This window comes from Burkholderia sp. WSM2232 (assembly GCF_000472545.1).
In the GTDB taxonomy this organism is placed as follows: domain Bacteria; phylum Pseudomonadota; class Gammaproteobacteria; order Burkholderiales; family Burkholderiaceae; genus Paraburkholderia.
Genome location: NZ_AWZV01000024.1, coordinates 57360 through 115030 on the forward strand (window position 1 = coordinate 57360; position 57671 = coordinate 115030).

The 57671-nt window shown below is 63.3% G+C and carries 49 protein-coding genes and 1 tRNA gene (2 of these 50 cut by a window edge); 16 read left to right on the forward strand and 34 right to left on the reverse strand.

What is annotated here, in order from left to right; genetic code table 11:
• The 4 genes from F757_RS0121555 to F757_RS0121570 all read right to left on the reverse strand — a co-directional run.
• Nucleotides 1-2891: the 5' portion of a ribonucleoside-diphosphate reductase subunit alpha gene (locus tag F757_RS0121555; RefSeq protein WP_027213210.1), read on the reverse strand. It extends 112 nt beyond the left edge of the window; the window shows 2891 of its 3003 coding nt (coding positions 1-2891); its start codon is at nt 2889-2891; its stop codon lies beyond the left edge, outside the window.
• A gap of 558 nt (nt 2892-3449) precedes the next feature.
• Complete coding sequence (gene ampD, locus F757_RS0121560; protein WP_027213211.1) at nt 3450-4046, reverse strand: 1,6-anhydro-N-acetylmuramyl-L-alanine amidase AmpD; 597 nt, start codon at nt 4044-4046, stop codon at nt 3450-3452.
• Nucleotides 4043-4351 carry a PP0621 family protein gene (locus F757_RS0121565; protein WP_027213212.1) on the reverse strand — a complete coding sequence of 103 codons (309 nt, stop codon included), beginning with the start codon at nt 4349-4351 and terminating at the stop codon, nt 4043-4045. The genes ampD and F757_RS0121565 overlap by 4 nt, the downstream gene beginning before the upstream one ends.
• 9 nt (nt 4352-4360) lie before the next feature.
• Nucleotides 4361-5308, reverse strand: coding sequence for a cytochrome C assembly family protein (locus F757_RS0121570; RefSeq protein ID WP_027213213.1), 948 nt, complete (start codon nt 5306-5308; stop codon nt 4361-4363).
• An 80-nt stretch (nt 5309-5388) separates the two neighbouring features.
• On the opposite strand from F757_RS0121570, the gene ffh reads away from it, so the two are divergent.
• Both ffh and F757_RS0121580 read left to right on the forward strand, forming a co-directional pair.
• A complete protein-coding gene (ffh, locus tag F757_RS0121575) occupies nt 5389-6756 on the forward strand; it encodes a signal recognition particle protein (RefSeq protein WP_027213214.1) in 1368 nt (455 codons plus the stop codon).
• Nucleotides 6757-6873: 117 nt separating this feature from the next.
• Nucleotides 6874-7425, forward strand: a complete 552-nt coding sequence (locus F757_RS0121580) for a hypoxanthine-guanine phosphoribosyltransferase (protein ID WP_027213215.1) — start codon at nt 6874-6876, stop codon at nt 7423-7425.
• A 113-nt stretch (nt 7426-7538) separates the two neighbouring features.
• On the opposite strand, the gene F757_RS0121585 is transcribed toward F757_RS0121580, so the two are convergent.
• Both F757_RS0121585 and F757_RS0121590 read right to left on the reverse strand, forming a co-directional pair.
• Entirely contained in the window at nt 7539-8138 is a 600-nt protein-coding gene (locus F757_RS0121585) for a MarC family protein (protein WP_027213216.1), read from the reverse strand.
• Nucleotides 8139-8150: 12 nt separating this feature from the next.
• Nucleotides 8151-9887 (reverse strand): proline--tRNA ligase, encoded by a 1737-nt coding sequence (locus F757_RS0121590; RefSeq protein ID WP_027213217.1) that lies wholly within the window; start codon nt 9885-9887, stop codon nt 8151-8153.
• Nucleotides 9888-10211: 324 nt separating this feature from the next.
• On the opposite strand from F757_RS0121590, the gene F757_RS0121595 reads away from it, so the two are divergent.
• A complete protein-coding gene (locus F757_RS0121595; RefSeq protein WP_027213218.1) occupies nt 10212-10979 on the forward strand; it encodes an RNA pyrophosphohydrolase in 768 nt (255 codons plus the stop codon).
• Nucleotides 10980-11063: 84 nt separating this feature from the next.
• Nucleotides 11064-11621, forward strand: a complete 558-nt coding sequence (locus F757_RS0121600) for a CNP1-like family protein (protein WP_027213219.1) — start codon at nt 11064-11066, stop codon at nt 11619-11621.
• 237 nt (nt 11622-11858) lie between these two features.
• On the opposite strand, the gene proB is transcribed toward F757_RS0121600, so the two are convergent.
• The 4 genes from proB to rplU all read right to left on the reverse strand — a co-directional run bounded on the left by proB (nt 11859) and on the right by rplU (nt 15026).
• Nucleotides 11859-12977 carry a glutamate 5-kinase gene (gene proB / locus F757_RS0121605; RefSeq protein WP_025602210.1) on the reverse strand — a complete coding sequence of 373 codons (1119 nt, stop codon included), beginning with the start codon at nt 12975-12977 and terminating at the stop codon, nt 11859-11861.
• A gap of 68 nt (nt 12978-13045) precedes the next feature.
• Nucleotides 13046-14167 carry an Obg family GTPase CgtA gene (gene cgtA, locus F757_RS0121610; protein WP_027213220.1) on the reverse strand — a complete coding sequence of 374 codons (1122 nt, stop codon included), beginning with the start codon at nt 14165-14167 and terminating at the stop codon, nt 13046-13048.
• A gap of 258 nt (nt 14168-14425) precedes the next feature.
• On the reverse strand, nt 14426-14689 hold the full coding sequence (gene rpmA, locus F757_RS0121615) for a 50S ribosomal protein L27 (RefSeq protein ID WP_013340558.1): 264 nt from the start codon (nt 14687-14689) through the stop codon (nt 14426-14428).
• A 25-nt stretch (nt 14690-14714) separates the two neighbouring features.
• Nucleotides 14715-15026: a 50S ribosomal protein L21 gene (gene rplU / locus F757_RS0121620; protein ID WP_007180329.1), complete on the reverse strand. Its 312-nt coding sequence runs from the start codon at nt 15024-15026 to the stop codon at nt 14715-14717.
• A 238-nt stretch (nt 15027-15264) separates the two neighbouring features.
• Between rplU and F757_RS0121625 the strand changes: the two genes are divergently transcribed.
• The 9 genes from F757_RS0121625 (at nt 15265) to yacG (ending at nt 23708) form a co-directional block, all read left to right on the forward strand.
• Nucleotides 15265-16257, forward strand: coding sequence for a polyprenyl synthetase family protein (locus F757_RS0121625; protein WP_027213221.1), 993 nt, complete (start codon nt 15265-15267; stop codon nt 16255-16257).
• A 48-nt stretch (nt 16258-16305) separates the two neighbouring features.
• Nucleotides 16306-16382, forward strand: a tRNA-Pro gene (locus tag F757_RS0121630).
• Between the two features lie 205 nt (nt 16383-16587).
• Nucleotides 16588-17883, forward strand: coding sequence for an HlyC/CorC family transporter (locus tag F757_RS0121640; RefSeq protein WP_027213222.1), 1296 nt, complete (start codon nt 16588-16590; stop codon nt 17881-17883).
• A gap of 292 nt (nt 17884-18175) precedes the next feature.
• The gene (locus tag F757_RS0121650) at nt 18176-19468 is read left to right on the forward strand and encodes a GspE/PulE family protein (RefSeq protein WP_027213223.1); all 1293 of its coding nucleotides are present in this window, start codon (nt 18176-18178) and stop codon (nt 19466-19468) included.
• A complete protein-coding gene (locus F757_RS0121655; RefSeq protein ID WP_027213224.1) occupies nt 19465-20694 on the forward strand; it encodes a type II secretion system F family protein in 1230 nt (409 codons plus the stop codon). The genes F757_RS0121650 and F757_RS0121655 overlap by 4 nt, the downstream gene beginning before the upstream one ends.
• 27 nt (nt 20695-20721) lie before the next feature.
• Complete coding sequence (locus tag F757_RS0121660; protein ID WP_027213225.1) at nt 20722-21675, forward strand: prepilin peptidase; 954 nt, start codon at nt 20722-20724, stop codon at nt 21673-21675.
• A gap of 3 nt (nt 21676-21678) precedes the next feature.
• Complete coding sequence (gene coaE / locus F757_RS0121665; protein ID WP_027213226.1) at nt 21679-22281, forward strand: dephospho-CoA kinase; 603 nt, start codon at nt 21679-21681, stop codon at nt 22279-22281.
• A gap of 345 nt (nt 22282-22626) precedes the next feature.
• Nucleotides 22627-23382, forward strand: a complete 756-nt coding sequence (zapD, locus tag F757_RS0121675; RefSeq protein ID WP_027213227.1) for a cell division protein ZapD — start codon at nt 22627-22629, stop codon at nt 23380-23382.
• Between the two features lie 128 nt (nt 23383-23510).
• On the forward strand, nt 23511-23708 hold the full coding sequence (gene yacG / locus F757_RS35340; protein WP_084530990.1) for a DNA gyrase inhibitor YacG: 198 nt from the start codon (nt 23511-23513) through the stop codon (nt 23706-23708).
• A gap of 132 nt (nt 23709-23840) precedes the next feature.
• Here yacG and F757_RS0121680 read toward each other — a convergent pair whose 3' ends face one another.
• From F757_RS0121680 to secA, 4 genes are all read right to left on the reverse strand, one after another.
• Nucleotides 23841-24266 carry an NUDIX domain-containing protein gene (locus F757_RS0121680; RefSeq protein ID WP_027213228.1) on the reverse strand — a complete coding sequence of 142 codons (426 nt, stop codon included), beginning with the start codon at nt 24264-24266 and terminating at the stop codon, nt 23841-23843.
• Nucleotides 24263-25132: an ATP-binding protein gene (locus tag F757_RS0121685; protein WP_027213229.1), complete on the reverse strand. Its 870-nt coding sequence runs from the start codon at nt 25130-25132 to the stop codon at nt 24263-24265. The genes F757_RS0121680 and F757_RS0121685 overlap by 4 nt, the downstream gene beginning before the upstream one ends.
• Nucleotides 25133-25171: 39 nt before the next feature.
• A complete protein-coding gene (gene argJ, locus F757_RS0121690) occupies nt 25172-26413 on the reverse strand; it encodes a bifunctional glutamate N-acetyltransferase/amino-acid acetyltransferase ArgJ (RefSeq protein ID WP_027213230.1) in 1242 nt (413 codons plus the stop codon).
• Nucleotides 26414-26578: 165 nt separating this feature from the next.
• The gene (secA, locus tag F757_RS0121695) at nt 26579-29389 is read right to left on the reverse strand and encodes a preprotein translocase subunit SecA (RefSeq protein WP_027213231.1); all 2811 of its coding nucleotides are present in this window, start codon (nt 29387-29389) and stop codon (nt 26579-26581) included.
• A 289-nt stretch (nt 29390-29678) separates the two neighbouring features.
• Here secA and F757_RS0121700 point away from each other — a divergent pair, with 289 nt between their 5' ends.
• The gene (locus F757_RS0121700) at nt 29679-30164 is read left to right on the forward strand and encodes a DciA family protein (RefSeq protein ID WP_027213232.1); all 486 of its coding nucleotides are present in this window, start codon (nt 29679-29681) and stop codon (nt 30162-30164) included.
• A gap of 84 nt (nt 30165-30248) precedes the next feature.
• Here the strand turns inward: F757_RS0121700 and lpxC are convergent, their stop codons facing one another.
• The 18 genes from lpxC to coq7 all read right to left on the reverse strand — a co-directional run bounded on the left by lpxC (nt 30249) and on the right by coq7 (nt 50702).
• Nucleotides 30249-31166: a UDP-3-O-acyl-N-acetylglucosamine deacetylase gene (lpxC, locus tag F757_RS0121705; protein WP_027213233.1), complete on the reverse strand. Its 918-nt coding sequence runs from the start codon at nt 31164-31166 to the stop codon at nt 30249-30251.
• Nucleotides 31167-31460: 294 nt separating this feature from the next.
• Nucleotides 31461-31964: a peroxiredoxin gene (locus F757_RS0121710; RefSeq protein WP_027213234.1), complete on the reverse strand. Its 504-nt coding sequence runs from the start codon at nt 31962-31964 to the stop codon at nt 31461-31463.
• Between the two features lie 233 nt (nt 31965-32197).
• On the reverse strand, nt 32198-33394 hold the full coding sequence (ftsZ, locus tag F757_RS0121715; protein WP_013340574.1) for a cell division protein FtsZ: 1197 nt from the start codon (nt 33392-33394) through the stop codon (nt 32198-32200).
• A 117-nt stretch (nt 33395-33511) separates the two neighbouring features.
• Complete coding sequence (ftsA, locus tag F757_RS0121720; protein ID WP_013340575.1) at nt 33512-34744, reverse strand: cell division protein FtsA; 1233 nt, start codon at nt 34742-34744, stop codon at nt 33512-33514.
• A gap of 27 nt (nt 34745-34771) precedes the next feature.
• On the reverse strand, nt 34772-35524 hold the full coding sequence (locus F757_RS0121725) for a cell division protein FtsQ/DivIB (RefSeq protein ID WP_013340576.1): 753 nt from the start codon (nt 35522-35524) through the stop codon (nt 34772-34774).
• Between the two features lie 36 nt (nt 35525-35560).
• Nucleotides 35561-36514 carry a D-alanine--D-alanine ligase gene (locus tag F757_RS0121730; protein WP_027213235.1) on the reverse strand — a complete coding sequence of 318 codons (954 nt, stop codon included), beginning with the start codon at nt 36512-36514 and terminating at the stop codon, nt 35561-35563.
• Between the two features lies 1 nt (nt 36515).
• The gene (murC, locus tag F757_RS0121735; RefSeq protein WP_027213236.1) at nt 36516-37919 is read right to left on the reverse strand and encodes a UDP-N-acetylmuramate--L-alanine ligase; all 1404 of its coding nucleotides are present in this window, start codon (nt 37917-37919) and stop codon (nt 36516-36518) included.
• Nucleotides 37916-39034 carry an undecaprenyldiphospho-muramoylpentapeptide beta-N-acetylglucosaminyltransferase gene (gene murG / locus F757_RS0121740; protein ID WP_027213237.1) on the reverse strand — a complete coding sequence of 373 codons (1119 nt, stop codon included), beginning with the start codon at nt 39032-39034 and terminating at the stop codon, nt 37916-37918. The genes murC and murG overlap by 4 nt, the downstream gene beginning before the upstream one ends.
• Nucleotides 39031-40299, reverse strand: coding sequence for a putative lipid II flippase FtsW (gene ftsW, locus F757_RS0121745; protein WP_027213238.1), 1269 nt, complete (start codon nt 40297-40299; stop codon nt 39031-39033). The genes murG and ftsW overlap by 4 nt, the downstream gene beginning before the upstream one ends.
• Nucleotides 40296-41810: a UDP-N-acetylmuramoyl-L-alanine--D-glutamate ligase gene (gene murD / locus F757_RS0121750; protein WP_027213239.1), complete on the reverse strand. Its 1515-nt coding sequence runs from the start codon at nt 41808-41810 to the stop codon at nt 40296-40298. The genes ftsW and murD overlap by 4 nt, the downstream gene beginning before the upstream one ends.
• A 26-nt stretch (nt 41811-41836) precedes the next feature.
• Nucleotides 41837-43006, reverse strand: a complete 1170-nt coding sequence (gene mraY / locus F757_RS0121755; protein WP_027213240.1) for a phospho-N-acetylmuramoyl-pentapeptide-transferase — start codon at nt 43004-43006, stop codon at nt 41837-41839.
• 17 nt (nt 43007-43023) lie between these two features.
• Nucleotides 43024-44460, reverse strand: a complete 1437-nt coding sequence (locus F757_RS0121760; protein WP_027213241.1) for a UDP-N-acetylmuramoyl-tripeptide--D-alanyl-D-alanine ligase — start codon at nt 44458-44460, stop codon at nt 43024-43026.
• Complete coding sequence (locus tag F757_RS0121765) at nt 44457-46016, reverse strand: UDP-N-acetylmuramoyl-L-alanyl-D-glutamate--2,6-diaminopimelate ligase (RefSeq protein ID WP_027213242.1); 1560 nt, start codon at nt 46014-46016, stop codon at nt 44457-44459. The genes F757_RS0121760 and F757_RS0121765 overlap by 4 nt, the downstream gene beginning before the upstream one ends.
• Entirely contained in the window at nt 46013-47878 is a 1866-nt protein-coding gene (locus tag F757_RS0121770; RefSeq protein ID WP_027213243.1) for a peptidoglycan D,D-transpeptidase FtsI family protein, read from the reverse strand. The genes F757_RS0121765 and F757_RS0121770 overlap by 4 nt, the downstream gene beginning before the upstream one ends.
• Entirely contained in the window at nt 47875-48234 is a 360-nt protein-coding gene (gene ftsL / locus F757_RS0121775) for a cell division protein FtsL (protein WP_027213244.1), read from the reverse strand. Before ftsL ends, F757_RS0121770 begins: the two co-directional genes overlap by 4 nt.
• Nucleotides 48231-49184: a 16S rRNA (cytosine(1402)-N(4))-methyltransferase RsmH gene (gene rsmH / locus F757_RS0121780; RefSeq protein ID WP_035467313.1), complete on the reverse strand. Its 954-nt coding sequence runs from the start codon at nt 49182-49184 to the stop codon at nt 48231-48233. The genes ftsL and rsmH overlap by 4 nt, the downstream gene beginning before the upstream one ends.
• A gap of 15 nt (nt 49185-49199) precedes the next feature.
• Nucleotides 49200-49628, reverse strand: a complete 429-nt coding sequence (mraZ, locus tag F757_RS0121785) for a division/cell wall cluster transcriptional repressor MraZ (protein ID WP_013340588.1) — start codon at nt 49626-49628, stop codon at nt 49200-49202.
• 435 nt (nt 49629-50063) lie between these two features.
• Complete coding sequence (gene coq7 / locus F757_RS0121790; RefSeq protein WP_027213245.1) at nt 50064-50702, reverse strand: 2-polyprenyl-3-methyl-6-methoxy-1,4-benzoquinone monooxygenase; 639 nt, start codon at nt 50700-50702, stop codon at nt 50064-50066.
• Between the two features lie 302 nt (nt 50703-51004).
• Between coq7 and F757_RS0121795 the strand changes: the two genes are divergently transcribed.
• Nucleotides 51005-52174 carry a porin gene (locus F757_RS0121795; RefSeq protein WP_027213246.1) on the forward strand — a complete coding sequence of 390 codons (1170 nt, stop codon included), beginning with the start codon at nt 51005-51007 and terminating at the stop codon, nt 52172-52174.
• 211 nt (nt 52175-52385) lie between these two features.
• Here the strand turns inward: F757_RS0121795 and F757_RS0121800 are convergent, their stop codons facing one another.
• Nucleotides 52386-54059: a long-chain fatty acid--CoA ligase gene (locus tag F757_RS0121800; RefSeq protein WP_027213247.1), complete on the reverse strand. Its 1674-nt coding sequence runs from the start codon at nt 54057-54059 to the stop codon at nt 52386-52388.
• Nucleotides 54060-54215: 156 nt separating this feature from the next.
• Nucleotides 54216-56294: a molybdopterin-containing oxidoreductase family protein gene (locus tag F757_RS0121805; RefSeq protein WP_027213248.1), complete on the reverse strand. Its 2079-nt coding sequence runs from the start codon at nt 56292-56294 to the stop codon at nt 54216-54218.
• Between the two features lie 191 nt (nt 56295-56485).
• On the opposite strand from F757_RS0121805, the gene F757_RS0121810 reads away from it, so the two are divergent.
• Nucleotides 56486-57671 carry the 5' portion of a M20 aminoacylase family protein gene (locus F757_RS0121810; protein ID WP_027213249.1) on the forward strand. 11 nt of this gene lie beyond the right edge of the window, so the window shows 1186 of its 1197 coding nt (coding positions 1-1186); its start codon is at nt 56486-56488; the stop codon falls past the right edge of the window.

The following is a 57671-nucleotide window of genomic DNA, read 5'->3' on the forward strand; positions in this document are numbered from 1 at the left end:
GATGCCTGCAGACCGCCCGCACCGCCGCTCATGCCGAAGCCGCCTGCCGCGCCGCCGTTGATTCCACCCGCGCCACCGGCACCTTCGCCGCCGCCCGAGCTCACCGCGTTGAGCGCGCCGTGAGCGACCGTCGACTTCTCGACGTGCGTCGCTGCCATCGTGCGCAGGTAGTACGTGGTTTTCAGACCGCGCACCCATGCGAGCTTGTAGATCTCGTCGAGCTTCTTGCCCGACGCGCCGGCCATGTAGATGTTCAACGACTGCGCCTGGTCGATCCACTTCTGGCGGCGCGACGCCGCTTCGACCAGCCACTTCGGATCGACTTCGAACGCCGTCGCGTAGATCGCGCGCAGGTCGGCCGGAATGCGGTCGATGCGCGAGAGCGTGCCGTCGAAGTACTTCAGGTCCGCGACCATCACTTCGTCCCACAGGCCGCGTGCCTTCAGGTCGCGCACCAGGTAGTCGTTGACCACCGTGAACTCGCCCGACAGGTTCGACTTCACGTACAGGTTCTGGAACGTCGGCTCGATGCAAGCCGACACGCCGATGATGTTCGAGATGGTCGCCGTCGGTGCGATCGCGATGCAGTTCGAGTTGCGCATGCCGTAGGTGGCGATGCGCTCGCGCAGTTCCGTCCAGTCCATCGACTCGCTCGAATCGACTTCGACATAGCCGCCGCGCGCTTCGGCGAGCAGCTTGACCGAGTCTTGCGGAAGAATGCCGCGATCCCACAGCGAGCCGCGGTAGCTCGAGTACCGGCCGCGCTCTTGCGCCAGTTCCGTCGACGCGTAGTAAGCGTAGTAGCAGACCGCTTCCATCGACGTGTCGGCGAACTTCACCGCTTCTTCCGACGCGTACGGCGTGCGCAGCAGATGCAGGCAGTCCTGGAAGCCCATGATGCCCATGCCGACCGGGCGGTGCTTCAGGTTCGAGTTACGTGCCTTGGCCACCGCGTAGTAGTTGATGTCGATCACGTTGTCGAGCATGCGCATCGCAACGCTGACCGTGCGCTTGAGCTTGTCGTGGTCGAGTGCGAGCGTGCCGTCGGCCTGTTCTTTCAGATGCGCGACCAGGTTCACCGAGCCCAGGTTGCAGACGGCGATTTCGGCGTCGCTGGTGTTCAGCGTGATTTCCGTGCACAGATTCGACGAGTGCACGACGCCCACGTGCTGTTGCGGCGAGCGCACATTGCACGGGTCCTTGAACGTGATCCACGGGTGACCCGTTTCGAACAGCATGCCGAGCATCTTGCGCCACAGTTGCGCCGCCGGGATCTTCTTGAACAGCTTGATTTCGCCGCGCGCGACCTTGTCTTCGTAAGCCGTGTAAGCCGCTTCGAACTCAGCGCCGAACTTGTCGTGCAGGTCCGGGCAGGTGGACGGCGAGAACAGCGTCCAGTCGCCGCCTTCCATCACGCGCTTCATGAACAGGTCGGGAATCCAGTTCGCCGTGTTCATGTCGTGCGTACGGCGACGGTCGTCGCCGGTGTTCTTGCGCAGCTCGAGGAATTCTTCGATGTCGAGGTGCCACGTTTCCAGGTACGCACACACCGCGCCCTTGCGCTTGCCGCCCTGGTTCACGGCCACCGCCGTGTCGTTGACCACCTTCAGGAACGGCACGACGCCTTGCGACTTGCCATTGGTGCCCTTGATGTGCGAGCCGAGTGCCCGCACGCGCGTCCAGTCGTTGCCGAGGCCGCCGGCAAACTTCGAGAGCAGCGCGTTTTCTTTCAACGCTTCGTAGATGCCGTCGAGGTCGTCGTCGACCGTCGTCAGATAACACGACGACAGTTGCGAGCGGCGCGTGCCCGAGTTGAACAACGTCGGCGTGGACGACATGAAGTCGAAGCTCGACAGCACGTTGTAAAACTCGATGGCGCGCGCTTCACGGTCGATCTCGTTCAACGACAGACCCATCGCGACACGCATAAAGAATGCCTGGGGCATTTCAATGCGCACGCCGTCGTGATGCAGGAAGTAGCGGTCGTACAGCGTTTGCAGACCGAGGTAGCCGAATTGCAGGTCGCGGTTGTTGTCGAGCGCGGCGCCCAGACGCTTCAGGTCGAACTGCAGCAGCTTGTCGTCGAGCAGTTCGGCCTGCACGCCGCGCTTGATGAACTGCGGGAAGTACTCGGCATAGCGCTCGCCCATTTCGGCTTGCGTGACTTCTTCTTCGAGAATCTCCCGGCGGATGGTGTGCAACAGGATGCGCGCGGTGACCTGGCTGTACGCCGGGTCTTTTTCGATCATCGTGCGGGCAGCGAGAATGGCCGAGTCGTAGACCTGGCTCATCGGCACGCCGTCGTACAGGTTCTTCACCGTTTCGGCGACGATCGGCTCGGCGCTCACGGCGTCGCCCAGGTTCGCGCAGGCCGATTCAATGATGCCGCGCAGCGCAGCCATGTCGAGCGGACGGGTCACGCCGTTGTCGGTCACGCTCAGGCCCGGCGTGCTGCCGGCTGCCTGCTCGTCGTGAGCGCGCGCCTGCGTGCGCTTCTCGCGATACAGCACGTAGGCACGCGCGACGTTGTGCTCGCCACCGCGCATCAGCGCGAGTTCGACCTGGTCCTGAATGTCTTCGATATGGAACGTGCCGCCGTTCGGACGGCTGCGCAGCAGCGCGCGCACCACGTTCTGCGTGAGTTGCTCGACCAGTTCCCGCACACGCGCCGACGCCGCGCCCTGACCACCGTTGACGGCGAGAAATGCCTTGGTGACCGCAATGGCGATCTTCGACGGCTCGAACGACACGACGCTGCCATTACGGCGGATCACCTTGTAGTCGGCGTACGTCGCTTGCGGCGCGAGCGCTTGATTGCCTTGCGCCTGGCCGAAGGTCTGGCCAGTCGGTGATCCCTCATACCGGGTCGTCACGTTGTCGGTGGTTTGCATGTGCAAAGCTCCTGGTCCTGGAAATGTTGCGGCGAGTGCCGCGGATTAGAACGAACGCTGCGCCGCCGCGTGCGCAAGCGATGAGGTGCAGGAAAAAGACCGGCCAGTGCGGCTGGCGGGATGCGACTGCGATGAAGCCTGATTCGAATTCGTAACGGTCTTCTTCGATGTCGCGATCACTCTCAACCCCTTTCCTGATGCTTTGTGGTTGCCGCCGGTTGGTCTGGACCGGCGGCGCCGCAGGAATTTTTCGCTGCCTGGAATGCTTGCGGCGCCATGCTCTGAAGCGGGGCGCCGCAGACTGGCCACTCAGGTTATGCACCGGGTTATGCACACGGTTGCTCACCCGGTTATTCACACAGTTATGCACAGGAGACACAATATCTAGTGCGTAACTGAATTTGTGGCACCAAGTATAGTGGAGTTTCAAGACAGATCAAATCGTTTTATTTGCTGCCGATGTCTTGACTTTTGCCTCGCGCGACGCGAAGCCGCCTCCCCGGAAAACGAGGCTGTGCCTCGTTGTCCTCGCAGCACGCGAGTGCGCGCGAAGGGCCGTTACGGCGTTTCAGAAAACTTGAGATAGGGGAAATACCGATCCGCGAGCGATGTGTCGCGTTGCAGGCGCGTCCACTCGAAGTGGGGGCCTGGGTCGGTCTTGCGGCCGGGCGCAATGTCGGAGTGGCCGGCGAGCGCTTCGATCGGATAACGCGCCGTGAGTGCGCGCACGAGCGCGCCCAACGTGCGGTATTGCGCCGCCTCGAACGCGGTGGTGTCGCTGCCTTCCAGCTCGATGCCGATCGAGAAGTCATTGCAGCGCTCGCGACCGAAGAAGTTCGACGGCCCCGCGTGCCACGCGCGCTCGTTGCACGACACGAACTGCTCGAGCGCGCCGTCGCGATGAATCACGACGTGCGCCGACACGCGCACGCCGCGCAGATGCGCGTCGTAGTAAGGGTGCGCGTCGCAATCGAGTGTATTGAGAAAGAGTTCGGCGATCGCCGTGCCGCCGAATTCGTTGGGCGGCAAGCTGATGTTGTGCACCACGATCAGCGTGGGCACCATGCCTTGCGGTCGCGCCTCGAAGTTCGGCGACGGCAGCTTGCGTGCCTGTGCGACCCAACCGTCTGCGTCGACGGTGAATTCGCCGCTCATCGGGCGTCGCGGCCCGTCGGTCGCGCGCCGTGCCGCTGCGCATGCGCGGCGCTGCAAAAAGCCTGTCCGGCAACGATCACCGAATCGCCCTTCGGCGCATGCACGCCGCACTCGACGCAACGGATCATCGGCTCGGCAAGTTGCGGCGCACCGGTCGCACGCGCGGCGCCATTGGCATTGGCGGCGCCCCTGCGCGCACCACCCGTTCCGGTGCGTGGCGCGCTGTGCGCGTCATGACGGCGCAGCGCCTTTACGAGCCACTGCCCGACAACGAACAGCACGATCAGCAAAAAGATTTGTCGCATGGAACACGCTCACACTACAGCACGGTGCAACAGCACCTCGAATACGAAACGGCTGCCCACATACGCCAGCAGCAACGCGACGAACGACGCCAGCACCCAGCGCAACGCGGCACGACCGCGCCAGCCGGAGATCTTGCGCGCCGTCAGGAGCGCGCCGAACATCACCCACGAAAGAATCGCGAACACAGTCTTGTGATCCAGGTTCAGCGCGCGGTCGACCAGTTGCTCGCTAAACAGGATGCCGGACACGAGCGTAAGCGTGAGCAGCACGAAGCCTGCGCCGATCAGCCGGAACAGCAGCTTTTCGAGCGTGAGCAGCGGCGGCAGCGTGTCGAGCCAGCTGGAGAGCCAGCCGTTGCCGGCTGCGGCGGCATGCCGCTCGCCGACGCCGCCGCGCATTGCATGAAGCCGGCGCTCGACGAGTAGCATCAGGACCGCGTGCAGCGCCGCAATGGCGAAGAGGCCGTACGCGATGTTGGCAATCAGGAAGTGCAGCTTGAACATGGGCGCGGCCGAATACGGCAGCACGCGCACGCCATTGAACGCGAGCGGCAAAAGCGAAGCGACGCAGGCGAGCGGCAGCACGAGGAGCCGCAGCCCGTCGAGCGGAAAGAAGAAGCTCTCTATCCAGTAGATGCCGGCGCCGAGCCAGAACATGGCCGACAGCGCGAAGGCGAAGCCAAACACCATCGCATTCTGCGGAAAGATCGTGGTGTGCAGCAGCACGCCGTGCGCGAGCAGCGCGACGAACAGCAACGCACGGCCCGACGAGCTCATACCGGACGCCGCAGCGCCGGCCAGGCCGGGGCGCGCCTGCCCTGCCGGTACGGCGGTGGCCGGCAGCGGCGAGACGCCTTCCAGCAGGGGACGCGATCCGGCGTGCCGGTGCGAGCGCCAGCCGGCCACGGCGAGTCCGCCGTAGAGGAGCGCAGTGAGGGCATACAGTACAATATCCATATTCGAAGTTTACACTAGGCCCCTGCTGCGCGACGTCTTCCGCTTCGCACCCGCCCGGGCCGCACCGTTCATCGCTCCCCATGCTCGACAATCTGACTCAACGGATGGCGCGCGTCGTCAAGACGCTGCGCGGCGAAGCCCGGCTCACTGAGGCGAACACCCAGGAAATGCTGCGCGAAGTGCGTCTCGCGCTGCTCGAAGCAGACGTGGCGCTGCCCGTCGTGCGCGAGTTCATCGCGAAGGTCAAGGAAAAGGCGCTCGGCGAAGAAGTGCTGAGCAGCCTGTCGCCGGGTCAGGCGCTCGTCGGCGTGGTGCAGCGCGAGCTGACCGCGGTGATCGGCGGCGACTACGAAGGCAAGGCCTCCGAGCTCGACCTCGCCGTCACGCCGCCGGCCGTCATCCTGATGGCGGGTCTGCAAGGCGCAGGTAAAACGACCACGGTCGGCAAGCTCGCCAAGCTGTTGCGCGAGAAGTACAAGAAGAAGGTGCTCACGGTTTCGTGCGACGTCTACCGCCCCGCCGCTATCGCGCAGCTGAAGACGGTAACCGAGCAGGTCGGTGCGGACTTCTTCCCGTCGGAGCCGGATCAGAAGCCGGTGGACATTGCGCGCGCCGCGGTGGATTGGGCCAAGCGCCACTATCACGACGTGCTGCTCGTCGACACGGCCGGCCGTCTCGGTATCGACGAAGCGATGATGCAGGAGATCGCCGCGCTGCACAGCACGCTGAAGCCGGCGGAAACTCTCTTCGTCGTCGATGCGATGCTCGGCCAGGACGCGGTGAATACCGCCAAGGCATTCAGCGACGCGCTGCCGCTCACCGGTGTCGTGCTCACCAAGCTCGACGGCGACTCGCGCGGCGGCGCGGCGCTTTCCGTGCGCCATGTCACGGGTAAGCCGATCAAGTTCGTCGGCGTCGCAGAAAAGCTCGACGGGCTGGAAGTGTTTTATCCGGACCGTATGGCGAACCGGATTCTCGGCATGGGCGACATTCTCGCCCTCGTCGAAGAAGCGCAGCGCGGCGTTGACGTCCAGGCCGCGCAAAAGCTCGCCGACAAGGTCAAGAAGGGCGGCGACTTCGACCTCAACGATTTCCGCGCGCAGCTCACGCAAATGAAGGGCATGGGTGGCCTTTCGTCGCTGATGGACAAGTTGCCCGCGCAGTTCCAGCAAGCCGCTGCCGGCGCCGACATGAGCCAGGCCGAAAAGCAGATGCGCCGCATGGAAGGCATCATCAACTCCATGACGCCGCTCGAGCGCGCCAAGCCCGATCTCATCAAGGCGACGCGCAAACGCCGCATCGCCGCGGGCGCGGGCGTGCAGGTGCAGGAAGTCAACCGCATGCTGAATCAGTACGACCAGATGCGCACCATGATGAAGAAGCTGAAGGGCGGCAATCTGCAAAAGATGATGCGCGGCATGAAGGGCATGTTGCCCGGCATGCGCTAAGCTTGACGAAGATGGTGGCGTGGGTTGCGACACGACCTGCCCCGCCATCCTGAAAGGGGACTTCCTCCGGGGCGTTCTCACTCACACTATGTATACAGTTACCGCCCGTCAGACGTCATGAACCGCGAAGAAGCTCTCCACATTTTTAGCCACTCCGAAGAAATCGTGTCGGCAGGCGAGGTCAATGCGTCGATCAGCGGCATGGCTGCCGCGATTCGCGCCGAAATGAGCGAGGAGTTCCCGCTCGTGCTCTCCGTAATGGGCGGCGCGGCGGTGTTCACCGGCATGCTGCTGCCGCACCTCGACTTCCCGCTCGAGTTCGACTACATCCACCTGACCCGCTACCGCAACACCACCAAGGGCGGCAACGAAATGCAATGGCGCGTGGCGCCCGCGGAGTCGGTGAAGGATCGTGTGGTGCTGGTGCTCGACGACATTCTCGACGAAGGCGAAACGATGGCCGCGATTCGCGACCGCATTCTCGCGATGGGCGCAAAGCGCTTTCTGAGCGCGGTGCTGTGCGAGAAGATCATTCCGAAGGCGAAGCCGCTGCGCCCCGACTTCTGCGGCTTCGAGGTCCCCGACCGCTATGTGTTCGGCTGCGGCATGGACGCGAAAGGTTACTGGCGCAACCTGCCGACCATTCGTGCGCTGACTGAAGGCGCTTGAGTGTTTCGCTTGTGCGCTTCGGCTCCGTTGTAGCCCATAGTTAGTAGATGGAGAAAAAAAGCGGCCCAGCGGGCCGCTTTTTCATTGCATGGCGAAACAGCGCAGCGCCGGCTTCACAGTTGATGCACGAACGCGCGAATGCCGCCCAGCATCATCTCCACCGAGATCGCCACCAGCACGAGTCCCATCAGCCGCTCGAACGCCGTCATGGTGCGCTCGCCGAGCCATGCCTGAATGCGCTCGGCCATCATCAGCACGACGGCGCACACGATCATGGTGACGGTCAGCGCGCCGATCCACTCGAACATCTTGCCGGGCGCCTGCGACGTCAGCAGCATCACGGTGGCGAGCGCCGACGGCCCCGCCAACGCTGGAATGGCGAGCGGTACGATCAACGGCTCGCCGCCGCGCGTGTCGCCGCCAAACGGGCCGTCCGGATGGGGAAACACCATGCGCAGCGCAATCAGAAACAGCACGATGCCACCGCCGATGCGCAACGACTGGTCGGTGAGACTCATCATGCGCAAGAACGCGTCGCCGACCACCATGAACAGCAGCAGGAGCCCAAAGGCGATTGCGACCTCGCGCAGAATCACGGCGGTGCGCCGCTCGGGCGACACACCGCGCAGACAGCTGACGAAGAGCGGAATGTTGCCGAGCGGGTCGGTGATGAGAATGAGCAGGACAGTCGCGGACAGGAAGGTGTACTCCACTGTCCGCACCGCTTAGCGCGTGAGCGCCGCGCGCACCTTCGCGATTACCGCTTGCGCGGCTTCGTCGACCGGCAGCAAGGTCGCCTCGGCGTCGCGGCGGCCCTGATATTCGAGCTTGCCTTCCTTGAGGCCCCGGTCGCCGATCACCAGACGATGCGGCACGCCGATCAGTTCCCAGTCCGCGAACATTACGCCCGGACGCTCGCCACGATCGTCCAGAATCACGTCGATGCCCGCGTCCACCAGTTGCGTGTACAGCTTGTCGGCCTGCTCGCGCACGGCCTCGCTGCGGTCATAGCCCATCGGGCACAGCACGACTTCGAACGGCGCAATGGATTCCGGCCAGATGATGCCCTTCTCGTCGAAATTCTGTTCGATCGCAGCGCCCAGAATACGCGTAATGCCAACGCCGTAGCAGCCCATTTCCATGGGCTGCGGCTTGCCGTTCTCGTCGAGGCAAGTGGCGTTCATCGCTTCGGAATATTTGGTGCCGAGCTGGAACACATGGCCCACTTCAATGCCGCGGCAGATGTCGAGCACGCCCTTGCCGTCCGGTGAAGGATCGCCCTTCTTCACGTTGCGGATGTCCGCAACGACCGGTTCCGGCAGATCGCGGCCCCAGTTGACGCCGGTGGTGTGGTAGTCCACTTCGTTCGAGCCGACCACGAAGTCGCTCATGTTCGCGACCGTGCGGTCCGCGACGACCTTGACCGGCTTCTTCGTGTTGAGCGGCCCGAGATAACCCGGCGGCGTGCCAAAGGTTTCGACGATTTCAGCTTCGGTCGCCATGCGGAAGTCGGCGAGGCCGGGCAGCTTGCTTGCCTTGATCTCGTTCAGGTCGTGATCGCCGCGCAGCATCAACAGCCAGATGGTCGGTTCGGCGCCTTCGTTTTCAGTAGCCAGCACGATCGACTTGATGGTTCGCTCGAGCGGAATGTTCAGCAGCTCGGCGACGGCCTCGCATTTTGCCTTGCCCGGCGTCGGCGTCTTTTTCAGTTCCTCGGCCGGGGCGGCGCGTTCGGCGTAGAGCGGCAGCGCCTCGGCCGCTTCCACGTTGGCGGCAAAGTCGGAGGTCGGGCAATAGGCGATGGCGTCTTCGCCCGTATCGGCGATGACGTGAAATTCATGCGAGCCGCTGCCGCCGATCGACCCGTTGTCTGCCGCCACTGCGCGAAAATCGAGACCGAGACGCGTGAAGATGCGCACGTACGCGTCGTACATCTTGCGATACGACTCGCGCAGGCCTGCCGCGTCCTTGTCGAACGAGTACGCGTCTTTCATGATGAACTCGCGGCCGCGCATGACGCCGAAACGCGGGCGGATTTCGTCGCGGAATTTGGTCTGGATCTGATAGAAGTTCACCGGCAACTGGCGGTAGCTCTTGATCTGGCCACGCGCGATGTCCGTCACCACTTCTTCGTGCGTCGGTCCGATCACGAAATCGGACTGCTTGCGGTCCTTGAAGCGCAGCAATTCCGGCCCGTATTTCTCCCAGCGGCCCGATTCCTGCCACAACTCCGCCGGCTGCACCGCCGGCATGAGCAACTCGATCGCGCCTGCCCGGTTCATTTCCTCGCGCACGATGGCTTCCACTTTGCGGATCGAGCGCAGGCCGATCGGCAGATAGTTATAGATGCCGCCGGCGACACGGCGGATCATGCCGGCGCGCACCATGAGCTTGTGGCTGACGATCTCGGCGTCTGCCGGAGCTTCTTTCAGAGTGCCGATAAAGAAACGGGAAGCTTTCATTCAGATTTTCCAAAAGCGGCGGCCCCGGAGGGACCGCCCGAAAAGGGTGAAAACGGGAAATCGACACGGCCTGGGCGCCCGAACCCGGCCGTGCGGCGCAGCCACTGGCGCCGCACCACACCGCGCCAAACCACACCACGCGCCGGGTGCGCCTGGGCGGCCGCGCAACGCCTTCTGCACAAGGGATAACGCACGGGAAGTCTGACAGGCTACCGCAAATGCAGGCCTTTTGCGGCGAATCGTTCCATTCTGGTGCGAATCGGTGCGTGAGGGCCGTTATCTGTTTATAATCAAAGCAATTTTAAAGGATTCGAAGGTGGTTGTATGCTGGATCGTGAAGGCTTTCGCCCGAACGTCGGCATCATCCTCTTGAACGCGCACAACGAGGTGTTTTGGGGCAAACGGCTCCGTGAACATTCCTGGCAGTTTCCGCAAGGGGGCATCAAGTACGGAGAGACCCCCGTGCAAGCGATGTATCGGGAGTTACACGAAGAAACCGGCCTGCTTCCGGAGCACGTCAAGGTGATTGGTCGCACCCGCGACTGGTTGCGTTACGAGGTGCCTGACAAGTTCATCAAGCGCGAGGTACGCGGTCATTACCGCGGCCAGAAGCAAATCTGGTTTCTGCTCCGAATGGTGGGGCGCGATTGCGACATCTGCTTGCGCGCCACCGACCACCCGGAGTTCGATGCCTGGCGCTGGAACGAGTACTGGGTGCCGCTCGACTGTGTGATCGAGTTCAAGCGGGATGTGTATCAGTTGGCGCTGACGGAGCTATCCCGTTTCATGCGCCGGACTGCGCCGCGTGCGGAAAAACCCGGCGGTCACCATGGGCCGCGCTATCCCCGGATAGCGTCGTCAATGGAAAGCCCGCCGGATTCCACGGTGATGACGGTGACGTCGGTTACGTCGGTTACGTCGGTTACGTCCGTCAGAATCGAAACGTCAGTTCACACAACTAGCGTGTCTGACTGCGGCGAAACTGCTCGCTCGACGGGCACGGCGGACAAGGCGGGCGCGGCAGCGGAGCTCGAGGACGAATCCGCTCACGGAACCACGGGTTCGCTGCTCCGCCAGGGCGCGCGTAGTTGATCGTCCTGCGCGGCTTCCCATGCTGCACATGCGGGCGCGTCCCCCGAACTCCGGGAGACGCGCCCGTTTTTTGAGGAAATCATATTGAAAGCACTTGCTCTCGTCGTGGCGTGCGTCGCCACCGGCGCTCTGCTGGCTGGCTGTTCAAGCGCCGGCAAACCCACCAATAAGGACGACAGCGCGTTTGCCTACCTGCTCGACCGGCCCACGAACTGGGTGGAAAACAAGGTCGACACACTGCCGCCGTTGCCGCAGGACTCGAGCCTGCTTCCCTTCGACGTGTCGGGCAATACGCCCTTGCATTTCGCGATAGACCGCAATTCGCTCACCGTCGGTTCCGACGGCGTGGTGCGCTACACGGTGGTTGTCACTAGCCCGAGCGGCGCACGCAACGTGAACTACGAGGGCATCCGCTGCGACACCTACGAATGGCGTCTGTATGCGGGTCTGAACGCAGATCACGACGGCTGGGACAGAACCGTCGCCAACGACTTCACGCGTATTGAGAACGGCGCGCTGAACGCCTATCACGCGGCGCTGTATCAGGACTACCTGTGCGCGAACAAGCTGCCTACGGGCAGCGCAAAGTCGATCGTGGAGAACATTCGGTACAAGCGCACGGCCACGTCTCTCGTTCATTGAAGCTTTGACGTGGTGTTAGGCGAGAAGCCGTTCCAGTTGTTATGGAGCGGCTTTTTTTGTGGGGTTTGGGGTGGCGGGTCTTGGTGGCGGGTCTGGGTGGTAGGCCTTGGTGGCGACTTTCGCTGGCCGCCTTTGGCGACTTGTCCGGCAATTGCAAAGCCTGACAGCATGGCGCGACTAGAGCGCGGCTATACAGCGTAGCCGGACTCGCTCGGCCGGAGCAAGCCGGCCGCCGGATCAAACCAGCACCAGGTTGTCGCGATGAATCAGCTCCGGCTCCAGCATATATCCCAGCACCGATTCGATCTCACCGCTCGGGCGCCGCTGAATCAGCTTCGTTTCCGCACTGCTGTAGTTGGTGAGGCCGCGCGCGACTTCACGGCCGGCCGCGTTCAGGCACGCGATCACTTCGCCTCGGGCAAACGCACCCTGCACGCCGACGATTCCGATAGGCAACAGGCTCTTGCCGCCCGCGGTCAGCTTCTCGACGGCGCCGTCGTCGATCACCACGTGGCCGCGCACCTGCAGATGGTCCGCCATCCATTGCTTGCGCGCCGCCATGCGCGCGGTGCGTGCGATCAATTGCGTGCCAATCGCTTCGCCGGAGGCCAGCCGCGACAGCACGTCGGCTTCGCGGCCGCTGGCGATCACTGTGTTCGCGCCGCTGTGCGCGGCCCGCTTGGCAGCCAGAATCTTGGTCAGCATGCCGCCGCGCCCAAGGCTCGAACCCGCGCCACCGGCCATGGCTTCGAGATCCGGCGCGCCGGCATCGGCCTGCTGGACTAACGTCGCATTCGGATCTTTCCGCGGATCGGCGGTAAAGAGCCCCTGCTGATCGGTCAGGATGATAAGTGCGTCACCCTCGATCAGGTTCGCCACGAGGGCGCCGAGCGTGTCGTTGTCGCCGAACTTGATCTCGTCGGTCACGACCGTGTCGTTTTCGTTGATGATGGGCACCACGCCGAGTCGCAGCAGCGTCAGCAGGGTGGAGCGCGCATTCAGATAGCGCTCCCGGTCCGCCAGATCGGCGTGAGTCAGCAGAATTTGCGCGGTCTGGATGGAATGCTCGGCAAAGCGGCTTTCGTAGACTTGAGCCAGACCCATTTGACCAACAGCGGCTGCCGCCTGCAGTTCGTCGATCTCACGCGGCCGTTTGGTCCAGCCGAGCCGCTGCATGCCTTCTGCAATGGCGCCTGAACTCACCAGCACAACCTCTTTGCCTTGCGCGCGCAAAGCCGCAATCTGCGCAGCCCAGCGACCGATGGCCGCATGATCGAGGCCGCGCCCGTCGTTGGTGACGAGGCTCGAGCCGACTTTCACTACCAATCGCCGTGAATCTGCGATGACGGAACGCATTGTGCGCAGCCTCCCAAGATGACGCCTGACGCACGCCGGTCACCGTGAGGCACCGGCGCTCGAGTTGTTTATTCCTGCGGATCGGCGTTGGACTCGCCGGTAGCGGCGGGCACTGCCGGTTTCTCGCGAAAGCGCACGTCGGCGGCAAGATCTTCGGCCTCGGCTGCTCGTTGCGCGTCTGAATGCGCGGCGATGTAGTCGTACACCGCGTAGCAGAGGCTCTCGCAGCCCTGACCGGTCAGCGCCGAGATCTCGAAAACGGGACCGTCCCAGCCGAAACCTTCGAGGAAGGCCGACACGCGCGCTTCGCGCTCGTCCTCGGGCACCATGTCGAGCTTGTTGAGCACGAGCCAGCGCGGCTTCTGATACAGCAGCTCGTCGTACTTACGAAGCTCGTTGACGATTGCCTTGGCTTCCGCCACTGGATCGACCGATTCGTCGAACGGTGCCAGGTCCACGATATGCAGCAGCAGCCCCGTGCGCTGCAGGTGCCGCAGGAACTGGTGCCCGAGCCCAGCGCCTTCCGCAGCGCCTTCGATCAAACCAGGAATGTCGGCGATCACGAAACTGCGGCTCGGGCCCACGCGCACCACGCCGAGATTAGGCGCGAGGGTGGTAAACGGGTAGTCGGCAATCTTCGGCTTCGCATTCGAAACCGAGGAGATGAAAGTGGACTTGCCGGCGTTCGGCATGCCGAGCAGACCGACGTCGGCCAGCACTTTCAGTTCGAGGCGCACCATGCGGCGCTCGCCCGGCTTGCCGTCCGTCTTCTGGCGCGGCGCCCGATTGGTGCTTGATTTGAAATGGAGGTTGCCCAGACCACCCGCCCCGCCCTGGGCGATCTGCACGCTCTGATTATGCTCGGTCAGGTCGGCGATCAGTTCGCCGGTTTCCATGTCGGTGATCGTGGTGCCGACCGGCATGCGCAGCGTGATGTCGTCGCCGCCCTTGCCGTAGCAATCCGAGCCTCGGCCATTCTCGCCGTTGCGCGCCTGATGTTTTTTCGCGTACCGGTAGTCGATCAGCGTGTTGATATTGCGGTCTGCTACCGCGATCACGCTGCCGCCCCGCCCGCCGTCGCCGCCATCCGGCCCGCCGAAGGGAACGAATTTCTCGCGGCGCATCGACGCGCTGCCATCCCCTCCGTCGCCGGCGATGACTTCAATCCTCGCTTCGTCAATGAACTTCATGCGTCACTCCGTCCCATGGTGTGCAGCCAGATGGTGCTATCAGATCTGGTGGTGCTTGATACTGCTGGATTCTGCTATTTTGCCGCGCCCGCCGCGCGCTGATCAATCGACCGGATGGCATAGGACGACGCAGACCGGCACTCAGAGTGCCCAAGCCTGCTGCCGCAATGCGTGCTGCCGCAATAACCGCCGCAATAAAAAAAGCCCCGCTAACTTCGCGGGGCCTTTTCCGGTCCTGAAGCCCGTGCCTGATTGAACTCAGGCTGCTGCCGGGACGACGCTGACCGTGTGCTTCTTTGCGGCGCCTTTCGTCGAGAACTGGACGTGGCCGTCTGCCAGCGCGAACAAGGTGTGATCCTTGCCCATGCCGACGTTCTCACCCGCGTGCATACGCGTGCCGCGTTGGCGAACGATGATGCCGCCAGCGTTGATAGCCTGACCGCCGTACACTTTCACGCCAAGTCGCTTCGACTCGGAGTCGCGGCCGTTCCGGGACGATCCGCCTGCCTTTTTGTGTGCCATTTGATTTGCTCCTTAACCGGTGCGCTTACGCGTTGATCGCGTCGATGCGCAGTTCGGTATAGTTCTGGCGGTGGCCGCCATGCTTCTGGTAGTGCTTCCGGCGACGCATCTTGAAGATGGTCACTTTTGCGTGACGACCTTGCGACACGACGGTAGCCTTGACGGAAGCCCCACTGACCAGCGGCGTACCGAACTTAATCGATTCACCTTCGCCCACTGCGAGAACCTGGTCGAGCGTGATTTCAGCGTCAATGTCTGCCGGTATCTGTTCTACTTTAAGTTTTTCGCCGACGGCAACTTTATACTGCTTGCCACCGGTTTTTATGACCGCGTACATTGAGAACCTCACTCTGTGTTCATTTTTCCCACGCACCGCGCGCGGAAACCCGTGATTATACATAGAGTTAGCTGCTCGGTCAAAACTCATTGAGCGCCACTGAGCCGTGCCGTCCGGGTGTCCCGCTGCACGGCGAGCGGCGCGAGCCGGCGGCGGCTGCGCGCGCCGCACGGCAGTCCGCGACCCGGAACCACCGCGATTCGCCTTATAATTCGCGGCATTACCCAATTCAGCCATCATGTCGTCGACTGCCACCCCCTCCTCCAACGCCGCCAGCCTGCTCGCTCCGATTGCCGAAGACATGCAGCAGGTGAATCGCGTCATCCGGCACCGTCTTGCGTCCGAGGTGATGCTGATCAACCAGATCTCCGAGTACATCATCAGTGCCGGAGGCAAGCGGCTGCGCCCCGCGCTGCTGCTGCTGGTGGCCGGTGCGCTCGGCGAAACCACGGGGCACCGGCACGAGTTGGCCGCGGTGGTCGAATTCATCCACACCGCCACGCTGCTGCACGACGACGTGGTCGACGAGTCAGACCTGCGGCGCGGACGTCAGACGGCCAACGCGCTCTTCGGCAACGCGGCGAGCGTGCTGGTCGGCGATTTTCTCTATTCGCGCTCGTTCCAGATGATGGTCGGCGTCGGCAAGATGCGGGTAATGGAAATCCTGTCGGAGGCCACCAACATCATCTCCGAAGGCGAAGTGCTGCAGTTGCTCAACATGCACGACGCGGATGTCGACGAAGCCCGCTACATGCAGGTGATCCGCTACAAGACAGCCAAGCTCTTTGAAGCCGCTGCCCAGCTGGGCGCAGTGCTGGCCGGCGCAGACGCCCGTACGGAAGCGGCTGCGGCGGAATTCGGCCGACGCATCGGCACGGCCTTCCAGATTATGGACGACTGGCTCGACTACACAGGCACGGCTGAGTCCATGGGCAAGAATGCCGGCGACGACCTGCGCGAAGGCAAGCCCACCCTGCCGCTCATCTATTTGATCGAGCGCGGCACGCCCGAGCAGTCGGCTTTGGCTCGCGAAGCCATAGAACAGGGCGGCACCGACCGTTTCGACACGATTTTCGAGGCGATCACGCGCTCCGGCGCACTGGACCACACGCTCGAATGCGCGAAAAAGGAGGCTCTAGCGGCCGCCTCAGCAATTTCTTCGTTTCCGGATTCCATTTACAAAGAAAGCCTGCTAGAATTATGTTCTTACTCGACGGCGAGGCAGTCTTAAACGAGACAAAAACGCCGGTTCAGTCTGAATCGAGTTCGCAGTACTTTTCGGGGTGTAGCTTAGCCTGGTAGAGCGCTACGTTCGGGACGTAGAGGCCGGAGGTTCGAATCCTCTCACCCCGACCAGATTTGCCTTGTTAGTTCAAGGCTCGAAAAACCGCCCAGCTTGCTCGGCGGTTTTTTCTTTTTGCGGCGCCTTTCGTCAACCGTCACGGCGCCAGCATGTCCAGCCAGCAGTACAAAGTGCAGCGCTCGCGCCTGCCGCGGGCGGCTTGCTCAGCCCCCTCTGCTATATTCTCCTCATCCATCTTTCCTCTATCCGTCACGACGCGTGGAACAACTTCCCTTATGGGCGCAGATTGGCGCCGTCTTCCTGCTGCTTATCTGCTCGAGCTTCTTCTCGATTTCCGAAACGGCGATGATGGCGCTCAACCGCCATCGGCTCAAGCATCTTGCCAGCAAGAACGCGCTCGGCGCGAAGACCACGCAGGGTTTGCTGGCACATACCGATCAACTGCTGAGCGTCGTGCTGATCGGCAACAATCTGTTTAACACCATCATTCCGGTGCTCACCACTTCGATCGCGTTGCACACGTTCGGCCGCAACAATGTGGTGCTGTCCATCGCGACAGGTATCGTCGCGTTCCTCATCATCGTCTTTGCCGAGATCACGCCGAAAATCGTGGGCGCGACCTTCCCGGAAAAAATCGCGCTGCCAGCGAGCCTGCTAATTGCGCCGATGATGCGCGCCGCCAAACCGCTCGTCTGGTTCGTCAACCTGTTCGCCACCGGCATCCTGCGGGTGCTGCACATCAACACCGAGGGCGCACGCGACCAGCGCCTTTCCGCCGAGGAGCTACGCGCCATCGTGCTCGAGTCGGGCAGCTTCATGCCGACCAAGCACCGCAGCATTCTGCTGAATCTGTTCGACCTCGAAAATATCTCGGTAGACGACGTGATGATCCCGCGCCGCCGCATCGAGGCGCTCGACTTCGACGCGCCGTTCGAACAGATCCTGCATCAGCTCGAAACCTGCTATCACAACAAGCTGGTGGTCTATCAGGGCGACATCGACCGCGTGCTCGGTGTGCTGCACGTTCGCAAAACGCTCGCCGCTCTGCACAACCAGGAACTGGAGCGCGAGACGCTGCGCGAACTGCTCACAGAGCCATATTTTGTGCCGACCGGCACGCCGGTGTTCCAGCAGCTCCAGTATTTCCAGGAGAGCCGCCACCGCATCGCGCTAGTCGTCAACGAATACGGTGAACTGCAAGGACTCGTCACACCGGAAGACATCATCGAAGAACTGATCGGCGAGTTCACCACTTCGATTCCGCGGGGCGCCAGTTCGCGCGGCGGCTGGAATGAGCATGGTGAATGCATCGTGGCAGGCTCCATGCCGCTGCGTGAACTGAACCGCTGGCTTCAACTTACGCTGCCGACGGACGGGCCAAAAACACTCAACGGTCTGATCCTCGAGATTCTCGAAGACATTCCCGATGGCGACGTCTGCGTGCAGATCGGCGACGTCAAGCTCGAAGTGATGCGCAGCGACGACCAGGCGATCCGCACCGTCAAACTGTTTAGACCGCCGGCGCGCGCCAAGGGCAAGGCGCTGCTCAGCTAGCGGCCGGCTGGCACAGCGCTGGTACAGCCTTTCGCTTCGCGCTCGCGCTTTACGACCACGCCTGAAACATTCGCCGCGCGTTCGGCGCTCATTCGGTGCGGGTTCCTTACGCATCACACACACATTGCAACCGCATCGAGTTCGAGCCTGTCGGTCGCTTCCCGAGTGACACCCCGAGCATCGCATACGCCCGCGGCGCGCACCATTAGCCGAATGGCCGAATGTCACTCAGACGCGGTTTGCCGGACACTGGCGCCCTCGTGTTCTACAGGCGGCGCATCGCCGGCGTTTCATGCAACCTCATTTCCAGCCTGCCGCCCTGCTGCGGCCGCTGTCGCCCGACGGCGAAAGCGCCTCGCGCACCAAGCCCGGCACGTTTCCCGCCGATGCAGGCGCGGCAACTCTCAACGATCCGGACAGTGCGCCCGCTGTACGTCTTCTGACTGACACGCTGCGGGAAGCGACGCGCCGCAACGCGTCGGATCTGCATATCGAGCCGGCCGAGAACAGCTGGCGCGTGCGCCTGCGCATCGACGGCGTGCTGCATGAGATGGCACCGCCCCCGGCGCATTTGCGCGACGCGTTCATCACACGCGTGAAGGTTCTCGCGCGCATGGACATTGCCGAGCGTCGCGTGCCACAAGACGGCCGGCTGCGCATCACCACGTCGCCTGGCCGAGTGGAGGACTACCGCGTCAACTCGCTGCCCACCCTATTTGGAGAAAAGCTCGTGCTGCGCCGGCTCGATGCATTGCCCGCGGATCTTTCCCTCGACTCGCTTGGCCTCGACGCGCAGCAGCGCGAAGCTGTCGACTCGGCGATCCGCGCGCCTCATGGTCTCGTGCTCGTCACGGGGCCAACGGGTAGTGGCAAGACGCTTTCGTTGTACTGCTTTCTGAACCTGCTCAACAGCGCGGCGCGCAATCTGTGTTCCGTGGAAGACCCTGCGGAGATCCAGTTGGCCGGCATCAATCAGGTGAGCGTGCGCGAGAAGGCCGGGCTCACATTTGCCGTGGCGCTGCGCGCGTTTCTGCGCCAGGACCCGGACGTCATCATGGTGGGCGAGATTCGTGACGAAGAGACTGCAGACGTGGCCGTAAAGGCCGCGCAAACCGGCCACCTCGTCCTCTCGACGCTGCACACGAACGACGCGCCGGCTGCCGTGCCCCGTCTCATCGACATCGGCGTCGCACCGTACAACCTGGCTGCCGCGCTGCGCATGGTCACCGCTCAACGGCTGGTGCGCCGCCTCTGCGCGGCGTGCCGCGCGCCTGCACCGCAGTCGGCGGCGGCGCTTCGTGCTGCGGGTTTCGCCGACGCTGAACTCGCCGGTTGGCAACCGTTCGCGGCGACGGGCTGCGCGGCCTGCCACGGTATCGGCTATCGGGGTCGCGTCGGCGTCCATCAGGTCATGCCGGTCTCGGATGCCATGCGTGAACTGGTCGTCGCGCGCGCGAGCACGCGGGAACTCGCGCGGCAGGCACATAGCGAGGGGGTCGGCACGCTGCGGAATGCGGCATTGGCTCTGGTGCGCACCGGCACCACAAGCCTCGCCGAGGCGCTGGCCGCGACGGAGAGCGCATGAACAGGCCGCCAGCGGGCGCGCCCGTAGCCACCGAGACCCGCTTCCGGTGGCGCGGCGTCGACGCCGACGGCAGCCGCAAGACCGGCGCGCTCATCGCACCGGACGCAGGCACTGCGCGCGCGCTGCTCAAGCGCGAGAACCTGTTCGTGGTGGACCTGAAAGCAGAGGGGCCTGCGCCCCGTGCAAAAGCGAATGCCGCCGAGGTCACGCTATTCACGCGGCAGCTCGCGAGCCTGTTGCGGGCCGGCTTGCCGCTCGCGCCTGCGCTCGATCTACTGGCGCAGCCGCAAAACGCACGGCGCGCCGGTATGCCACGTATCGTCGGCACACTAGCGCGGGACATTACGGCCGGCCTGCGTTTTTCGGCTGCGTTGCAGCGGCACCCGGCGCAGTTCAACGCGCTGTATTGCCAGTTGGTCGAGGTCGGCGAGGCAGCGGGCGCACTCCCCACTGTGCTCGCGCGCATCGCCGACGATCGCGAGCGCGCCGCCGCCCAGCGCGCCAAAGTGCGCGCGGCGTTGACATATCCGCTCGCAATCCTGCTCCTGGCTCTCGCGATCACCGCTGCGTTGCTGGTTTGGGTAGTGCCTACCTTCAAACAGATTTTCGACGGCTTCGGTGCCCGCCTGCCTGCGCCGACACTGTTCGTATTGGCGCTGTCGGCGGGCGTGGCGAGATGGAGCGTGCCGGCCCTTGCGCTCCTCGTCGCCGCAGGCTCGGCAGTGACGTTTCTGCTGCGACGTTCGGAAGCGGCGCGTATCCGCTTCGCACGCCTATCGCTGAAAATGCCGATCGCCGGGACGCTGCTCGCCACGCTTTGCGCAGCGCGCTGGAGCCGGGCGCTCGGCACCTTGCTGTCGGCCGGCACACCGCTCGCCGACGCCTTCGATTCGCTGACCCACGCCACCGGCAATGCGTTTTTCGACCGTGCGACTGTCGACATCTCCGCCCGGCTGCGCCGCGGCGAGCGGCTCGCCGCGGCCATGCGCGCGGCACGCTGTTTTCCGGCCGAGGTCGTGCAGCCAATCGCAGTTGCCGAGGAGTCCGGAGCAATCGACACGATGCTGCTCGACGTGGCCTCGCTTGCCGATCGTCAGGTAGACGAAAAGATAGGCACGCTGTCGAGCCTGTGCGAACCGCTTGTCATCATTGTGCTGGGAGCGCTCGTCGGCGGTCTTGTCATCGCGATGTATCTTCCCATTATTCAACTCGGCAACGTGGTGTAGCATCGCAGCCGAATCCATCATTTATCCATGCGGGCAACCCTTTCACTCGTGCCAGAAACGTCATCCAGCCTGCTTTCGGGCTCACTTCTGAACCTCCTGCCAGGACAGCTGGCGGCCGATTCAGGTCAGGCGTTCGGCAGCCTGCCCGCAGTTTTGCAGTTCGCGTTTGCGATCGTGTTCGGCCTCGTGATCGGCAGCTTCCTGAACGTGGTCGTGCATCGCGTGCCGATCATGCTCGAACGGGCGTGGCGGCTCGAAGTGAGTGAGGCGACCGACCAACCTCTCGAAGAAGACGGCTTGCCGGCACGCTACAACCTGTGGGTGCCGCGTAGTGCATGCCCTCACTGCGGGCACGTGCTGCGGGCGTGGGAGAACGTGCCGCTGCTGAGTTATCTGTTGCTGCGCGGGCGTTGCTCCGCGTGCAAGGTCCACGTGAGCCTGCGTTATCCGCTGCTCGAGGCCGGCAGCGCGGCGCTCGCCGCGGCCGCGTTGGCGCTGTTCGGCCCGACGCTGCCTGCGCTCGCGGCGTTTGGACTGTGCGCGGCATTGCTCGCGATGAGCGCGATCGACATCGACACCCATCTACTGCCCGACTCGATGACGCTGCCGCTGCTGTGGGCCGGCATCATTGTCAATTTCAACGGCGTGTTTGCGAGCCTCCACGACGCGGTGCTCGGCGCTATCTTCGGGTATCTGGTGCTGTGGGCCGTGCACTGGCTGTTCCGGCTGGTGCGAGGCATCGACGGCATGGGCTACGGCGACTTCAAGCTGCTGGCAGCGCTGGGTGCGTGGCTTGGCTGGGCGGCGCTTCCTCAGATCGTGCTGGTCGCCGCGGTCGCCGGCGCGGTCGTGGGACTTGCGGCAACGTGGCGCGGCCGCATGCGCTTCGAAGAGCCGCTGCCCTTTGGACCATTTCTCGCCGCGGGCGGCGCGCTCACCCTGTTTCTCGGCACACCGCTCTACCTGGCTTTGGGAGGCTGAAGCATGTTTGTCGTCGGATTGACTGGCGGGATCGGCAGCGGCAAATCGACCGTGGCGGACCTGTTCGCGGCGCACGGCGTCCCGATTGTCGACACCGACCTGATCGCGCATCGCGTGACTGCGCCGCACGGTATCGCGATGCCGCAAATCGCCGCGGAGTTCGGCAACGCATTCGTCGCGGCCGACGGCTCGCTCGACCGCGCGCGCATGCGGGCACTCGTCTTTAGCGACGACGCCGCGCGTAAGCGCCTCGAGAACATCACGCACCCGCTGATTCGCGCGGAAACCGAGCGCGAGCAACGCGAGGCCAAGGGACCGTACCTGATCGTCGTGGTGCCGCTACTCGTCGAGTCGGGCAACTGGAAAGACCGTGTGAACCGCGTGCTCGCTGTGGATTGCAGCGTGGAGACGCAAATCTCCCGCGTGATGAGCCGCAATGGTTTTAGCCGCGAGCAGGTGCTCGCGATCATCGCGCGACAGGCGACCCGTGAAGCACGCCTTGCAGCCGCAGACGATGTGATCGTGAACGACAATACGCCGCTTGCCACGCTAGCGGCAGGAGTTAAAGCGCAGCATCTGGCGTACCTGGGATTGGCGGCGGCGTAGTTGGCGTAGTTGGCGCACTGCCGCAGGCGGCGTAGTTGCCCCAGCCCGTGCAACCAGCCGCCGGCCATCGTGTCACAGTCAGCATCCTCGAACGGGCGCACCCGCGCAGAGCTGCAATTTCTGCCGCCACATCGCCCAAGCAGAAAACCAGGCGCGCCCAGCAGTCCCCTTGGCGCAAATCATTGAACTTCGGCACTTTCCGTATGCCGAAGCTGCAGAAAACGGCCGAAAACACGCGGAAAAGTTTGCTTGAGCGCGCGCAAAATGCGCGTGATTGCTAGGGTAGTCCCACGGCATTAGAATGTCCTGCATTCCCGTCACCGACCACGCCCGAGGCGAGCCCGCTTGATCCTTTACGAGTACCCCTTCAACGAGCGAATCCGGACGCTATTGCGCCTCGAGGACCTGTTCGAGCGCTTCGCGTTCTTTCTGACGCAGGAAGACGCCAGGGAACATCACGTCGCACTGACCACGCTGTTCGAAATCTCCGAGGTAGCAGGTCGCGCGGATCTCAAGTCGGATCTGATGAAGGAACTCGAGCGGCAGCGGCAAACGCTCGCGCCGTTTCGCGGCAATCCGGGAATCGAGCAGAACGCGCTCGAGGCCGTGCTCGGCGAGATCGAACAGACGCTGGCGGGACTCTCGCAAATGCAGGGGAAAACCGGGCAGCATCTTGCAGAGAACGAATGGCTTGCCAGCATCCGCAGCCGGGCAATCATCCCGGGCGGCACCTGCAAGTTCGACCTGCCGTCCTACTACGCGTGGCAGCAGTTTCATCCCGACCAACGCCGGCAAGACATCGCCAAATGGGTCACGCCGCTGGTGCCGCTGCGCGACGCCGCCACCATCGTGCTGCGGCTTGCCCGGGAGTCCGGCCAGGCGTCCAAGGTCATGGCTATGGCAGGCAGCTATCAGCAAATGCTGTCGGGCCGCTCATATCAATTGATGCAGGTGCGCGTCGCGCCCGAGTTGCGCGTGATTCCGGAGGCCAGCGCCAACAAGTACATGCTGTGGGTGCGCTTCACGGTGCAGGACGGCGATCTGCGTCCGCGCGCAGTGGATGTCGACGTGCCCTTTCAGCTCACGCTCTGCAGCCTGTAAGCCGGCTTCGTACCACCGTCAGATAGATTCGGTTCCGAGCAGGCGGTCTCGCTCGTCCCCGCCTTTGAAGCGGCGCGAAATGCCCTTATATTCGATACTTGTTCCATTTGCACTGACTGCCTGACCGTATGCCAACCGTCGTCAAATGCCCTACTTGCGGAAAAGACGTCCGCTGGACACCTGAAAGCAGGTTTCGCCCTTTCTGCTCCGAGCGCTGCAGACAGATCGATCTTGGCGCCTGGGCCGCCGAGAAGTACAAGATCGGTGGGACCGATCAGGAAGCGCCGTCGGACGAGACGCCAGGCGGCGACTACAACCCTCACTGACCGACACGGCGCGCAGTTTGCGCCGTGCCTTCGTTATGGCGCGCGACAACCGGCGCGGGCCGTGTGCCGCGGAGCGCGCAACCAGACCGCACACGCCCGCAACCGAAACCACGCATCGCGCTTGAGCGCCACCTATTCCGTGTGCTCCGCCGCGAGCCATTCCAGCACGGGAATGGTGGCCGGCAGCAGCGGCGAAACCTCCGCGGGCAACGCCTGCCAGACGAACGCCTGACCTTCGCGGCCGTGCGGCTCGCCGGTCCACTGCGTCACCTTGCAGAAAAAGAGCCGCACATAGGCGTGCGGATAATCGTGTTCGAGCGTATGCCACAAGTGGCATGCCTTGACGTCGATACCGAGTTCCTCGTGCAACTCGCGCGCGAGCGCCGCCTCGACGGATTCCCCCGCTTCCAGCTTGCCACCCGGGAATTCCCAGTAGCCTTCGTACGGCTTGCCTGCCGGACGCTGCGCCAACAGATAGCGCCCATCCGGCTGCACGAGCACGCCGACAGCGACCTCCGTGACGGGGCGGCCGGCCGCGTTCTTCTGCGCGTCGCTCATGGCTGCGATTTCCGGCCGGACCAGTCGCGTGCGAACTGCCATGCGACACGCCCCGAACGCGACCCGCGCTCGAGCGCCCACACCAGCGCGTCGCCGCGGGCCGCTTCGACTTCCGCGTCGTTGCAGCCAAAGTGCCGCAGCCAGTGCGCGATGATCGACAGGTAGTCGTCCTGCTTGAACGGATAAAAGCTGACCCACAAGCCGAAACGTTCTGACAGCGAGATCTTTTCTTCGACAAGCTCACCCGGGTGAATCTCACCATCGGACGTGTGCTTGTAAGTCTCGTTGTCGCTCATGTACTCGGGCAGCAGATGCCGACGGTTCGACGTCGCGTAAATCAGCACGTTGTCCGACTGGGCGGCGACCGACCCGTCGAGCGCGACCTTGAGCGCCTTGTAGCCCGACTCGCCGTCTTCGAACGAAAGGTCGTCGCAGAACACCACGAAGCGTTCGGGCCGCTGCGCGATCAGCTCGACAATGTCGCCGAGATCGTGCAGATCGTCCTTGTCCACTTCTATGAGACGCAGGCCGTCTTTGGCGTATGCGTTCAGACAGGCCTTGATCAACGACGACTTGCCGGTGCCGCGCGCGCCCGTCAAGAGCACGTTGTTAGCCGGCAGCTTGTGCACGAACTGGCGCGTGTTCTGCTCGATCAGCGCTTTCTGGCGATCGATGTTTTGCAGATCGTCCAGCGTGATCGTCGAAATGGCCGGCACCGCTTGCAGATAGCCGCGCCCCTGGCGCTTGCGCCAGCGGAAAGCGACCGCCGCCGACCAGTCGATCTCAGGCGCGGCGGGCGGCAGCATGGCTTCCAGGCGCACGAGCACAGCTTCGGCCCGTGTCAGAAACTGTTCGAGTTTGTCCATGACAATGAATAAGCGGCGAGCGCCGCGTAATGAACCCGGTTAGGAGCGGTAGTCGGCGTTGATGCTCACGTAGTCGTGCGACAGATCGCAAGTCCAGATCGTGGCTTGCGCATCGCCGCGGCCGAGCACGACGCGAATGCCGATCTCGCTCTTCTTCATGACGCGCTGGCCGTCTTCTTCGCGGTATGCCGGGTTGCGGCCACCGGCTGTGGCAACCAGCACGTCGTCCAGATACAGATCGATCTTGCCGACGTCGAGATCGTCGATGCCGGCATAGCCGATGGCGGCCAGAATGCGGCCAAGGTTCGGGTCCGATGCATAGAACGCCGTCTTCACGAGCGGCGAATGGCCGATCGCATACGCAATCTGGCGACATTCGCCGACGCTCGAACCGCCTTCCACATGAACCGTCATGAACTTGGTCGCGCCTTCGCCGTCGCGCACGATCAGTTGCGCAAGCGTCTGCGCGACTTCGGTCACCGCATCGCGCAACGCTGCGTAAGCGGGCGAGTCGGTGGAGGTGATCGCGGGCAGGCTGGATTTGCCCGACGCAATCAGGATGAACGAATCGTTGGTGGAGGTATCGCCGTCGATCGTAATGCAGTTGAACGAGCGGTCCGCCACATGTTTGACGAGCGCGTCGAGCACCGGCTGCGCAACGGCGGCGTCGAACGCGAGAAAGCCGAGCATGGTCGCCATGTTCGGCTTGATCATGCCGGCGCCCTTGCTGATGCCGGTCAGCGTGACCGTGTGCCCTTCAATCGTGACCTGGCGCGAGGTTGCCTTCGGCAGCGTGTCGGTGGTCATGATTGCCTGCGCGGCGTCGTACCAGTTCGCTTCCTTGCGGTTGGCCAACGCGGCGGGCAAGCCCGCCTTCAGACGGTCGACCGGCAGCGGCTCCAGAATCACGCCTGTCGAAAACGGCAGCACCTGTTCGGGTGCGATGTCGGCCAGCCGCGCGAGTTCCGCGCAGGTCTCGCGTGCATGCGCGAGCCCCGGTTCGCCAGTGCCCGCATTCGCGTTGCCAGTGTTGATCACCAGCGCCCGAATCGGCTTGCCGCCGGCGCGCACGCGCTCCAGATTCTCGCGGCAGACGGTGACCGGCGCCGCGCAGAAGCGGTTTTGCGTGAACACGCCACCGACCGTCGCGCCTTCGTCGACGGAAATGACCAGCACGTCCTTGCGGTTCGGCTTGCGGATGTTCGCCTCCGCCCAACCGAGCGTGACGCCGGCGACGGGATGCAGTTGAGCGGGATCGATCGAAGGGAAATTGACAGCCATGGTCGCGACCTGTCGAAGAAAATGCCGGCGGGCGCCGGCATCGAGGGAAACGGAACTGGTGGCCCGGTCAGGAAGCCGTGCCACCGCGCAATCAACAACACAACACGGTGCGAAAGAGCCGCTGTCAAGCGAGGCGGCGCGCCTCGAAGCGCGCCGCCTTCGACATCAGGCGATCTTGCCGTGACACTGCTTGTACTTCTTGCCGCTGCCGCACGGGCAGGGATCGTTGCGGCCGACTTTCGGCACGCCGTCTGCGCCAACCGGCGACGCGGCCTGCGGCGCCGAGCCATGGCTCATTGCGTCGCCGATCATCGCAGCGGTGGCCGCTTCGGCGGCCGCGGGCGCGGCAGCCGATGCCTCGGCAAATTCGGCGTGGCGGAATTCAACGTTCTCGAGGTGGCTGCCCTGCTCTTCCATCTGCTCGGCCGCCTGCTCCAGCTGCTCGGGCGACTGGATCTGCACGTTCATCACCACGCGGGTGACCTCGAGCTTGACCGCGTCCAGCATCGCGGCGAACAGTTCGAACGCCTCGCGCTTGTATTCCTGCTTCGGATTCTTTTGCGCATAACCACGCAGATGAATGCCCTGGCGCAGATGATCGAGGGCGGCCAGATGTTCGCGCCAGCTGCGGTCGAGCGTTTGCAGCATGATCGAACGTTCGAACGCACTGAACGACTCACGGCCCACCAGCTCGACCTTCGCCTCGTAGGCTTCGTCCGCGGCGGCCTGCACGGCTTCGAGAATCTCGTCGGACGTGATCGAGTTCGACTCGTTGATCATTTCCTGGATCGCGAGGTCGAGCTGCCATTCGTTGCGCAGCACTTCTTCGAGTTCCGGAACGTCCCACTGTTCTTCAATGCTGCCCGGCGGCACGAACTGGTGAACGATGTCCGCAATCACACCATGACGCATTGCGCCGATGGTTTCTGTAATGTCGTTCGCCTCGAGCAGTTCGTTGCGCTGCTGGTAGATCACCTTGCGCTGATCGTTCGAGACGTCGTCGTATTCGAGCAGTTGCTTACGGATATCGAAGTTGCGTGCCTCGACCTTGCGCTGCGCCGATTCGATGGAACGCGACACGATGCCCGCTTCGATTGCCTCGCCTTCCGGCATCTTCAGGCGGTCCATGATCGCGCGCACGCGGTCGCCGGCAAAAATGCGCAACAGCGGATCTTCCAGCGACAGGTAAAAGCGCGACGAACCCGGGTCGCCCTGACGGCCCGCGCGGCCGCGCAACTGGTTGTCGATGCGGCGCGACTCGTGGCGCTCAGTGCCGATAATGTGCAGACCGCCCGCCGCCTTCACCTGATCGTGCAGCGCCTGCCATTCGTCGTGCAGCTGCTGGATGCGGCGCTGCTTCTCGTCGTCAGGAATCGTCTCGTCCTGTTCGATGAACGACGCCTGCTTCTCGGCATTGCCGCCGAGCACGATGTCGGTACCGCGACCGGCCATGTTGGTGGCGATCGTAATGCGCTTCGGACGCCCCGCTTCCGCCACGATCTCCGCTTCGCGCGCGTGCTGCTTCGCGTTGAGCACTTCGTGCGGCAAACCGGCCTGCTTGAGCAGATGCGAAAGCAGCTCGGAGTTTTCGATGGACGTGGTGCCGACTAGCACCGGCTGCCCGCGCTCATAGCAATCGCGGATGTCGCGGATCACCGCGTCGTAGCGTTCCTTCGCCGTCTTGTAAATCTGATCCTGCTTGTCGATCCGCTTGGGCGGACGGTTGGTCGGGATCACGACCGTTTCGAGACCGTAAATCTCGTTGAACTCGTACGCTTCGGTGTCGGCCGTGCCGGTCATGCCGGCCAGCTTCGCGTACATGCGGAAGTAGTTCTGGAAGGTGATCGAAGCGAGCGTCTGGTTCTCGCTCTGAATCTTCACGTGTTCCTTCGCCTCGACGGCCTGGTGCAGACCGTCCGACCAGCGGCGGCCGGCCATCAGACGGCCCGTGAATTCGTCGACGATAATCACTTCGCCGTTCTGCACCACGTAGTGCTGGTCCCGATGGAACAGCGTGTGCGCGCGCAGCGCGGCGTACACGTGGTGCATGAGCGTGATGTTTTGCGGCGCGTAGAGGCTTTCGCCCTCGCCGATCAAGCCCCATTCAGCGAGCAGGCGCTCGGCCTTCTCGTGGCCCGATTCGGTCAGGAACACCTGGCGGCCTTTCTCGTCGAGCGTGTAGTCGCCCGGCTTTTCGACGCCGGTGCCGTCGGCCTTCTCTTCGCCGATCTGCCGCTCGAGCAGCGGCGGCAACGCGTTCATGCGCACGTAGAGTTCGGTGTGGTCTTCGGCCTGACCGGAGATGATGAGCGGCGTACGCGCCTCGTCGATCAGGATCGAGTCCACCTCGTCGACCACGGCGAAGTTGAGCCCGCGCTGCACGCGCGCTTCCGGCTCGTACACCATGTTGTCGCGCAGGTAGTCGAAGCCGAACTCGTTGTTCGTGCCGTACGTGATGTCGGCCGCATAGGCCTGCTGCTTCGCGCCGTGATCCATCTGCGACAGATTGATGCCGACCGACAGCCCGAGGAAGTTGTAGAGGCGCGCCATCCACTCGGCGTCGCGCTGCGCGAGGTAGTCGTTCACCGTGACGACGTGAACGCCGCGGCCCGACAGGGCGTTAAGGTACACGGGCAGCGTGGCGACCAGCGTTTTACCTTCGCCAGTGCGCATTTCGCCGATCTTGCCGTAGTGCAGAACCATGCCGCCGATCAGCTGGACGTCGAAGTGGCGCATTTTCAGCACGCGCTTGCTTGCCTCGCGGCACACCGCGAACGCTTCGGGCAGGATTTTGTCGAGCGACTCGCCGCCCGCGACGCGCTGGCGGAATTCGTCCGTTTTGGCGCGCAGTTGATCGTCCGTCAATTGCTCGATCTGCGGCTCGAGCGCATTGATCGCCGCGACGGTCTTTTGATATTGCTTGACTAGCCGCTGGTTGCGGCTGCCAAAAATCTTCTGTAGAAAACCGGTGGTCATCGGATCGGTGTCTGCGTCGCGGCTTCGGCTGGTTGGCGGACATGCGGTTCCCGCATGCGCGCTCCGGGGTCAGAAGGGCCTCGGCGGCTTAGTCCAAGAGTGAATTCGAATCGGGGATTTTAGCACGCGCCCCCGCCCACGCCTGTGTCGACGGCGCGACGCCCGCGGGCACCGAAGCCCGCCGCGCCGCGCTTTGACGGTGCGACAACGCGCGGCGCTCGCCGCACCTCGCGCGGTACAATCGCGGCGTATCTTCACATGTGCTGCGCCCACGCCGCTACTCTAGAACATGAGCCGTTCTCCCTCGTTTTCAAGGCCGCCGCCCAAGCAGTTCAACGTGCGCCGGCCGCAGCCGGTCGTCGAGGTGCTCAACCGCACCGACGCGTTTGCCGCGCTGCGCGCGGGCGTCGAGCAGATCGCCGCGCTCGAGAAGGATCTGCGCGACCTGCTGCCCGACTATCTGGCGACGAGCGTGGAACCCGGTTTTATCAAGGAAGGCGTGCTGGCGCTCTTCGCCGCGCACAATGCGCTCGCGGCGCGCCTGCGGCATCTGGAGCCGCGGCTGCTGGCGGATCTGCAACAGCGCGGCTGGCCGGTAAATGCGCTGCGCATCCGGGTCCGCCCGCAGCCCGCCAGACAACCGCCGCCGGAAAAACAGGCGCGCATGACGCCCGCTGGCGCCGACGCGTTGCACGCGCTCAGTGAATCTCTCGCGCCTTCGCCTTTGCGCGAAGCGCTGGCGAAAATGGCGGCAAGGCACCGGAGAAATCGCTGAACAAAAAAATAAGCGGCTCACATGAGCCGCTTATTTTTCATACACTCGCTTCGGAAATTTCACCGGCGACGCGATGCCGGTTCCTTACCCAAAAGCCGTCTGCGTCTCATACGCAAAGCCCCGCGGAGCCTTTTGCGTGTCGTTGAACGTGACGATTTCGTATGAATCTTCATGCGCGAGCAATTCGCGCAGCAACGCGTTGTTCAGGCCGTGGCCCGACTTATACGCGTCGTAGGAAGCCAGCAGCGGATGCCCGACCACATAAAGGTCGCCAATGGCGTCGAGCATCTTGTGCTTTACGAACTCGTCGTCGTAGCGCAGTCCGTCGTTGTTCAAGATGCGGTATTCGTCGAGCACGATCGCGTTGTCCATGCTGCCACCGCGCGCGAGACCCAACTCGCGCATCATCTCGACTTCGTGCGCGAAGCCGAACGTGCGGGCGCGCGCGATTTCGCGCACGTACGACGTGTCGGCGAAGTCCACTTCCAGCGCCTGGCCGGTTTTGTCGACCGCCGGGTGACGGAAATCGATCGTGAACTTGAGCTTGAAACCGAAATACGGGTCGAGCCGGGCGAACTTGTCGCCGTCGCGAATCTCAACCGGCTTGGTGACCTTGATGAACTTCTTTGCCGCGTTCTGTTCTTCGATTCCCGCCGATTGAATCAGAAACACGAACGAGCTGGCGCTGCCGTCCATGATGGGAATTTCTTCGGCAGTGACGTCGACATACAGATTGTCGATGCCAAGACCGGCGCAGGCGGACATCAAATGCTCGATGGTCGAAACGCGCGCGCCGTCTTTCTGCAATACGGAAGCAAGACGGGTATCGCCAATCGCCATGGCCGACGCAGGAATGTCCACGGGCGTGGGCAAATCCACGCGCGAGAACACGATGCCCGTATCCGGCGCTGCCGGGCGGAGCGTCAGGTTGACTTTACGGCCGGAGTGCAAACCGATGCCGACCGTCTTGACGATTGATTTGATAGTGCGCTGCTTCAACATGGTGATCTTATTTTCGATTGAAAATCCCAATCGGGACTTTTTGTTCCATAGCACGAATTATACTCCATAACCCTAAGGAGCGTCTTCGCGCGGAACGTATCAATCTGTTTCGCTGCGTTACCCGCGTTTTTCAACGGGCGCCCGTGAGGGAAAGCGTGACGGGCCGGCGTCCGGAACGGAGGCGTTTCCGGTCGTCGGCCCGCGTAACGGCCTGTCACAAAGCGTCGTTTCCGCCGTTGCCGTTGCGCCACACGATGAACCGCGTGCGCGGCGAAGGCGCTGACGCTTACATAACTAGCTCAACGTCGCGAGGATACTCCCTGCATCGCTCACTTCGAATTTGCCGGCAGCCTCGACATTCAACGTCTTGACCACGCCGTCGTCGACAACCATTGCGTAGCGCTGGGAACGGATTCCCATGCCGCGCGCCGACAAATCCTGCTCGAGACCGAGCGCTCGTGTGAAAGCCGCACTTCCGTCCGCCATCATGCGCACCTTGCCCGAGGCATGCAGATCGCGTCCCCACGCGCCCATTACGAACGCGTCGTTCACGGACACGCACCAGACTTCGTCGACACCTGCCGCGCGCAACTGCTCGGCGTGTTCGATATAACCCGGCACATGTTTGGCCGAACAGGTCGGCGTGAAAGCGCCTGGCAATCCGAAGATCACCACGCGCTTACCCGCCGTCTGCCCGCGCACGTCGAAGCTGTTAGGCCCGATCGTGCAGCCCGCGCGTTCGTCTTCGACATACTCGAAGAGCGTTGCGTCGGGCAGCTTGTCACCAGCTTGAATCATGCTCAGTCCTTTGCATCGATGCGAAGCATCGTTCGCACGTCATCGTGTCGCAGTGAGTCGGCGACAGTCGCCCAATCCGCTTCGCGATTCCGAAGAGGGCACTTGTCCTTGCCGCGAATCCCACGATACGCGGCTTGTTTGCCGTTCACCCGCCACGCTCGGGCATTCGTCCGCCAACGCCGTCAAGCCAGGAATGCCCCGGCGGCGCGGCAGCGAAAGCCTGCCCCGTGCGCTCAGTCCGCCTGCTTGCGCAGGAATGCCGGAATGTCGTACGTGTCGACGCCCTTTTCCTGCAGCGCCTGCACGTGCGAAGCCGCGGTGTCGCGCGACGTGCGCCATACCGCCGGCGTATCCAGCGCGCCGTAGTCGGCGGTGCTGGCGTGCGACGGCGTTGCGTACGTAGCGTGCTGTGCGCTGATCGGCTGGTTGTCGGTACCGGTGCGCAGCAGCGTCATCGGAGCGGACTGCTGCTTCTTCGCTGCACGGCCCAGACCCGTTGCCACCACGGTCACGCGCAGCGCGTCGCCCATTGCATCGTCGTACACCGCGCCGAAAATAACCGTGGCGTCTTCTGCGGCGTAGCTCTTGATGGTGTTCATCACTTCGCGCGTTTCCGACAAACGCAGCGAACGGCTCGACGTGATGTTGACCAGCACGCCGCGCGCGCCCGACAGATCCACGCCTTCCAGCAGCGGGCTTGCAACGGCCTGCTCGGCCGCCAGACGCGCGCGATCGACGCCGGCCACCGTCGCCGTGCCCATCATCGCCTTGCCCTGCTCGCCCATCACCGTCTTCACGTCTTCGAAGTCGACGTTCACCAGACCGTCGACGTTGATGATTTCCGCGATGCCGGCCACTGCGTTGTTCAGAACGTCGTCAGCGCACTGGAAGCACTTGTCCATTTCGGCGTCGTCGCCCATCACCTCGAACAGCTTGTCGTTCAGAACGACGATCAGCGAGTCGACGTGATCCTCCAGTTGCTGCGAACCGGCTTCTGCCACACGCATGCGCTTGCCGCCTTCGAACTCGAACGGCTTGCTGACCACGCCAACGGTCAGGATGCCCATTTCCTTGGCGATCTGCGCAACCACGGGTGCTGCGCCCGTTCCCGTGCCGCCGCCCATGCCCGCGGTGATGAAGACCATGTGCGCGCCACGCAGTGCGTCGGCAATACGCTCACGTGCTTCTTCCGCTGCGGCGCGGCCCATTTCCGGCTTGGCGCCGGCGCCCAAACCCGTGTTGCCCAACTGGATCACCGCGGTGGCGCGCGAACGCGACAAAGCCTGCGCGTCCGTGTTCATCACGATGAAGTCGACGCCTTGCACGCCTTTGTTGATCATGTGCTGAACAGCATTGCCGCCAGCGCCACCTACTCCGACCACCTTGATGATGGTGCCGTTCGTTTCGGTTTCCAGCATTTGGAAATCCATGATGCCTCCGTCAAGATAAAAAATTGCAGCCACTCGGCCGTTATTCGGCAGGAGATCGGGCAACCTCCTGTCGCGCGCCAGCCGCCGGCACCAGCGCGTATTTCGAAAATGAATGCGTTAGAAGTTGCCGAGGAACCAGTCCTTCATGCGCGTGAACACCTGGCCCATCGAGCCCGACTGCACCGCGACCTTGCGGCCGCGCATGCGCTGCGAACGTCCTTCGACGAGCAGGCCCATTGCCGTCGAATAGCGCGGATTGCGCACCACGTCGGCGAGACCGCCCGCATACTCGGGCACGCCGATACGCACGGGCTTGAGGAAAATGTCCTCACCCAGTTCCACCATGCCGAGCATCATCGACGCGCCACCCGTCAGCACGACGCCCGAGCTCAGCAGCTCCTCGTAACCCGACTCGCGCACTACCTGCTGCACGAGCGAAAACAGTTCTTCGACACGCGGCTCGATCACCGCTGCCAGCGCCTGGCGCGACAGCGTGCGCGGACCGCGCTCGCCGAGGCCCGGCACCTCGATCATTTCGTCCGGATCGGCGAGCGCCTGCTTGGCGATGCCGTAATCCACCTTGATGTCTTCCGCGTCCGGCGTCGGCGTGCGCAAGGCCATCGCGATGTCGCTCGTGATCTGGTCGCCGGCAATCGGAATCACCGCGGTGTGGCGAATCGCGCCTTCGCTGAAGATCGCGATGTCGGTCGTGCCGCCGCCGATGTCCACCAGCACCACGCCCAGTTCCTTTTCGTCTTCCGTCAGCACCGCGAGCGACGACGCGAGTGGCTGCAGGATCAGATCGTTCACTTCGAGGCCGCAGCGGCGCACGCACTTCACGATGTTCTGCGCCGCGCTCACCGCGCCGGTGACGATATGCACTTTCACTTCGAGGCGAATGCCGCTCATGCCGATCGGCTCGCGCACGTCTTCCTGACCGTCGATGATGAATTCCTGCGTGAGGATATGCAGCACCTGCTGGTCGGTCGGAATGTTGATGGCCTTCGCCGTTTCGATCACGCGCGCCACATCGGCCTGCGTGACTTCCTTCTCCTTGATCGCCACCATGCCGCTCGAATTGAAGCTGCGAATGTGGCTGCCGGCGATACCGGTGAAGACATTGGTGATTTTGCAGTCGGCCATCAGTTCGGCTTCTTCCAGCGCGCGCTGAATGGACTGCACGGTGGCTTCGATGTTCACCACCACGCCTTTCTTGAGCCCCTTCGATTCGCTCTGGCCGAGGCCGATCACCTCGTAGTGACCTTCGCCCTTCAGCTCGGCGACGATGGCCACGACCTTCGACGTCCCGATGTCGAGGGCGACCAGCAGATCTTTATAGTCTTTACTCATAGCGTGCTCATTGCGTGTGATGTCCGTTTACTTCTTGCCCTTGTCGGGTTCGCTGATAAAGCGCATGCCAGCGGCACGAATCGCGAAACCGTTCGGATAGCGCAAGTCCGCATACTCGATATCCTTCCCCCAACGTTGCGTCACCGCGTTCCAGGCCGCGGTCAGCCGCTTGCTGCGGTCCAGCAGCGTGTCCTGATTGCGTTCGCGCCCCAGCTCCACCTGCATGCCGTTGGATAGCTTCACTGTCCACGCGTAGCGCGGCGACAGCGTGACTTCTTCCGGCGTGGCGTCGAGCGGCGCAAACCACTTCTGAAAGTCGTGATAACGCGCGACCACTTCCTTGGCCGTGCCGTCCGGGCCGTCGAACGCAGGCAGTTCTTCTTCGAGCTCGCCCTGATTCGCGGTGAACAGCTCGCCGTCGACGCTCACCAGCTGATCGCTGCCCCACGTGCCAAGCGGCTTGTACTCTTCCAGCGTGACAGCCAGCGCGTTCGGCCAGACCCGTCGCACGCTCGCGTGGCGCACCCACGGCATCTGTTCGAACGCCTGGCGCGCGACGTCGAGGTCGACCGTGAAAAAGTTGCCCTTCAACCGCCCGACGACGCCCGCGCGCACCGTCGGCGAATTGATGTGCTCCGTATCGCCGTCGATCTGTATCTCGCGCAGCGCGAAATTCGGGCGCTGGATCAGCCAGTAACCGCCCGCCGCCAGCAGCACGAGCACCAGCAACGCATGCAATGCGCTGGCGGCGAGATTGAGCTGGCGAACGTTGTTCCACATGGTGTTGCTTTCGGGTTGCCCCGCTCAGTGCTTCAATTAGTCCTTCAAGGTCAGCGCCAACACGCCGACCACCAGTTCCTGATAGCTGATGCCGACCGCACGCGCCGCCTTCGGCGGCAGCGAGTGATCGGTCATGCCGGGCGCCGTATTTACTTCCAGAAAGTACGGATTGCCGTCGGCGTCGAGCATGAAATCGGCGCGGCCCCAGTCGGTGCAACCGAGCACTTCGAACGCGCGGCGCGCCAGCACTTTCATGCGCGCTTCCTCGTCCGGCGTCAGACCGCACGGAATCAGATACTGCGTGTCGTTTGCGATGTACTTCGCGTGATAGTCGTAGAACTCGCCGGCCGGCACGATGCGAATGACAGGCAGGTCCAGATTGCCCGCGATGCACGCGGTGTATTCGCCGCCGCCCTCGATGCTCTTTTCCACCACCACGATCCTGTCGTACTTCACCGCCTCGACGAGCGCCGCAGGCAGCGCCTCCGCGCTCTTCACCTTGATCACGGCGACGCTCGAGCCTTCGCTCGCGGGCTTCACGAAGAGCGGCAAGCCGAGTTTCGCGACAATGTCTTTCGCGCGGGCTTCGTAGTCGTCGCCGCGCATCACGGCTTCGAACGGCGGCGTCGGAATGCCGAGCTGCTGCCACACGAGTTTGGTGCGGAATTTATCGAGCCCGAGCGCCGAGCCGAGCACGCCGCTACCCGTGTACTTGATGCCGTAAAAATCCAGCGCGCCCTGAATCTGGCCGTTTTCGCCGTAGCCGCCATGCAGCGCGTTGAACGCGCGCACGAAGCCTTCTTCCTTCAGCGCGGCAAGCGGACGCTCGGACGGATCGAACGGATGCGCGTCGACGCCTGCATCGCGCAAACCTTGCAGCACGAGGCGCCCGGAATTGAGCGACACCTCGCGCTCGGCGGAATTCCCGCCGAGCAGCACGGCCACCTTGCCAAATTTCTTCGCGAGTTGATCTGACTGATTACTGCTCATCTCACACCTTCGTTTCCTGAGCGAGACGACCCGGCACACTGCCGATCGAACCCGCGCCCATCGTGATCACCACATCGCCGTCGCGCACGACTGCTGCGAGCGCGCCCGGCACTTCGTCCACCGTATCGACGAACACCGGCTCGACCTTGCCCGCCACGCGCAGCGCGCGTGCGAGTGCCCGGCCGTCCGCTGCGACGATCGGCGCTTCGCCGGCCGAATAGACTTCGGTCAGCACGAGCGCGTCGACGGTCGACAGCACCTTTACAAAGTCTTCGAAACAGTCGCGCGTGCGCGTAAAGCGGTGCGGCTGGAAAGCGAGCACGAGACGCCGCCCGGGAAAAGCGCCGCGCGCCGCCGCAACCGTGGCCGCCATCTCGACCGGGTGATGACCGTAGTCGTCGACCAGCGTGTAGGCGCCCGGCGCCTGGCCCTCGGCAATGACGGGCACTTCGCCGTAACGCTGGAAGCGCCGGCCCACGCCGTTGAAGTCCGCCAGCGCCCGCTGGATATCGGCGTCTTTCACTTCGAGTTCGGTTGCGATCGCGATGGCGGCGAGCGCGTTCTGCACGTTGTGCTCGCCCGGCAGGTTCAACGTGATGTCGAGCGGCGCGGCGTCTTCGCGCATCGCAGTGAAATGCATCTTGCCGTCGCGCGCTTCTACGTTGACCGCGCGCACCTGCGCGTCCGGCGCAAAGCCATAACGGATGATCGGCTTGGAGACGAACGGCAGAATCTCCTTCACGTTCGGGTCGTCGACGCACAGCACGGCAATGCCGTAAAACGGCAGACGGTGCGTGAATTCGATGAACGCCTGCTTCAGGCGCGCGAAGTCGTGGCCGTAGGTGTCCATGTGATCGGCGTCGATGTTCGTGATGACTTCGATCACCGGAAACAGATTCAGGAACGAAGCGTCGGACTCGTCCGCTTCGGCGACGATGAAGTCGCCGGTGCCGAGCCGTGCGTTCGCGCCAGCGCTGATCAGCCGTCCGCCAATCACGAAGGTCGGATCGAGGCCGCCTGCGGCCAGCACGCTTGCCACCAGCGACGTTGTGGTGGTCTTGCCGTGCGTGCCGGCAATCGCGATGCCCTGCTTCAGGCGCATCAGTTCGGCGAGCATCACCGCGCGCGGCACGATAGGGATGCGACGATGCCGCGCCGCCAGCACTTCCGGGTTGTCGCTGCGCACCGCGGTCGAGACGACCACAGCATTAGCACCTTCGATGTTCTCCGCCGCGTGTCCGATGGCGATGCGCGCGCCAAGCGCGGCAAGGCGATCCGTCACGGCATTGCCCGAGAGATCCGAGCCGCTCACCTGATAACCGAGGTTGACCAGCACCTCCGCGATGCCGCTCATGCCGACACCGCCGATGCCGACAAAGTGAATGTGTTTGACGATGTGTTTCATTGCTTTCCTTCTGGGCTCGCGCCCGAAATCGAACCCGCCACGCTCGCGCAAATCTGCGCGACCTGTTGCGTGGCGTCGGGTTTCGCGAGCGAGCGCGAACGCTCCGCCATGTCCGCGAGACTTTCCCGCGTCTGGCTGCGCAACCAGTCGGCGAGTTTTTCCGCTGACAGATCGCGTTGTTGCACGACCAGCGCCGCGCCGTTGTCGGCGAGAAACGCTGCATTGGTGGTTTGGTGATCGTCCACCGCATACGGGAACGGCACGAACAACGCGGCCACACCTACCGCTGAAATCTCCGACACCGTCATTGCACCCGAGCGGCAGATCACGAGGTCTGCTTTTTCGTAGGCGCTCGTCATGTCGTCGATGAACGGCACGAGTTGCAGATTCGCGCCTGTCTGCAGGCCGGCTGCCGCGTAGTTGCTGCTCAGATCGTCGATATGCTTCGCGCCCGCCTGATGCACGATGTGCGGCCGTTCGTCGGGGCAAAGCAGCGCAATCGCGCGCGGCACCACTTCATTGAGCGCCGCAGCACCCAGACTGCCGCCCACTACCAGCACATTCAGCGGACCCTTGCGTTCTGCATAGCGTGCTTTGGGCGCGATCGCGCGTGCAAGTTCCGCACGAATCGGATTGCCGGTCCATTCGCCGCGCGGCAGCGCATTCGGAAAGGCGACCAGCACACGTTTTGCAAGCTTGGCGAGCACCCTGTTGGCGAGGCCCGCGATCGAATTCTGTTCGTGCAGCACGAGCGGGCGGCCGCTCAACGCAGTCATGAGGCCGGCCGGAAACGTGATGTAGCCGCCCATGCCGAGCACCACGTCGGGCTTCACGCGACGCAGCACGCTCAAACTCTGCGTGCACGCGCGCAGCAGATTCATCGGCAGCATGAGCTTGGTTTTCAGGCCTTTGCCGCGCAGTCCGCCAAAGCGCACGTATTCCATCGCAATGCCGTGCTTCGGTACGAGCGTCGCTTCCATGCCCGCGGGATTGCCGAGCCATACGACCTTCCAGCCCCACGCCTGCATCAGGTGCGCGACCGCGAGCCCCGGGAACACGTGTCCCCCGGTGCCGCCGGCCATCACCATCAGCGTGCGTTGCTGCGTGAGGGTCATACTTTCCCCCCGCGCATCAGCACCCGGTTCTCGTAGTCCACCCGCATCAGCACCGCAACGGCGACGCAGTTCAACAGAATGCCCGAGCCGCCGTAACTCACGAGCGGCAAGGTCAGACCTTTGGTTGGCAGCAAGCCCAGATTCACGCCCATGTTGATGAAGGTCTGCGCGCCGAACCAGATACCGACGCCTTTGGCCACGAGACCCGCGAACGTGCGATCGAGCGCAAGCGCCTGGCGGCCAATTTCAAACGAACGGCGCACGATCCAGTAAAACATCAGGATCACGACGAGCACCCCGACGAAGCCGAGTTCTTCGCCGATCACCGCGAGGATGAAGTCGGTATGCGCTTCCGGCAGATAGTTGAGCTTCTCGACGCTACCGCCGAGGCCCACGCCGAACCACTCGCCGCGGCCAAATGCGATCAGCGAGTGCGTCAATTGATATGCCTTGCCCTGCGCGTAGCGGTCGTCCCACGGATCGAGATACGCAAAAATCCGCTCGCGCCGCCAGGGCGAGGCCCACACCAGCAAGCTGAACGTGCCGACCGCCGTGGCGACGAGCCCGCCGAACAGCTTGCCGTTCACGCCGCCGAGAAACAGCAGTCCCATGGCAATCGCGGCGATCACCATGAACGCGCCCATGTCCGGCTCGAGCAGCAGCAGCGCACCGACGAGCCCGACCGCCATCGCCATCGGCAGGAAGCCCTTGGCGAAGCTGTGCATGTATTCCTGCTTGCGCACGGTGTAGTTCGCCGCGTAGATCGTCACCGCGAGCTTCATGATTTCCGATGGCTGCATGTTCGTGATGCCGAGCGGAATCCAGCGGCGCGCGCCGTTCACGCCCTTGCCGACGTGCGGGATCAGCACGATCACGAGAGCAGCGAGTGCGATCAGGAACAGCTTTGGTGCGTACTTGTCCCACGTCGAGATCGGGATGCGGAAGGACACGACGCCGACCACGGCGCCCATCACCACGAAGATCAACTGGCGCACGAGGAAAGCGTAGTCGCGGTACGACGCGTACTTCGGCGAATCGGGCATTGCGATCGACGCCGAGTACACCATCACCACGCCGAGCCCGAGCAGCGCGACCACCACCCACAGCAGCGAGTGATCGTAGTCGAGCATGCGCGAGCGCAGCGGCCGCACGCCGTTCACGGCGCTCGCAAGACCGCTGCCGCCCGTGCGGGAACCGACGCGCGCGGCGCCGGCAGGCTCACCCGAGCCACCCGCGCGTAGACCGAACCGTTCCGACCAGCTCATATCATCGTCCCCCGTTCGGCCGCAATCTCTTCCACCGTGCTGCGAAACACCGCTGCGCGATGCGCGTAGCCCTTGAACATATCGAAGCTCGCGCATGCCGGCGACAGCAGCACGGCGTCGCCCGCTTGCGCGAGCGCGGCGGCCGCCCGCGTCGCTTCTTCGAGCGTGGCGTGATCCGTAATGGCGATGCCGGTGTCTGCGAGCGCCGCGCGAATCTGCGGCGCGTCGCGGCCGATCAGCATCACGCCGCGGCACCAGCGCATGACGGGCGCGGCGAGCGGTTCGAAATCCTGACCTTTGCCGTCGCCGCCCGCGATCAGCACGACGCGTTGCGCGAGACCGTCGAGCGCGGCGACCGTGGCGCCCACGTTGGTTCCCTTGCTGTCGTCGACGTAGTCGATGCCGTCGATCGAAGCGATCAGTTCCACGCGATGCGGCTCGCCGCGATACTCGCGCAAGCCGTGCAACAACCGCGCGGCGGGCAAACCGATCGCCCGCGAAAGCGCATACGCGGCCAGCGCGTTGGCGGCGTTGTGCAAACCGCGAATGCGCAATGCGTCCGCGGGCATCAGACGCTTGAGCGCAATGTTCGGCGGCGTGACCGCTTCGTTCTTGCGACGCCGCTTCGGCGCGGGTTCGTCGCTGGCGTCGAGATCGTGCGCTTCGACGAGCCAGATCATGCCGTTATCGCGCAGCAAGCCGTAGTCGCCGCCGTTCTTCGGCTCGGTTACGCCGAACGTGACCATCTCGGCGTCGCTCGACTCGGAAGGCGCGAGCGCCATGACGCGCGCGTCGTCGCGATTGAGCACGCGCACGGTTTGTGTACCGAAAATGCGGCCCTTGGCGGCGGCGTAGGCATCCAGACCGCCATGCCAGTCGAGGTGATCCTGCGTGATGTTGAGAATCGCGGCCGCGTCGGGTTCGAAGGTGTGCGAGGTTTCGAGCTGGAAGCTCGATAGTTCGAGCACCCACACGTCGGGTAGCGCGGTGTTGTCGATGGCTTCGCTCAGTTTGTCGAGCAGCGCCGGACTGATGTTGCCCGCCACCGCAACCTTCTTGCCCGCACGCTCGCAGAGCAGGCCGGTCAAACTGGTGGTCGTGGTCTTGCCGTTCGTGCCGGTAATGGCGACCACTTTCGGCGCGTAGCCGTTTTCGCCCAGCGTTCTGAGCGCTTGCGAAAACAGTTCGAGCTCACCCCACACCGGGATGCCCTGCTCGCGCGCCGCGGTGATGAGCGGCAACAGGTCGGCCGCAAGCGGCGACAGACCAGGACTGATTGCAACGAGCTCTACCCCTTCCAGCAGCACCGGCGAAAACGGGCCGCCCACGAACGCGGCGTCGACGCCGTGCGCTTCCAGCGCGGACAGGTTCGGCGGCACTTCGCGCGTGTCGGCCACACGCAGCCGACAGCCGTGCCGCGCGCACCAGCGCGCCATCGCGAGACCGGATTCACCCAGTCCCAGCACGAGCACCATCGGCTTTTGCCGATCCCGAAACTTCTCGCCGAACATCGTCTGCTTCCTCTAATACCTGCTGCTCAACGCAGTTTGAGCGTGGACAATCCGAACAGACACAACATCAAGGTGATGATCCAGAAGCGCACGACCACCTGCGTTTCCTTCCAACCCGACAATTCGAAATGGTGATGCAGCGGCGCCATCTTGAAGAGACGCCGGCCTTCGCCGAAACGGCGCTTGGTGAACTTGAACCACGCAACCTGCAACATCACCGAAAGTGTTTCGGCGACGAAAATGCCACCCATGATGAAGAGCACGATTTCCTGCCGCACGATCACCGCGACCGTGCCGAGCGCGCCGCCCAGCGCCAGCGCGCCGACGTCGCCCATGAACATCTGCGCCGGGTGCGTGTTGAACCAGAGGAACGCGAGCCCTGCGCCGCCCATTGCCGAACAGAAGATCAGCAGTTCGCCCGCGCCGGGAATGTGCGGAAACAGCAGGTATTTCGAGTAGACCGAGCTGCCCATCACGTAGGCAAACACGCCGAGCGACGCACCCACCAGCACGACCGGCATGATGACGAGGCCGTCCAGGCCGTCGGTGAGATTCACCGCGTTGCTCGCGCCCACGATCACGAGGTACGTCAGCACGATGAAGCCCCACACGCCGAGCGGATAGCTGATCGACTTCACGAACGGCAGCATCAGGTCGGCGCGCGCGGGCAAGCCCATCGACAAACCGCTGCGCACCCACGCCATGAACAGGTCGAACACGCGCACGTTGCTCGCTTCCGACACGCTGAAGGCGAGATACACCGCGGCAAAGAGACCGATCACGGACTGCCAGAAATACTTTTCGCGCGACGACATGCCGCGCGGGTCCTTGTAGACGACCTTGCGATAGTCGTCGACCCAGCCGATTACGCCAAAGCCGAAAGTGACGAGAATCACGATCCAGATGAAGCGATTGGTGAGGTCGGCCCACAACAGCGTGGCCACGGCGATGCCAAGCAGAATCAGCACACCGCCCATGGTCGGCGTGCCGGATTTCACCAGATGCGTTTGCGGACCGTCTTTACGGACAGCCTGGCCGACCTTCATTGCGGTCAGCTTGCGAATCACCGCCGGGCCGCAGACGAGCCCGATCAGCAACGCGGTGATAGTGGCCATCACCGCGCGAAAAGTCAGATAACTGAACACGCGCAAGAAGCTTGCGTCATTCTGCAGCCATTGCGCCAGCGCCAGTAGCATGCTTCGGTCCTTCTATTTCAGTGTGCGGCGGGCGCGCTGCCCGCTGCGTTGGGTTGTGGACTCGTAACGGCGTCCACCACGCGCTCCATTTGCATGAAGCGCGAGCCTTTCACGAGAAGCGTTGCAGCCGCGCCGTAACCAGCCTGCTGCAATTGCGCGACCAGCGTGCCGACGTCGGCCACGTGGTGCGCGCCTGCGCCGTATGCCGCACAGGCGTCGCGCGAGGCGTCGCCCATGGCGTACAGCGCGTCGATACCGCGCTCTTTGGCGTAAGCGCCGATTTCGCGGTGAAACTCGGCACCGTGATCGCCGACTTCGCCCATGTCGCCCATCACCAGCACGCGTGGCGACGCGTGCGACGCGAGCACGTCGATCGCGGCGCGCATCGAATCGGGATTCGCGTTGTACGTGTCGTCGATCACCGTGGCGCCGGCGAGTGTGCCGAGCGCAGCCTGCTTGACCTGCAAGCGGCCTTTGACCGCGCCGAACGATTCGAGGCCGCGCCTGATCGCGTCGAGCGAAACGCCAGAGGCGAGTGCCGCCGACGTTGCCGCGAGCGCGTTATGCGCGTTGTGGTCGCCGAGCACCTGCAGCGTGACTTCTAATGCGCCCTCGGGCGTTTCGATGCTGAGCCGCCTGCCGTCGAACCTGCCGGTGACCGCCGCTGCGGTCGTGCGTTCCGCCGTGTTGAGCGCGAAGTCGACGATGCGGTTGCCCGTGGCCGCCACGCGCCAGATGCTTGCGTAAGCATCGTTCGCGGGAAAGACAGCGACGCCTTCCGGCTTGAGCGCGTGAATCACGCTCGCATGTTCGAGTGCGACCGCTTCCACGGTCGCCATGAATTCCTGGTGCTCGCGCTGCGCATTGTTCACCAGCGCGACCGTCGGCTCGGCGATTTTCGCGAGCAGCGACGTTTCGCCAGGATGATTCATGCCGAGTTCGACCACCGCCAGCCGGTGCGCGGCATTCAGACGAAACAGCGTGAGCGGCAGGCCGATGTCGTTGTTGAAGTTGCCGACGGTCGCAAGCCGCTCGTTGGCGCCGACGGCTGCGGCGAAAATCGACGCGATCATTTCCTTGACCGTGGTCTTGCCGTTGCTGCCGGTTACCGCGACGAGCGGCATGCCGAACTTGCGGCGCCAGCCGCGCGCGAGTGCGCCGAGGCCGGCGCGCGTGTCGGCCACACGCACGAGCGGCACCGCGGATACGTCCCAGCCCTCGGGCACGCGCGCGACGAGCGCAGCGCTCACGTTGCGCGCGGCGACTTCCGCAAGGAAGTCATGCGCGTCGAAGCGATCGCCCTTGATCGCGACGAACAGGTCGCCGGGGCCGGCGCTGCGGCTGTCGGTCGACACGCGTTCGAACGCGACGCTGCCGTCGCCGCTGACGGTGGCGCCCGGAATCAGCGCGGCGGCTTCATGCAGCGTAAACATGGGATTGCCTGGCCCGCTCATTCGCCACCTCCGCGTGCCTGCGTCGCCCGCGCGGCGAGCGCGAGGCGGGCGTGGTCCTGGTCGGAGAAAGCGCGTTTCTTGCCCATGATTTCCTGTGTTGCTTCGTGCCCCTTGCCGGCAAGCACGATGACGTCTTCCCGCGCGGCGCCGCGGATCGCCTGAAGGATCGCGCTCGCGCGATCTTCGATGCGGCGCGCCTTCGACGCGTCTTTCATGCCCGCTGCAATCTGCCCGATGATCGACTGCGGATCTTCGCTGCGCGGGTTATCGCTCGTGACGACGACGCCGTCCGCGAGCTTCTCGGCAATCGCGCCCATCAGCGGACGCTTGGTGGCGTCGCGGTCGCCGCCGCAACCGAACATGCAGATCAGTTCGCCGCCGCGCGCCGCCGCCATCGGCCGCAGCGCTTCGAGGGTTTTTTCCAGCGCGTCCGGCGTGTGCGCGTAGTCGATCACGACGAGCGGCTCGTCGTTCTGCAAGCGGCCGCCCAGGCGCTGCATGCGGCCGTTCACCGACTCCAGCTTCGCCAGTTCGGCGAGCGCGGCGTCGAACGGCACGTTTGCGGCAAGCAGCGCGCCGAGCACGCCGAGCAGATTGCTTACGTTGAAAGCGCCGAGCGTCTGCACTTCGACGTCGGCCTCGCCCCAGTCGGACGTGCCCAGATGGAACGCGGTGCCCGTGGCGGTCGCGCGCACGTTCGACGCGAGCAGAAACGTGTCGGCTTGCTGCGCGGCTTGCGACGGGTCTGCCTGCGCGGCGTCGAGACCGTAAGCGATGGTGCGCGCGTGGCCTCGCGTGCTCGCGAGCAGACGGCGGCCGGCCGCGTCGTCGCGGTTGATCACGGCCGCGCGCAATTCCGGCCACGCGAACAGGCGCGCCTTCGCCGCTTCGTATGCTTCGAACGTGCGGTGATAATCCAGATGGTCTTGCGTGAGATTCGTGAACACGGCGATGTCGAACGCCGTGCCGTTCACGCGCCCCTGATGCAATGCATGCGAGGAGACTTCCATCGCCACGGCCTTTGCGCCCGCGTCGCGCAACTGCGCGAGACTGCGCTGCAACTGCGGGGCGTCGGGCGTCGTGAAGCCGGTGTGCACCAGGTGCCCAGGCAAACCCGTGCCGAGCGTGCCGATGATCGCGCAGCGCGTGCCGAGCGCTGTGAGCGCTGCTGAAATCCACTGGCTGCACGAAGTCTTGCCGTTGGTGCCGGTCACGCCGACCGTCAGCATATGGTCGCTCGGATCGCTGTACCAGGCGCTGGCGATCGAACCGGCAAGCTCGTTCAGGCCGGGCACCGCGAGCATCGCGGACGCGTCGAGCGCGCCGTTGAATCCTTCCGGCTGCACGAGCACCGCAGCAGCGCCGCGCTGGAGCGCGCCATCGATGAACGGCCGGTTGTCCGCGCCTTCCACTGCATAGGCGAAAAACGCGTCGCCCGCCGCGAGCGAACGGGTGTCGGCGTGCAGATGCGCGCCCGGCTGCACACGCGCGCGCAGCCAGTCCAACGCGTCGGCAATCTGCTGGTGGGACGGGTGATGTTGCCGGAGCGCGCTCATCGCACAACTCCCGCATGGCTTTTCGCGTTCGCGGAAATGGTCATCTTTTTCGCGCTCGCGTTGGTCGAAATTTTCCTGGCCGTGGACGGTGCGGGCGTTGCCGAGGGCGCGGCAGAGGCCGAGTCGTCCGACACAACCATCTGCTTGACCGGCATTTGCGGCGGCACGTTCAGCGAGCGCAGCGTATCGCCGACGATCCCCGAGAACACCGGGCCCGACACCTGGCCGCCGAAGTGGCTGCCGGCCGTGGGCTCGTCGACGGACACCGCCACCACGATGCGCGGATTCGGCATCGGCGCCATGCCGACGAACGACGCGCGGTACTTCGAGTGGTCGTAGCCGTGCGGACCGTGCTTGTACGCAGTGCCGCTCTTGCCGCCGACGCGATAGCCGGGCACCGCCGCATCCGGCGACGTGCCGCCCGGCGAGACGACGGTTTCCAGCATCGCGCGCACTTCACGCGCGGTAGTCGGCGAAAAGATTTGCGGGCCGGTGGCCGGCTGGTCGCCGGGCGTGCGGAAAATCGACACTGGCATGATCTGGCCGTCGTGCGCGATGGCGGTATAGGCGCGGCCCAACTGGAACAGCGACACCGAGAGGCCGTAGCCGTACGACATGGTCGCCTGCTCGATGCGGCGCCAGCTCTTCCACGGACGCAGACGTCCCGCCGCCGCGCCGGGGAAACCGACCTTCGGCGCCTGACCGAGACCGATGCTGGTGTACATGTTCCACATCTCTTCGGGCTTGAGCTGCATGGCGATCTTCGTCGCGCCGATGTTGCTCGACTTCTGGATCACGCCGCCCACGGTCAGCACGCCGAACGCGCTGTCGTCGGTGATCGGCGCACCGTCAAGCACGAAACGGCCGCCGCCGGTATCCACCAGTGTAGTCGGCGAGACACGATGCAGATCGAGCGCAAGCGACACCGTGAAAGGCTTCATGATCGAGCCCGGCTCGAACGTGTCGGTCAGGATGCGGTTGCGCAGCTGGTCGCCGGTCAGGTGGGAACGGTCGTTCGGGTTGTACGTCGGGTAATTGACGAGCGCGAGCACTTCGCCCGTGCGCACGTCGATCACCATGGCCGCGCCCGCCTTCGCCTTGAACTTTTCGACGGCCGCCTTCAGGTTCGCATAGGCGATGTACTGGATCTTGCTGTCGATCGACAGGTCGACGTCCTGGCCGTTGTGCGGCACGACCTGCTCGTCCACGTCCTCGATGATGTGGCCCATGCGGTCCTTGATCACGCGGCGGCTGCCCGACACGCCCGCGAGCAGCTTCTGGTCGCCCAGTTCGACGCCTTCCTGGCCTTCGTCCTCGACGTTCGTGAAGCCGATCAGGTGGGCGGTGATTTCGCCTTCCGGATAGAAGCGCTTGTATTCGTCGCGCGCGTAGATGCCCGGAATGTCGAGCGCCTTCACCTTGTCCGCGATGTCCACGGGCACCTGGCGCTTCACGTAGACAAAGTTCTTGTCTTCGGAAAGCTTGGTGCGCAGTTCCTTGTTGGTCATGCCGAGCAGCTTGCCGAGCGCGTTCAGTTTGTCGGCACCCAGGTCGTCCGGCACGGATTCGGGGATCGCCCAGATCGCGCGCACGGGCAGACTCGTGGCCAGCACGAGACCGTTGCGGTCGAGAATCTTGCCGCGCGTGGCGGGCAACTCGAGGCGACGCTGGTAGCGGATTTCGCCCTGCTTCTGATAGAACCCGTTGCCGGGCCCCTGAATCCAGAAGGCGCGCGCGGTCAGCGCGACGAACGCCATGAAGAGCAAGAACACGACAAGCTTCGAGCGCCACATCGGCAAGCGCACGGACAGGATCGGATTGGCGGAGAACGCGACGCTCTTACGAGCCGACGATTTTTTCATCGCACGCCTCCCTTGCGGCTCGCCGCGGGCGCAGCTGCGGAACCCGATGCCGCCGAAGTCGGGATCGGCGCGTCTTCTGCCTTCGCGGCGCCTGGATCGAGCGTCAGGTATTGCGTGCGGCCGGTGCTCACCGCCTGCATTTTCAGCGACGCGGTCGCGATCTGCTCTATGCGCGAGGTCTTGGACAGCGCGCTCTGCTGATATTGAAGCTGCGAATAGTCCTGCTGCAGCTGGCGCTCCTGCGACTGCGCGCGCTGCAACTGGATAAAGATCTGACGCTGCTGATTGGTCGCGTTGACGACGGACAAGGCGCAACCCATTACGATCATCAGCAGGAAAATATTGAGGCGATTCATGGTGCGATCCGCTCCGCCACACGCATCACGGCAGAACGGGCGCGCGGATTGGCGGCGACTTCAGCGTCGCTCGCGAATATGCGGCCGATGATTTTGAGCGGGGGGCTCGGCAGATCAACAGCACGAATCGGCAGACGACGGTCGACCGCGGGCGCGCTTGCGTGCGCCTGCATGAATCGCTTGACGATCCGGTCCTCGAGCGAATGAAAGCTGATGACCACCAGCCGTCCCCCTTGCTCCAGCAGCGACAACGCTGCTTCTAAAACGACTTGCAGCTCCGCAAGCTCTTGATTGATGTGAATCCGTATAGCCTGAAAGGTGCGGGTTGCCGGGTCCTTGCCCTTCTCACGGGTTTTGACGACGTTAGCCACGATTTGGGCAAGCTCGCCCGTGCTGACGAGAGGCCCAAGACGGTCGGACTCTGCCCGGCGAGCAACAAGCGCCTTTGCAATCTGAAAAGCAAACCGTTCTTCCCCATAATCTCGTATCACCTCCGTCAGTTCCTGCACCGTGGCCCGCGCCAGCCAGTCGGCGGCAGACTCGCCGCGCGTCGGGTCCATCCGCATGTCGAGCGGGCCGTCGGCGCGGAAACTAAAACCCCGCTCCGGATCGTCGACTTGCGGCGACGACACGCCCAGATCCAGCAGAACGCCCGACACGCGTTCAATGCCGCGCTCCGCAATCGCGGTGCGCAGCGACGCAAAACTCTCGTGCACGATGGCAAAGCGCGGATCGGCGATCTGCTGCGCCGTGGCGATGGCGAGCGGGTCTTTGTCGAAAGCGATCAGACGCCCCGCTTCACCCAGCTTCTCCAACACCCGACGGCTGTGACCGCCGCGGCCGAACGTGCCGTCCACATACACACCGTCCGCGCGCGTAACCAGCGCCTCTACCGCTTCTTCCAGCAGCACCGTGCGATGCTGCAATTCGTTTCTCATCGCAGATGCCATATATGTATGCCGCGATCAGAACGTGAAATTCTTTAACGCTTCGGGCATGCCCTCGGCGATGGCCGCCTGTTCCTTCGCGGCGTAAATCTGTGCGTCCCATATTTCGAAGTGACGCCCCATGCCGAGCAGGGTCACTTCTTTTTCCAGCGAGCCGGCCGCGCGCAATTCCGGCGACACGAGCACACGGCCCGCGCCGTCCATGTCGACGTCCATTGCATTGCCAAGAAAGATGCGCTTCCACCAGGCTGCATTCATGGGGAGCTTGTCGACTTTGTCGCGGAAGATTTCCCATTCCGGGCGTGGAAAGAGCAACAGGCAGCCGTCCGGGTGCTTGGTAATCGTCACCCGGCCCTCTGCCTGTGTTTGCAGCGCATCCCGATAGCGCGAGGGAATAGACATCCGCCCTTTCGCATCGAGCGTCAGCGCCGACGCCCCTTGGAACACTTCGCTCTCCCTCTTGGCCAGCGCCTTTGCGCCGGCTGCCCGATTCGTAAAAATCTACCCGAAACCACCCGTGAGATCACACAAAAATACACTTTCTCACACTGTCTCCCACTTTAGAGGAACGCTAAACACGGGTCAAGGGAGAGGACCGCTTTTTGAGCGAATTTTGTTTGTTAGAACAAGGACTTAGCGCGACTCCTTCACGTCAGACATAAAACGGAAAACCGTTATAAATGAATGAGCTACTGAAGCTTGTGAAGGTGATACGTGAAATGTGCGAGCGAAAGGCGCGGATCGTAAGCGATCCGCAAGGGCAGATAGAGGGTGGGCAGCGCTGTTCCGGCGGCGAGAAGCGCACGACGCTCCAGGTGCCGTGCAACTCGGTGAAGCGAAGCCGGGAGCCCGGCCTGACTTCTCTCTTTGCGGTTCTTCTTTTTATATGTAGTACGCAGTCCGGGTCATGACCTTCGACATCGCGCGCATCAACGCACGCGCCGGAAACGGCAACTCAATGCCGCCAGCGTCCGTAGCGGCTTTGCCGTGCGCGGCTTCGTCGATGCGCATTTGCTCGACGATGGCGCGCGACTCGCGGTCCGCGGCCGGCAAATCGTTCATATGGCTGTCGAGGTGCTGCTCGACCTGGCGCTCCGTCTCGGCCATGAAGCCGAGGCTGACACGGTCGCCGAGGCGCCCGGCCGCGAGGCCAATGGCAAGTGCGCCGGCATACCAGAGCGGATTGAGCAGGCTCGGACGTGAATCAAGCGCTTCGAGGCGTTTGGCGGTCCAGGCGAGATGATCTTCTTCCTCTATTGCGGCACGGTCGAACACGCTCTGCAGCGAAGGCGACCGGGTCGCGAGCTTCTGCGCCTGATACAGCGCCTGCGCACACACTTCGCCGACGTGATTGACGCGCATCAGACCGGCCGAGTGTGCACGCTCGGCCGGCGACAGTTCTGGCACTTCCGCAGAAGCCGCCGATTCTTGCGGAACCGGTAAAGGACGGCTCATGCGCGACACCCCGGTCATTGAGCGTAAACCCCGATCAAATTCAGTAATCAACTCGTCCAGAAACATTCAGCACTCCCTGATTCGACAACTGGCCCTGCGCGCGCGGCGGCCCGCGCGCCAAGGCTTTGCCGGGAAAAACGCAGCCTGCGAACGGCCGTGGATAAGCCGTCCGAGGCATCAGGATTACGATTTTAGATCATGTTGCGTAAACGAAACAGGAGCGTTCCTGGCGACCTCCTTTTTCTTTGTGCCATGTAGCCGTTTTGTTACATTACGTGCAACTTCTCGCGAAGTTGGACAAGCAAGGCCTCAACGCTACATAAATATTCGCCTTGTACAAAAGATTCGTAATCCTTGGAGATCATTCGATGAAAAAGTCGCTTCTCGCTCTCGCAGCACTGGGCGCATTCGCAGGCGTCGCACATGCTCAGAGCAGCGTGACCCTGTACGGTATCATTGACGAAGGCTTCAACATCAACACCAATTCCGGTGGCAAGCACCTGTACAACCTGTCCAGCGGCGTGATGCAAGGCTCGCGTTTCGGCCTGCGTGGCACGGAAGATCTGGGCGGCGGTCTGAAGGCGCTGTTCGTGTTGGAAAACGGCTTTGACGTCAACAACGGCCGCCTGGGTCAAGGCGGCCTGATGTTCGGTCGCCAGGCTTACGTCGGTCTGTCGAGCCAGTTCGGTACGGTCACGCTGGGTCGCCAGTACGACTCCGTCGTCGACTACGTCGGTCCGCTGGAAGCCGGCGACCAGTGGGGCGGCTACATCGCTGCTCACCCGGGCGACATCGATAACTTCAACAACGCATACCGTACGAACAACACGGTCAAGTACACGAGCGCGGACTACGGCGGCCTGAAGTTCGGCGGCACGTACAGCTTCGGCGGCGTTGCAGGCAACTTCTCGTCGAACCAGATCTGGTCGTTGGGCGCTGGCTATAACAACGGTCCGCTGGTGTTGGGCGTCGGCTATTTGAACGCACGTACGCCGGCAGCTTCGGGCGGCCTGTTCAACAACGGCGGCACGGCAGCTACGCCGGCTGGTGCAGTGACCTCGCCGGTGTACGCTGGCTTCGCATCGGCTAACACGTACCAGGTTATCGGTGCAGGCGGCGCATACACGTTCGGCGCAGCAACGCTCGGCCTGACGTACTCGAACATCCGCTTCGCAAACCTGGGTGCTTCGTACGCATCGCCGTTCAAGGGCCAAACGGCTACGTTCAACAACGCGGAAGTCAACTTCAAGTACCAGTTGACCCCGGCATTGCTGGTCGGCGCAGCGTATGACTACACGCGCGGCTCGGAAATCAACGGCAACTCGCGCGCTCAGTACCACCAGGGCGCAGTTGGCGTGGACTACTTCCTGTCCAAGCGTACCGACGTCTACGTGATCGGTGTGTATCAGCATGCTACGGGCGAAACCGTGAACGCGGCTGGCGCGACGGTTGCAGCTACGGCTGGCATCAACGGCCTGTCGGGCTCGTCGAACCAGAACCAGCTGGCAGCGCGCGTCGGCATTCGCCACAAGTTCTAATAAGTCGTAATAACGCTGTTTGCCTCAAAGGCGCCTTCGGGCGCCTTTTTTTATGCTCGTGACCCGCAGCAGTGATGCGAGATCCGTTGCTCGCGGCGGCGCAAATGCTAGAAGGCCCGGCTGACTTGTGGTCGGCCGGGCCTTTCGTGCCTGTTGCGGGAGACGCGTTACGGTGTGTCGGCGCTGACAGCGAAGTTAAAACGCGTGAGATTCATGCCCGACCGTCGCGCAGTTCGCGACGCAAGATCTTGCCGACATTGCTCTTTGGCAGTTCAGTGCGGAACTCGACGATCTTCGGCCGCTTGTAGCCCGTGAGCTGCTGTTTGCAGTAGGCCAGGATGTCGGCGTCAGTCAGCGCTTGATCCTTCTTGACGACGAACAACTTCACGGCCTCACCTGAATGCTGATCGGGCACTCCCACCGCCGCGACTTCGAATACGCCCGGCAGCTTGGCGACCACGTCTTCAATCTCGTTCGGATACACGTTGAAGCCGGAAACCAGAATCATGTCCTTCTTGCGGTCGACGATCTTCACGAAACCTTGTTCGTTCATCAAGCCCACGTCGCCCGACTTGAAAAAGCCGTCCGGCGTCATGACTTTGGCCGTTTCTTCGGGCCGGTTCCAGTAGCCCGCCATGACCTGCGGGCCGCGAATGCAGATTTCGCCGGCCTGGCCGAGTGGCACTTCGTTGCCCTCGTCGTCGCGGATCGAGATTTCCGTCGACGGCAACGGCAAGCCGATCGTGCCGCTATATTCTGTCACCGTCACAGGATTGCACGTTACGCATGGCGAGGTTTCGGATAGACCATAGCCCTCGATGATCGGCGTCTTCGTATGCTCGAACCAGCGCTTCGCGACCGCTTCCTGAACGGCCATGCCGCCGCCGTTGGCTGCGATCAGTTTTGAAAAGTCGAGTTTGTGGAAGTCGGGGCTGTTTAACAACGCGTTGTAGAGCGTGTTGACGGCCGGGATCGTCGTGATCGCATAGCCTTGCAGCGCTTTAATCATGCCGGGGATGTCGCGCGGATTCGGGATCAGCACGCCTAGCCCTCCGGTGCGGATCGTCAGCAGTCCGCACACGGTCAGCGCGAACACGTGATACAGCGGCAACGCGACGACGGTGACGAACTGCCCGATGTCCGGGCGGTTTGCGCGGGCCGGATTGAGCCAGACTTCGGACTGCAGCACGTTCGCGATCAGATTGCGGTGCAGTAACGTCGCACCTTTCGCGACGCCGGTAGTGCCGCCGGTGTACTGCAGGAACGCGACGTCGTCAGGGCCCTGCTCGACCGGTCTGAAATTCTGGCCTTCGCCTTGCGCGATGGCGGTGTTGAATTTGACGTGGCCGGGCAAACTCCACGCGGGCACCATCTTCTTCACCCGGCGCACGACAAAGTTGACGACGGTGCCCTTGAGCCCCATCAGATCGCCCATGGTGGCGACCAGCACGTGCTTGAGCGCGGTATTGCGCACAATCGCCTGCAGCGTGACGGCGAAATTTTCGAGCAGAATGATGGCTTCCGCGCCACTGTCTTTCAACTGATGCTCGAGCTCACGCGGCGTATAAAGCGGGTTCACGTTCACGACCACATAGCCCGCGCGCAGGATCGCCGCAATGGCGACCGGATATTGCAGAACGTTCGGCATCATGATCGCGACGCGAGCGCCACGCGCAAGTCCCTTCGACTGAAACCATGCAGCCAGCTTCCTCGAAAGCGCGTCCATTTCGCCGTACGTGATCGCCGCCCCCATGCACACAAACGCAGGCTTGTCGCGATGCTCGCGGAATGCTTCCTCGAGCAGTTCGGCGAGCGACGAATAACGGGTTGGGTCGATCTCTGCGGGAACGCCGGACGGGTAAGATTTCAGCCAGAATTTATCCAATGCCGCGTCTCCTTCTTTATTTTCGAATGGTCGTGCTAAAAACGCATCGTAGCATGGGCCCCTCTGCGGTATTTGCGAAAAACGGCTCGGTTAGACTGTCGCCTCGAACCGCGTGACGGCTTGCCGGCGAGGCTTACGCCGTGTATGGCGAGCGCGTCAGACCCGCTCCACTTCGACGAGGCAGTCGTAGAAAGTTGCAGAGCCCCCCAGATCGGTAAGCGCCTGGCTGGTGACCTCATTAGCATTGCGGCCATCAGGCGCAAGCTTTTTCCACCAGATCGACAGACCCACCACGAGGCCTTGTCGCGCGCGGTCGGTCACCCGCGCGCGTGCCTGCATGGAACCGCGGTCATTGAAAATGCGTACCGTGGCGCCCTCGACTATGCCGCGCGCCTCAGCGTCCGCTGGATGAATGTCGAGATGCGGCTCGCCCTCTGTCGACCGCAGACTTTCGACGTTGACGAACGTGCTGTTCAGAAAGTTGCGCGCGGGCGGCGAGATCATCGCGAGCGGATAGCGCGCGGCAAGTTCGGGCGCAAACTCGGCAGACTCGTAGGGCGGCAGGTAATCCGGCAGCGGGTCGAGGCCTTCCTGCGCAAGCCGCTCGCTGTAAAACTCGCATTTGCCTGACGGCGTGGGGAAGCCACCCTCGGCAAACGGGGCGTCGGGCAGCTTGAGCTTTACCCAACCGGCCTGTTTGAGCTGCTCCCACTCCACTCCCTCAAGCGTCCTGTCTTGCCAACGGAACGCGCTGCGCGCCACGGCTTCGTCGCTTTCGAAGAGTGCGGGCTCGTCAAGCGCCATGTGGCGCGCCAGGCCGCGAAAGATCTCCGTATTCGGGCGTGCATCGCCCACCGGTGGTATCGCAGGCAAGTTCACCATGACGTGGGTGTGGCCGTACGACTTGTGCACGTCGAGATGCTCGAGCTGCGTCGTGGCCGGCAGCAGCAGGTCGGCGTAATCGGCGGTGTCGGTCTGGAAATGCTCGAGCACGATTGTGAACAGGTCTTCGCGCGCGAAGCCTGCCGCGACGCGCGCCGAATCGGGCGCGACCGCGACCGGATTGGAGTTGTACACGACGATCGCCTCGATTTTTGGGCCGAATCGAGCGCCGCCGGGTTGCAAAAGCGCGTCCCCAATTGCATTCATGTTGATGACGCGGTTCGGCTTCGCCGGCCAGCCCGGCATCAGGTCGGGGCGCTGCAGCGCGTGCGAATCAACCGGCGCCCAACCGGACGACGACAGCAAAGCACCGCCAGCACGTTCGCGCCATGCGCCGGTCAGCGACGGCAGGCACGCGATAGCGCGCACTGCATTGCCGCCGCCGCGTACTCTCTGCAGACCATAGTTCAGGCGAATCGCAGCCTTCTTTGTACTGCCGTAAAGCCGCGCAAGGTCGACGATAACCTGTTCGTCGATGCCGCAGATTTGAGCAACACGCTCCGGCGGATAAGCGAGCGCGCGCTCTTTGAGCTCGGCGAAACCCAGCGTGTGCGCGGCAATGTAAGCGTGATCCAGCCGATCTTCCGAGATCAGCACGTTCATCATGCCGAGCGCCAATGCGCCGTCAGTCCCCGGCTTTAGCGCAATATGCTGATGACATTTCTCCGCGGTCAGCGAGCGGTACGGATCAATGGCAATGAGACGCGCCCCGCGGCGTTTGGCCTGCTGCGCCCGCGTCCAGAAATGAAGGTTCGACGCAATGGGGTTGGAGCCCCAGATGAGAATCACCTCGCTTTCCTCGAAAAACTCGGTGAGCATGCCGAGGCTCGCGCCGTAGGTATATTTCAGACCGGCGGCGCCGGCCGCCGCGCAGATCGTGCGGTCCAGTTGCGACGCGCCCAGCTTGTGGAAGAACCGTTGCGCGATGCTGTCGCCCTGGACCAGCCCCATCGTGCCGGCATAGCTGTAGGGAAGAATCGCTTCCGGAGCGCGCCGCGCGATTTCCGCGAGGCGCGTTGCGCCCAGTTCCAACGCTTCTTCCCAACTGATCGGCTGGAAGCGGCCCTCGCCTTTCGGACCGATCCGCTTCATCGGCGTCGTCAAACGTTGCGGATGATGCACCCGTTCGGCATAGCGGCTGACTTTGGTACACAACGCGCCCTGAGTCGGAGGATGGGCGGGGTCTGCAACGACCTTGATCACACGGTCGCTCTCGACCGTCACCTTCATGGCGCAGGTGTCGGGGCAGTCATGCGGACAAACCGCGCGGGCAAATTCAGTCGGAGCGTTCATGGGTAACCATTCAGGGGACGGTAAGCTGGGCGCAACGCCGGATTCTATTACGTCCGCCGACACTTGCCTGCATGCTGCCGCCAAAAAGCCTTCGGCGTAGAATCGTTACGACTGCGTCCGGGCGCATTGCGGCCCGGGCGATCCCAACCGATTCCAGGCAAGTCAAAGCGTAAGCGCATCGGCACTCCATTATGAAACTGATCCCCGAAATCCAGGCTGCTCACGGAGAAATCCAGACTCTTCGACGAACGATCCACGCTCATCCTGAACTGCGTTACGAGGAAACTGCGACAGCTGAACTGGTCGCGAAAACGCTCGAGTCGTGGGGTATTGAAACTTACCGCGGATTGGGTAAAACAGGCGTTGTCGGCGTGCTCAAGCGCGGCAAGGGCACACGCTCAATCGGTCTGCGCGCCGACATGGACGCATTGCCGATTCAGGAACTGAACAGCTTTGAGCATCGATCGAAAAACGACGGAAAAATGCATGCGTGCGGTCACGATGGACACACGGCGATGCTTCTCGGCGCAGCCCGGCATCTGGCGAAAAACGGCGATTTCGACGGTACGATCGTGTTCATTTTTCAACCGGCCGAAGAAGGCGGCGCCGGCGCGCAGGCCATGATCGAGGACGGACTTTTCGAAAGATTTCCAGTGGATGCCGTGTTCGGCATTCACAACTGGCCGGGCATGCCCGCAGGCCAGTTCGGAGTGACCGAAGGTCCAATCATGGCCTCTAGCAACGAGTTCCGCATCGACATTAAAGGCGTCGGCTCACACGCAGCGTTACCGCATAACGGACGCGATCCTGTGTTTGCCGCGGTGCAGATCGCTAATGGATTGCAGAGCATCATCACCCGAAACAAGAAGCCGCTCGACACGGCCGTGCTTTCGATCACACAAATCCATGCCGGCGACGCCGTCAACGTCGTTCCAGACGACGCGTGGATTGCGGGCACTGTACGGACGTTCACGACTGAAACACTTGGCCTGATTGAAGCGCGCATGCGCAAGATCGCTGAGAGCACGGCGGATGCTTACGATTGCACCGTCGACGTCCACTTTCACAGAAACTATCCGCCTACGATCAATAGCAGTGAAGAAGCGCGCTTCGCGGCTTCTGTCATGAAAGAGGTGGTGGGGGCTGAGAACGTGAATGACGCCGTGGAACCTACGATGGGCGCGGAGGATTTCTCGTTTATGTTGCTGGCAAAGCCTGGCTGCTATGCATTCCTTGGGAATGGCGACGGTGGCCACCGCGACGCCGGTCACGGTGCCGGGCCCTGCATGCTGCATAACGCCAGCTATGATTTCAACGATGAATTGCTGCCCATCGGTTCGACCTACTGGGTCCGGCTTGCGCAGCGCTTTCTGGCGG

What these genes read in the sequence shown, in the direction of transcription:
- F757_RS0121655 (WP_027213224.1), top strand. Translation starts at nt 19,465, where the DNA reads ATGAACAGGCCGCCAGCGGGCGCGCCCGTAGCCACCGAGACCCGCTTC.
- coaE (WP_027213226.1), top strand. Translation starts at nt 21,679, where the DNA reads ATGTTTGTCGTCGGATTGACTGGCGGGATCGGCAGCGGCAAATCGACC.
- F757_RS0121765 (WP_027213242.1), bottom strand. Translation starts at nt 46,016, where the DNA reads ATGAGCGCGCTCCGGCAACATCACCCGTCCCACCAGCAGATTGCCGAC.
- F757_RS0121650 (WP_027213223.1), top strand. Translation starts at nt 18,176, where the DNA reads ATGCAACCTCATTTCCAGCCTGCCGCCCTGCTGCGGCCGCTGTCGCCC.
- F757_RS0121730 (WP_027213235.1), bottom strand. Translation starts at nt 36,514, where the DNA reads ATGAGCAGTAATCAGTCAGATCAACTCGCGAAGAAATTTGGCAAGGTG.
- F757_RS0121680 (WP_027213228.1), bottom strand. Translation starts at nt 24,266, where the DNA reads ATGAGCGACGCGCAGAAGAACGCGGCCGGCCGCCCCGTCACGGAGGTC.
- ftsZ (WP_013340574.1), bottom strand. Translation starts at nt 33,394, where the DNA reads ATGGATTTCCAAATGCTGGAAACCGAAACGAACGGCACCATCATCAAG.
- secA (WP_027213231.1), bottom strand. Translation starts at nt 29,389, where the DNA reads ATGACCACCGGTTTTCTACAGAAGATTTTTGGCAGCCGCAACCAGCGG.
- proB (WP_025602210.1), bottom strand. Translation starts at nt 12,977, where the DNA reads ATGCGTTCCGTCATCGCAGATTCACGGCGATTGGTAGTGAAAGTCGGC.
- murG (WP_027213237.1), bottom strand. Translation starts at nt 39,034, where the DNA reads ATGACCCTCACGCAGCAACGCACGCTGATGGTGATGGCCGGCGGCACC.
- F757_RS0121725 (WP_013340576.1), bottom strand. Translation starts at nt 35,524, where the DNA reads ATGTGGAACAACGTTCGCCAGCTCAATCTCGCCGCCAGCGCATTGCAT.
- F757_RS0121770 (WP_027213243.1), bottom strand. Translation starts at nt 47,878, where the DNA reads ATGAAAAAATCGTCGGCTCGTAAGAGCGTCGCGTTCTCCGCCAATCCG.
- ffh (WP_027213214.1), top strand. Translation starts at nt 5,389, where the DNA reads ATGCTCGACAATCTGACTCAACGGATGGCGCGCGTCGTCAAGACGCTG.
- murD (WP_027213239.1), bottom strand. Translation starts at nt 41,810, where the DNA reads ATGTTCGGCGAGAAGTTTCGGGATCGGCAAAAGCCGATGGTGCTCGTG.
- F757_RS0121660 (WP_027213225.1), top strand. Translation starts at nt 20,722, where the DNA reads ATGCGGGCAACCCTTTCACTCGTGCCAGAAACGTCATCCAGCCTGCTT.
- F757_RS0121590 (WP_027213217.1), bottom strand. Translation starts at nt 9,887, where the DNA reads ATGAAAGCTTCCCGTTTCTTTATCGGCACTCTGAAAGAAGCTCCGGCA.
- ftsL (WP_027213244.1), bottom strand. Translation starts at nt 48,234, where the DNA reads ATGAATCGCCTCAATATTTTCCTGCTGATGATCGTAATGGGTTGCGCC.
- cgtA (WP_027213220.1), bottom strand. Translation starts at nt 14,167, where the DNA reads ATGAAGTTCATTGACGAAGCGAGGATTGAAGTCATCGCCGGCGACGGA.
- F757_RS0121625 (WP_027213221.1), top strand. Translation starts at nt 15,265, where the DNA reads ATGTCGTCGACTGCCACCCCCTCCTCCAACGCCGCCAGCCTGCTCGCT.
- ampD (WP_027213211.1), bottom strand. Translation starts at nt 4,046, where the DNA reads ATGAGCGGCGAATTCACCGTCGACGCAGACGGTTGGGTCGCACAGGCA.
- F757_RS0121795 (WP_027213246.1), top strand. Translation starts at nt 51,005, where the DNA reads ATGAAAAAGTCGCTTCTCGCTCTCGCAGCACTGGGCGCATTCGCAGGC.
- F757_RS0121700 (WP_027213232.1), top strand. Translation starts at nt 29,679, where the DNA reads ATGAGCCGTTCTCCCTCGTTTTCAAGGCCGCCGCCCAAGCAGTTCAAC.
- F757_RS0121570 (WP_027213213.1), bottom strand. Translation starts at nt 5,308, where the DNA reads ATGGATATTGTACTGTATGCCCTCACTGCGCTCCTCTACGGCGGACTC.
- yacG (WP_084530990.1), top strand. Translation starts at nt 23,511, where the DNA reads ATGCCAACCGTCGTCAAATGCCCTACTTGCGGAAAAGACGTCCGCTGG.
- ftsW (WP_027213238.1), bottom strand. Translation starts at nt 40,299, where the DNA reads ATGAGCTGGTCGGAACGGTTCGGTCTACGCGCGGGTGGCTCGGGTGAG.
- ftsA (WP_013340575.1), bottom strand. Translation starts at nt 34,744, where the DNA reads ATGAGTAAAGACTATAAAGATCTGCTGGTCGCCCTCGACATCGGGACG.
- F757_RS0121565 (WP_027213212.1), bottom strand. Translation starts at nt 4,351, where the DNA reads ATGCGACAAATCTTTTTGCTGATCGTGCTGTTCGTTGTCGGGCAGTGG.
- coq7 (WP_027213245.1), bottom strand. Translation starts at nt 50,702, where the DNA reads ATGTTTCTGGACGAGTTGATTACTGAATTTGATCGGGGTTTACGCTCA.
- F757_RS0121595 (WP_027213218.1), top strand. Translation starts at nt 10,212, where the DNA reads ATGCTGGATCGTGAAGGCTTTCGCCCGAACGTCGGCATCATCCTCTTG.
- mraY (WP_027213240.1), bottom strand. Translation starts at nt 43,006, where the DNA reads ATGCTACTGGCGCTGGCGCAATGGCTGCAGAATGACGCAAGCTTCTTG.
- argJ (WP_027213230.1), bottom strand. Translation starts at nt 26,413, where the DNA reads ATGGCTGTCAATTTCCCTTCGATCGATCCCGCTCAACTGCATCCCGTC.
- F757_RS0121580 (WP_027213215.1), top strand. Translation starts at nt 6,874, where the DNA reads ATGAACCGCGAAGAAGCTCTCCACATTTTTAGCCACTCCGAAGAAATC.
- rplU (WP_007180329.1), bottom strand. Translation starts at nt 15,026, where the DNA reads ATGTACGCGGTCATAAAAACCGGTGGCAAGCAGTATAAAGTTGCCGTC.
- F757_RS0121685 (WP_027213229.1), bottom strand. Translation starts at nt 25,132, where the DNA reads ATGGACAAACTCGAACAGTTTCTGACACGGGCCGAAGCTGTGCTCGTG.
- F757_RS0121760 (WP_027213241.1), bottom strand. Translation starts at nt 44,460, where the DNA reads ATGAGCGGGCCAGGCAATCCCATGTTTACGCTGCATGAAGCCGCCGCG.
- murC (WP_027213236.1), bottom strand. Translation starts at nt 37,919, where the DNA reads ATGAAACACATCGTCAAACACATTCACTTTGTCGGCATCGGCGGTGTC.
- lpxC (WP_027213233.1), bottom strand. Translation starts at nt 31,166, where the DNA reads ATGTTGAAGCAGCGCACTATCAAATCAATCGTCAAGACGGTCGGCATC.
- F757_RS0121710 (WP_027213234.1), bottom strand. Translation starts at nt 31,964, where the DNA reads ATGATTCAAGCTGGTGACAAGCTGCCCGACGCAACGCTCTTCGAGTAT.
- F757_RS0121805 (WP_027213248.1), bottom strand. Translation starts at nt 56,294, where the DNA reads ATGAACGCTCCGACTGAATTTGCCCGCGCGGTTTGTCCGCATGACTGC.
- rsmH (WP_035467313.1), bottom strand. Translation starts at nt 49,184, where the DNA reads ATGGCATCTGCGATGAGAAACGAATTGCAGCATCGCACGGTGCTGCTG.
- rpmA (WP_013340558.1), bottom strand. Translation starts at nt 14,689, where the DNA reads ATGGCACACAAAAAGGCAGGCGGATCGTCCCGGAACGGCCGCGACTCC.